Raw genomic sequence first — 57,671 nt, 5'->3', positions numbered from 1 at the left:
GTCGGCGACGCCGAGGCGCTTGAAGATCTCGCGCGCCACATCGGGTGCAGCGCCGGAAACCTTGCCATCGGCGGCGACCGCCGTATAGGGCGGCTCGTTGGCGATGGCGACGCGGGCAAAGCCTTGCGCCTTGAGTTGCTCGAGCTTGCTGTCGTCGGCCGAACCGGCGGTCGAGGCGGCCAGCACCGCCGTCAGCGCAAGACCGGCGACGCCGGCCAGAATGCCAAATTTCTTCATTGTTCCCAACTCCTTGTTCCTTGTCCTGCTTTTGTACGGGCGGCGTTGCCGCCTGAGGGACGGCTTCGCCGCCCTTGGCATTGCGGTCAGACGCGATGTCCGGCCGCGATGATCTTCTTCAGGAAGCCTTGCGTACGCTCCTGCTTGGGATTGCGGAAAATCTCGTCGGGCTTGCCTTCCTCAACAATCTTGCCTCGATCGAAGAACAGCACCCGGTCGGCGAAATCATGGGCAAAACCCATCTCGTGGGTGACGAGCAGCATGGTCATGTCGGTCTCGGCGGCGAGCTTGCGCATGACGTTCATCACCTCCTCGACCAGCTCCGGATCGAGCGCCGACGTCACCTCGTCGAACAGCATGATCTTCGGCGACAGCGCGAGTGCACGGGCGATCGCGACGCGTTGCTTCTGTCCGCCGGACAACTGCGCCGGCATGTTCTTGGCTTTGTCGGCCATGCCGACCATTTCGAGCAGTTCCATCGCCCGCTTTTCGGCGGCGGCGCGCGGCGTGCCCTTGGTCAGCATCGGCGCCAACGTGACATTGTCCATGACGCATTTGTGCGGAAACAGGTTGAACAGCTGAAAGACCATGCCGATTTTCTGGCGCATCCTCGTCAAATGCCGCTCATCGGCGGGCAGCAACTGGCCGTTGCGCTCCACGTGATAGAGCTGCTCGCCGTCGATCTGGATATGACCGCCGTCGATGCGCTCCAAGGTCATCAGGATGCGTAGGATCGTCGTCTTGCCCGAGCCCGACGGGCCGATCAGCGCCAGCTTCTCGCCAGGCATGACCTGCATCGACAGGCCGTCCAGCACCTTGAAAGTGCCGAAGCTTTTGGAAATGGCGTCGATGTTGATGATGGGCGTGGGCAATGCGGTTCCCCGTCCTGGAGAGGTCTAGGCTCTTAACGATGCGGAACGCGCCAAATCATGTCAATTGGGAAAATAATACCATGACAATTATTCTAATTCCGCACAATTTCCGAGCACTTGCGGCCTAGATGGCGAGCAACAGATGTTCCGGATCGCCAAGCAAAAGCTTGGTGACAACGCCGAGGCCGGCGCGCAGTTCCCCCTCAGTGGTCGAACCCAGCGAGATGCGCACCGCCGGATGCCAGGGCGCATCCGAAATGCGGAAGGATGTGCCGGGTGCAATCGCCACGCCCTGCAGCCGGGCCTGGGCGACAAAACTTTCCTCGGCGCGATCGGCGGGCAGTTGCAGCCAGACATGCAGCCCGTCGCGCCGGGCGCGATAGTCGACCCCGGCCAGCACCTCCGCCGCTATATCCAGCCGCCGCCGCAGCGCCGCGCGCTGCCAGTGGACAAGCTCGATCGCGGTGCCGTCGGTGACCCATTTGGTGGCGATCTCGGCGACCAGCGGCGTCGCCATCCAGTTCGAGACCAGATGCCGGTTGGCGACGGCGGCGACATAGCGGTCCGGCGCGGCGAGATAGCCAATACGCAGGCCGGGCACCACGATCTTGGTAAAGGAGGTGACATAGAGCGTACGCTCGGGCGCAAACGCAGCGACTGGCGGCGGCCGATCCTCGACCAGGGGACCGAGCACATCGTTCTCGATGATGGCGATGTCGTGCTTGCGTGCGACGGCGGCAATTTCTTCGCGCCGCCGCGCGTCCATCAGCGTCGCCGTCGGATTGATCACTGAGGGCTGCACGAAGACGGCGCGAATGTCGGAAAGCCGGCACGCCTCGTCAAGCGCCTCCGGAATAAGGCCATTGTCGTCGATCGGCAGGCCTTCGAGGTTGAAGCCGAGATAACGGGCGAGCGGCACCAGCGTGTGGTGACCGATCGCCTCGGTGGCGACCGTCGAGCCGGGCGGCGCCACGCTCATCAGCGCCACGGTCATGCCGGCGGTGGCGCCGTTGGTCAGGCTGATGTTCTGCGCGGAGCTGTCGAGCCCGCACAGTTTCAGCCATTCGACCGCCACCGCGCGGTGACGTGGAAACACCATGTTGGGCCGGAACGACAATGCTGAACTCGACGGCAGGTTCTCGGCCAGCCAGCCCAAGGCCTGCCTCAACCGCTCCAGATGCATCGGTTCGCAGACCGGTTTCAGGATCGACAGATCGATGACTTCGCCGAGCCGCTCCGGCAGATAGGGCGGTTCCGGCTCGCGGCGCTGCGTCTGGACGAAGCTGCCGCGGCCGATCTCGCCCGAAATCAGCCCGCGGCGGATCAATTCCTCATAGGCGCGGCTGACCGTCTGCACCGAAAGCTTGAGGTCGTCGGCCAGCCGTCGATGCGTCGGCAACCGTGCGCCATTGGCCAGGCGCCCGTCATGGATGGCGCGCGCGAACTGGTCGGCAAGCGTCTGATAGGCTGGCCGTCGGATGAGCTTGGGATCGGGATGCCACAATGTCATGACTTATTAGAGATCGAAATCAGTGCAATTGACAATCGAAATAATGCGCCGTCATGGTGCAGTCGACGAAAAGTGGATGCCGATGACTGCCCCGAAACTCGACCCGATCGACCTGAAAATCCTCGACGCCATCCAGCGCGACGGACGCATCACCAAGCTGGCACTGGCCGAGCAGGTCGGCTTGTCGCCGACGCCGTGCTGGATGCGGCTGCGCAAGCTGGAAAAGGCCGGCATCGTCTCGGGCTACCACGCCAGGATCGCCATGCGCGTCGTCGCACCCGTCGCAACCGTGCTGATGGAGGTGACGCTGGCCAACCACCGCCAGGCCGATTTCGACCGCTTCGAGCGCGTCATCCGCGACATTCCCGAGATCGTCGCCTGCTGGTCCGTCGGCGGCGGCGTCGACTATGTGCTGAAAGTGATGGCACGTGACATCGACGCGTACCAGCGCCTGGTGGATGGCTTGCTCGACCGCGAGATCGGCATCGATCGCTACTTCACCTACATCGTCATCAAGACAGTGAAGGACGAGATTGCGCTGCCTGTAGCCGACCTGTTGCCGGTCTCGCCATAGGGATCGGAGAGATCGTCTCGCCCAAGGACGTAATAGAGAGAAACTCTCTACATCAGGGCACCCAAACAGCCCCTCTGTCTGCACAGGACGGATAGTCTTCCCCTATCAGTCCGAACCGGGAGGCCTCGACCATGTCCGCGCATTTCGCCCGCTCGCATCGCCATGAAGCGCTCGATCGCCTGGCCGACCACCGGCTGCTGCGTGAACTCGCCTATGTCGATGGCCACTGGACGGCAAGCGAAGCCGCTGAAAGCTTCGAGGTCACCGATCCGGCCACCGGCACGACTGTCGCTTTCGTCGCCGCGCTCGATGGCAAGCAGACGACAAAGGCGATCGATGCCGCCGCGCGCGCCTTTCCGGCCTGGCGGTCGCTGTTGCCGCAGGAGCGTTCTAACATACTGCGAAAATGGTTCGAGCTGATCATTGCCGCCAAGCAAGACCTCGCTTTGCTGATGACGCTGGAACAGGGTAAGCCGCTGCAGGAATCGCTGGGCGAAATCAACTATGCCGCCTCCTTCGTCGAGTGGTATGCCGAAGAAGCAAAACGTCTGAACGCCGAGAGCGTCACCAGCCATCTGCCGAACGCCGAAATGATGGTGCGGCGTGAGCCGATCGGTGTCGTCGGCGTCGTCACACCGTGGAATTTTCCTGCGGCTATGCTGACTCGCAAGGCAGCGGCAGCACTAGCGGCTGGCTGCACCATCGTTGCGCATCCGTCCTCGGAAACGCCGCTGTCGGCGCTGGCGCTGGCCGAACTTGGCGAGCGCGCCGGCCTGCCCGCCGGCGTCTTCAACATCGTCACCGGCAAGGCTTCGACCATCGTCGGCCGGATGTGCGAAGATCCACGCGTTCGCGCCATGAGCTTCACCGGCTCGACCGAAATCGGCAGGCTGATCGCCGCCCAGAGCGCGCCGACGATGAAGCGGCTGGTGATGGAGCTTGGCGGCCATGCGCCGCTGATCGTCTTTGCCGACGCCGATATCGACAGAGCTGTGAACATCGCCATTGACGCCAAATTCGCCACATCGGGCCAGGACTGCCTCGCCGCCAACCGCATCTATGTCCAGCGGCCGATCTATGATCGCTTCTGCGCCGCCTTCGCCAGGCGCATTGAGACGTTGCGGACCGGCAATGGCCTTGCTCAGGGAATCGACATCGGCCCGCTGATGCATGAGCGCGCCGTCAAGAAAGTCGAGGAACAGGTCGCCGACGCGCTCACCCATGGCGCGCGCTGCCTCGCCGGCGGCGCGCGGCATCAAGCCGGGCCGTTGTTCTACCAGCCGACGCTGCTGGCCGATGTCAGCGATGAAGCGCTGATCATGCGCGAGGAAACGTTTGGACCGGTTGCCGCCGTGACGCCGTTCGACAGCGAGGACGAGGTAATCGCCCGCGCCAACGCCACCGAATATGGCCTCGTCGCTTATGTCGTGACCGAGAACGGCGCCCGCCAGCAGCGCATGGGCCGCGCGCTCGACTACGGCATGGTCGCCATCAACCGCGTCAAGATCACCGGCGCGCCGATCCCCTTCGGCGGCGTCAAGCAATCCGGCATCGGCCGCGAAGGCTCGCGCCAAGGGCTCGAAGCCTTCACCGATCTGAAGTATCTCTGCCTGGACATCTCGTAAATCGTCCGGCCATCCCTCAAGGAGTAAAAAATGCTCGACCAGTCCAACGAACTCGCCGCCTGGGATCGCGATCACTTGTTCCATCCCTCGACCCATATGGGCACGCATGCGCGCGGCGAGAGCCCGACGCGCATCATGGCCGGCGGTGAAGGCGTCACCGTGTGGGACGACAATGGCAAGAAGAGCCTCGACGCCTTCGCCGGCCTCTATTGCGTCAATGTCGGCTACGGCCGGCAGAAGATCGCCGACGCCATCGCCGCCCAGGCGAAGAACCTCGCCTACTACCACGCCTATGTCGGCCACGGCACCGAGGCCTCGATCACGCTCGCCAAGATGATCATCGACCGCGCGCCGAAGGGCATGTCGAGGGTGTATTTCGGCCTCTCGGGCTCGGATGCCAACGAGACCAACATCAAGCTGATCTGGTACTACAACAACGTGCTAGGGCGGCCTGAGAAGAAGAAGATCATCTCGCGCTGGCGCGGCTATCACGGCTCGGGCGTGATGACGGGATCGCTGACCGGGCTCGACCTGTTCCACAACGCCTTCGACCTGCCGCGCGCGCCGATCCTGCACACCGAGGCGCCGTATTATTTCCGCCGCGCCGACCGTTCGATGAGCGAGGAGCAATTTTCGCAGCATTGCGCCGACAAGCTCGAGGAGATGATCCTGGCGGAGGGGCCGGAGACCGTCGCCGCCTTCATCGGCGAGCCGATCCTCGGAACCGGCGGCATCGTGCCGCCGCCGGCTGGCTACTGGGAAAAGATCCAGGCAGTGCTGAAGAAGTACGACGTGCTGCTCGTCGCCGACGAGGTGGTCACGGGCTTCGGCCGGCTGGGCACCATGTTCGGCTCCGACCATTACGGCATCAAGCCGGACCTGATCACCATCGCCAAGGGCCTGACCTCGGCCTATGCGCCGCTGTCGGGCGTCATCGTCGCCGACAAGATGTGGCAAGTGCTGGTGCAAGGCTCCGACAAGCTCGGCTCGCTCGGCCATGGCTGGACCTATTCGGCGCATCCGATCTGCGTTGCCGCCGGCGTCGCCAATCTCGAACTGATCGACGAGATGGATCTTGTGACCAATGCCCGCGAAACCGGCGCCTATTTCCGCGCCGAGCTGGCCAAGGCGGTCGGCGGTCACAAACATGTCGGTGACGTGCGCGGCGACGGCATGCTGGCGGCGGTCGAGTTCGTTGCCGACAAGGACGACCGGGTGTTCTTCGATGCTTCGCTCAAGATCGGACCGCAGGTGGCGACGGCGCTTGCCGCAAGCGGCGTCATCGGCCGCGCCATGCCGCAGGGCGACATTCTCGGCTTCGCGCCGCCGCTCTGCCTGACCCGCGAAGAAGCCGACATCGTCGTTTCGAAGACCGCCGATGCGGTCAAGAGCGTGTTTGCCAATCTCTGAGATCGATCCATGAATGCCATGACCAAAACTGTCCCCGCCACCATGGCCGCCGTGCTGCTTACCGGGCACGGCGGACCGGAAAAACTCGTCTACCGCAGCGATGTCAAAGTGCCCTCGCCTGCTCCTGGTGAGGTGCTGGTGAAAGTCAGCGCCTGCGGGATGAACAATACCGATGTCTGGGTGCGCCAGGGCGCCTATGGCACGGAAGAGGACGCGGCTGCGGTGTCGACCTGGCGGCGCCAGGGCAACACGCTTGTTTTCCCGCGTATCCAGGGCACCGACACTGTCGGCACCATCGCCGCCGTTGGCGAAGGCGTTTCGTTTGACCGCATCGGCGAACGGGTGATGGTCGATTTCTCGATCTACAACCGAGACGACGATTCGCTCGCCGACATCGACTATATGGGCCACGGCCGCGACGGCGGTTATGCCGAATACCAGGCCGTGCCGGCCGAGAATGCTCATGTCGTCGATACGAACATGACCGACGTCGAACTCGCCACCTTCTGCTGCGCCTATCTCACCGGCGAACAGATGCTGGAACGCGCGGGCCTGAAAGCCGGCGAACGCGTGCTGGTCACCGGCGCCTCGGGCGGTGTCGGTTCCGGCATCGTGCAGCTGGCGCGAGCGCGCGGCGCCATTCCCTACGCCGTCGTCGGCAAGGGCAAGGAACAGGCGGTGCTCGACATCGGCGCCGAGGCCGTCATCACGCGTGGCGTTGCCGAACTGCCGCAAGCCGTGACCGAGGCGACTGGCGGCCAGCCGATCGACGTGGTCGCAGACCTCGTTGGCGGCGCCATCTTCAACGACCTGTTGCGTATTCTCAGGCCCGAAGGCCGCTATACCACCGCCGGCGCGATCGCCGGTCCGGTCGTGCAGCTCGATCTCAGGACCATGTACCTGAAGCAGTTGCAACTGCATGGCTCGAGCCAAGGCACGCGCGCGGACTTCCGCCGCATCGTCGGGTACATCGAAGCGAAGAAAATCCGGCCGCTGGTCGGCGGCATCTACAAGCTCTCCGATTTCCACCATGCGCAGGCGGATTTCATCGCCAAGGATTTCGTCGGCAAGCTGGTTGTGGTGCCGGATGCCATGTGGGGTTCGGCTGGCTGAACCGATGCCTCGATGCGGAAATGAGCACGACACGGGTGTTTGACGGGCTTTTGCAGCATTTCCGCATTGCGCCGTCCGAAACCACGACGAAAAATGGCCGGGCGCGAAGGCGGCCCGGCCAAAAGAAGGTCAAACCTTCAGAGGGGAACACCGTCCGGCGGAATGGGAGGAAACCGCCGAACGATTTTGCCACTCTGGCCTTATTTCTTGGCTACGGCCACGAATGGAATTCCAAAAAATGCGCAAATTGGCAAAAATTCGTGCTCGGCGCCATAAAGCCTTCACGAGCCCGCGGCTCCGGTCTCGAGCAGATCGGCATAGTGGCGGCGTGCCACGTCGGGATGTGAACGCAGCCGGCTTTTGAGCACATTGGTCCCGACATCGCGGAACAATGGGTTGTCGGGATCGCTTGCCGGTCCGCGTGCCTGCGCCGCCAGTTCCTCGGAAAGGCTGAGAAGCGGGATAGTGGCATCCAGCCGCGCGCTGAAAAAGAAGGGGACGGAAATCCGCTCGACGCCGGCAGGCGGCGTCACGGCGCGGTGCACGGTGGCGCGCAGATAGCCGTTCGATGCCAGTTCGAGCAGTTCACCGATGTTGACGACCAGCGTTCCGGGGAGCGGGTCGACGTTCACCCAGCTTCCGTCATATTCGACCTGCAGCCCCTTGTTGTCGTCCTGCAGCAGCAGGGTCAGGAAGCCGCCATCCTTGTGCGCGCCGACGCCCTGGTCGGTGCCGGTCGCCTGACGGCCGGGGTAGCGCACGATCTTCATGCGATGGTTGGGCGAATCCCGGTAGATTGCATCAAAAGCATCCTCGGGCTGATCGAGGGACAGGGCGAAGGCCTTCAGCAAGCGGATCGCCACCGCGGTCGCCTTGGTCTGCCATGCCAGCAGCGCCGGCTTGAGCTCAGGCAACGCCTGGGGCCACTGGTTCGGCCCTTGCAGCCGCGTCCAGGGTGCTACTCCCGGCCCTTGCGCTATCGGCTGGCGCTCGACGCCGATGTCGAGCTGCTCGCGCCAGTCGGCCGTGCCCCTGGTCAGTTCGCCGCCGGCGCGGGTGTAGCCGCGAAACTGCGGGGATTTGACCATTTCGATGGCCAGCTTGTCGGCTTCGGGCAATGCGAAGAAGCGGCGCGAGGCATCCAGCACGTCGTCGATCTCCGCGGCGGAAATTCCGTGGCCGCTGAGATAGAAGAAGCCGACGTCCCGGGCCGCCGTGCGCAGGTCCAGGAGAAAGGTGCGATGCTCGGACGCACCTTGTTCGAGACGGCTGAGATCAAGCACCGGCACAATTCTGGGCATGGTCAGGTTCCTTCCATTCTCTGCCTTGCCTGGGAGAAGTAGAAGCGACCACAGGCAGGAGATCCGGGCACGGATCGCGCTTCCAAAAGTGGCACGCGGTGGCTGCCGATCAAAGCAACGGGCACGCCAATCTGGTCCGAATGGAAGAACGCCAGCGCTGCATATCATGGCCTGTCGGCAAATAATGTTCCAAGCTGCTATTTTGCCCGCAATGCATCGCGTGGACCTCTTTCGAGCGCGACATCGTCCAATAGCAGCTAGCGGAACAGATATTTCGACACTTCCGGGTTGCCGCGACGCCACATCACGTTGTCCAGGAAGTAGTGGTGCACGTTGATGAATATCCACGCTATGAAGAGGAAAAGCGACGAGCCGAGCACCTGTTTGTCGTAGGGAACCAGGGCGGTCAGCGCCATCGGCACGAGCCAGAAGCCAAGCGCGCCAAGAATTGTGCCGGCGACGATGAATATCAGCACCCGCAGCCTGTACAGCGGCCCGAGAATGGACAGGACCTTTAACCCCGGATCCCTGGCGGCATCCGCGCGGTCGCGCTCGACATTGGTCTGGTAACGCCAGACCACCGCCAAATACTGCAGCGAATGGAGCGCCGGCACCACAAGCAGCCAGAGCGGATTTATCGTCACGAACAGGATCCAGGCATAGAGGGTGACGACATAGGCGACGACGCCGTTATAGGGCAGCGCGCCACCATGCTTGCGCCAGCGATTGGCAAACATCACGACGGTGGCCGCCGAGGAAGCAGCGGCGACCGCAACGGCGATGTTGATGAGCCATGGCGGGACGGCGAATGTGTAGTAATCCAGGCCCCAGAACTGCCGTTCGGTGATCACCGCGTTCGTCTGAAGCCAGGCGAACAGCCACACGGCATAGCCGTTGAACAGCAGCACCTTCTTGTCCTGATCGCTGAAGAATTTGCGCTTCAAGACGGCGTCCACCATCAGCATGCCGTAGCCTTGCTTGACGTAGTGCCAGCCGACGAAAAAGCCCATCGCATTGGTGGCATATCCCAGCAGGCGAGCGTTCCCGGTTACGGCGCCATAGGCGAAGAAGGCGCCCATGATCAGCGGCACGACAATGCCCGCGAAAATGTAGCGAAGCTGGAGGCTCCTGTCGTACCCGTCGCCACGCACCTTGCGCGCGTAGTTGCGATAGAAAATCTGGTAGGAATGGGCAAAGTGCGGCTGGTTGATGAGATGCGACAGCAGGAACGCCGTCAGCGCCACCAGACCTTCGTATTTGAGCGGCACAAAATACAGGACCGGCAGGATCAGGAACGCGCTCCCGCCAAGCATGAAAAAGTCGATGAACGGACCAAAGAGATATTTCTGCGGGGCGACTGAGACCGAGGCATCCGCCGAAAGGTGAAGTGCCATGCTGCCTTCTCCCTGTGATCGTTTATTTAGCCATCGACCTGATTGCCCGGCAAGGTCCCCGGGCTCCGAACTCAGGCTGACAAAAGACCTGACGACAGCCGGCGGTGTCGGCGGTGTCGTTCACGATAGGAATTTTTTCCTTGACTTCGTGACCTCAGCTATGGTACATATTTGCCTATGGTGCTGATTTGCGCCAGTGACCCGCCGTCCAGGCGACGCCAGCATTGAAGCATGTCCATCAGTCCCGTAATGCCAAGCCAGATGGATGGCGGCCAGTCTTCAGATGGGGATCATGCCGGCGCAGGAATTTGCGTAGCGGCAACTCGAACCGAATATACATCCGCCAGGCCAATAGAACTGATGTAGCCGTGCCGATCACGATGATAAGGTCTGGGGGAACCGGAAAAGCAGTCCACACCATCAGCAGCAGCGTTATCGGCAGAGTGTGGATCAGATAGAGCATATAGGAGGCGTCACCGAGAACCGTCCAGACGCTCGGCTTCGCGTCGAACTGCATCGTGCCGAAAACGATCATCGCCGCCGAGAGACCGTAGACCAGCACGCGCTGGAAGGCGTTATCGCCCGCGAGGAACTCCATGGTTCCCCCTTGCGGCGCTATCCCGATGAATCCGGCGGCTATCATCGCCGCGGCACCGACCGGCAGGCACCACACCGCCGGTTTCCACCTAGGCGCATAGGCGAGAATGACACCAAGGCCGAACTCGATGATCAGCGGGTTGCCGAGAAACTGCAGCACCGGACCCGCCGAGCGAAATATCATTGCGAGGCCGAAGATGCCAAGGAGCCCCGACAGCAAGCGCCGGTCGATGAGAACGATGGTCGCTGCGGCGTAGAACAGCATCTCGAAGCACAGCGTCCAGGCCGCTGGCAGCGCTGGCGCGGTCATTTGATCCGTAGCCGGCCAGAGCAGCAGCGTCGCCACTGCGTCCCGCCAGCCGAAGCCGGTTTTGTAAGCGACGATCGCATACGGGATACTGATCAGCAGGTAGAGCGGAACGATGCGCCGGAACCGCCTCCAAGCGAAAGATCGCCATGTCAGACCAGGTGCGGTCTTAGCAATAATCACCCCCGATATGACGAAGAAGATGTCTACGCCTGCGAAGCCGACCACCTGAAAATCATGAGGCAACAGGCCATTAGATCCAGTGGCCTTAACGGCAGTCTGGGCTGCATGGACATATACGACCATCAGCGCGGCAACGAAGCGAAGTATTTGCAAAGACCAGATCAACAGGTCGAGTCCTGATTATTCGCCGCCAGAGTTTGGTATGGCCCCACTAAGGAACCGCGGTAAAAGCATGGGGACGCGCTTAGCGTAATCGTCGTATTCTGGGAAGGTTTGTCGAAGGATGGCCTCTTCATTTCTTACACGCCTATACTGCAAAAGAAATTGAAACGCGCTCAGTGCGACCATCAGCAGCGACAGATGCGAAAGGACCATCCCGAGAACGAATACCGCCTCACAGATGTAAAGCGGATGCCGGACAATCGAGTACGGGCCAGTGGTAACCAGGCGACGAGCTGTCGCCATGAGAGAGAAGGAACGGCCCAGCCAATAAAGACAGAAAATCGAACTGGCTGTACCGATGAGGATCAGGCAGAGGGCCGTCATTTGCGCCGCCCCATTTTGCAATGCCGGCGTCAGGTTCAATGCGAGCAGGATCATAAATGTTCCAGCTACCGCGGTTACTCTCGGTTCAATTCCCTGCGCAGTTCCCTTCGGCGGAAGGCGGGTGATGGTCATCACAAGCAGCAGCAACAGAAACGCGGTTGACGCCAGTTGAGTGACGATTGCGAGCGAACCTGCTGAGTTATCCTGACGGAAATAGCGGAACAGAGGTATCGCGCTGGACGTCGCCATAACCGTCATGACAAAGACGATGGAAATACGGCCAAAAAAATCCTCGTTCAACATTTTCATCCTCCTCTAAGCAGTCATTGAACCATCACTTCCGTGCCCCGACAAGAAGATGGTTTCCAAAGAGTTAACGGCTATGCCGTCTTAACTTTTGATTAATCTTTCCGGCCTATCGTGGCCAAATGCCAAATCTTCGTGCTTCGTGTCCTGGCGCCGATCTCAATTGTGATTTCAGCCATTGCGATGAATGCACTCAGCCCTCACAGCGCAACGTTTTCGTTTTGGTTGGCGTTGCCTATGAATGCGGCTGGCTGGCCCGCATTTCGCTTTCGCGTAGCAGAACGGGCTGCCGCCGTTCAGTTAAGCTGATTCAGGATTCCAGAGCTACTCGCCAACACCACACTTTCGTAGATCAGCAGCAGTAGCGTACAGATCGCCGCGACCGAGATTGGCACGCCGAACGGCACAACGCCTTTGCGGTCGAGATGCTGAACGTAGACGCGGAAGGCGCCTGCGGGCAGCAGGAATGGATTTTTCATGGCCGCTGCAGTGAGGAGGGCCAAAACCAGCAGCAGCACGGAAAACACGACGAGGTCGTTGCCACCAGTCAGGAAAGGGACGACCGCCATCAACTTGACGTCGCCAGCGCCGATCTTGCGCAAGACCCAGAACGGGAACAAGGCAAGAAACAGCACAAGGCCGGCAGACGCGCTCAAGCCCATTTCCCACCACGATCCGGATCTGAGCAGCAGCAGCAACAGCGACCCCGCCCCCAGGCAGAGCAGCAGCAGCACATCGCGATTGGCAATCTTCTGGGTGGTGAAGTCGAGCCAGGCAATCCTTGCGAGCAGAGGGATGGCGAGGGCCTTCAGCAGCAGCGCTTCGACGAGCAGCATGCTAGCGCTCGATATTCTGCACGCTTGATGACAGCAGCTTCAGATTGTTGGCGACGGTCGGATCGTTGGGCGCCAGTTCATAAGCCTTGAGGAAATTGCTGCGTGCATTCTGCAGCTTGCCGCGCAGCAGGTAGGAATAGCCGACATTGTTGTAATATTCGGGCGTCGCGCCGACCAGCTTGGACGCACGGGCATAGGCCCGGTCGGAAAGGTCGAAGCGGTGGATCCGGTCGGTGCAGGCGGCCAGCCCCATCCAGGCGCCGCCGTCATTGGGCGCCAGTTGCGTCGCCTTGAAGAACAGCGCGCCGGCATTGCCGTAATTCTCGGCGCGGAACTGGTTCTTGGCTTCGGCAACAGCCTGGTCCGAGGCGTAATATTCGACGTCGCTGACCGTCTTCAGCCCGTCGAAAGCATCGCCAAAGGACGTTACGTCGCCCTTCGATGGCTCGTTGGTGCGAACGACACCGTCGGTTATGTCCGCCGTCTGGCAGCCGGCAAGCGCCATTATCATCAGACAGGTTGCCGCGAAAACCCTCTTCATATTGTATCCCCAAAGGGTCCCGAATCTATTTTAGGACCAAAGCATATAAGCGATCAGAAGAAAATGCCCCTCATCCGGATGATCACCGGTAGCATGATAACCATCATAACCACAGGGAAGATACACAGCCCCAACGGAATCATCATCTTTACCGGCAGTGCATTAGCGCGCTCCTCCGCGTGAAGAATTCTCTGACTGCGCATCTCTTCGCTGTAGACCCGCAAAGCGTCGGTCAGACTGGTACCAAGTTCTTCTGACTGCCGAAACAGCACGGCCAGAGCCCGCGCCTCGTCAAGACCGATTCGGTCGGCGAGGTCCCGCAGCGCCTCGCGAAGCGGCTTGCCGGCACGCAACTGCAGATTCATGATCGAAAGCTGGATGCCTAGCCATTTATGCGTGCCAGCCAGCTCGCTGCTGACGCGCTCCACTGCCGCCTCCAGGCTCATGCCCGCGTCGGCACAGGTGATCATCATATCCATGAAATCGGGAAAGGCGCGGCGATAGATCTCCTTCTGCGCATTCTCGAACCGATCGAGCAAGATGGCGGGAACCACGATGCATGCGAGCCCAAAAAGAGAGGAACCGGCAAAACCTATGAAACCGGGCAATTGAGGTGGGAGAACTCGTGACAAGAGCGCATAAGCAGCCAGAAAGCCGGCACAGACGGCGCCAAGCCGCGACAAGGTGTAAATGAGCGGAGCGCTGGCCTGATAGAAGCCGGCTCGAAACAGCTTCGCCTCAAGTGCATTTGGTTCGTCCCGTTCCTTCTCCATCGAGCGGAAATAGGCGTCGACCGGCCGCTGCGCGGAAATCTTTGCAAGCAGTTCCTGTCCAGCGAGCGAACGGCGATCGGCGATCCCTTCCGCCATCAGGCTTTGCGCGACCAACGTCCGCGTCTGCAATGCCGGCAAGAAGACAAGCGCGCCGAACAGAAACAACGCAACCGCCGCCACAAAGACGGCAGCTGAGATCAAAAAGCTCAGATCCTGGATGTTCGAAAACAAGTTTTTGCTTCGCTCCCGTCAGAAATCGAAATTGACCATACGGTACATGATAAAGTCGCCCAATAGCGCCCACAGCCCGAAAATCGTGAACACTGGCAAGATCATCGGACTGCCCCAGACGGCGCCGTAGTAGGACGGGGCAATCACCTGAAGGATCAGGAACATAACCACCGGAAACAGTGAGATGATCCACGCGGACACGCGGCCCTCGCCCGAAAGCGCCCGGATCTTCATTCTGAGTTTCTGCCTATCGCGCAGCACCACGGATAGATTGGCCAGGATCCCCGTAAGATTGCCGCCCGTCTTGGATTGGATCGACAGCGACACCGACAGCAGATGAAGGCCTTCGAAACCCACGCGTTGCGACAGCTTCCGCACGGCCTGCTCGATGCTCAGCCCAAATGTGATTTCATCGGAAACAATGCCGAACTCGGTGCCGAGCGGATCAGGCATCTCCCGCGCTACGAGCCCAACCGCCACCGAAGCCGGATGTCCGGCTCGCAGCGAACGGACGATCATGTCGAGTGCATCCGGGAGCTGTCTTGCAAATTTCAGAATTCGTTTGTTGCGGGCGCGGCGGAGAACGAAAAGCGGCAGGCCGAATCCGACTACCAGAAAAACGATGAGCGACACCAAGGTAGAGAAGTGCAACAAGATCGACATCAGCAACGCAAGTGCCAGTCCAGCGCTGAGAAACGTCGCAGCGAAAAATATCGGGTTTCCAGTAATACCGGACTGAGTATAGAGCCTGTTCAGCCAGATCATTCCAAAGAGAAAATCACCCGACTCCGTCAGCCCACGTTCGCGCAGCAATCCTTGCAGGGTCTGTTCAGCTGGCGCTTCGTCAGCCAGCCGCCTCAGCCGATGGTTGATCACGCCAATCCGCGACCGGCGACTGGCAAATGAAAGGTATAGTGCCTCTCCGGCGAGAATGACCGAGGCCGCCGCGAGCATGTAGATGAAGTACAGCAGAGCTTGACCCGTCGGCATCAGAGGGCAACCTGCGGATTGAAGGCATCCTTGGCGAAATGATGCCCGAGCGTCGCCGCCTCCGGAGCGAAGCGCGGACGGACACCGGTTGCGCGAAAATCTCCGACGACTTTGCCGTCAGCTGTGACTTCTCGGCGGACGAAATGATAGATTTCCTGAAGCTGGACGACATTGCCTTCCATGCCGGTCAGTTCCGATATGGACGTGACACGCCGGCCGCCGTCCGAAAGACGCTGTGTCTGGACGATGATGTCGATGGCGGATGCGATCTGCGCCCGGATTGAATCATGTGTCATCGGCATGCCCGCCATGCCGACCATCTGTTCCAGCCGCGAGATCGCGTCGCGCGGCGTGTTGGCGTGGATGGTGGTCATCGAGCCTTCATGGCCCGTGTTCATCGCCTGCAGCATGTCGAAGGCTTCCTCGCCGCGCACTTCACCGACGATGATGCGGTCCGGCCGCATGCGCAAGGCGTTTTTCAGCAATTCGCGCTGGCGTACCTCACCTTTTCCCTCGACATTGGGCGGACGCGTTTCCAGCCGCCCGACATGTGGCTGCTGCAATTGCAGTTCTGCCGCGTCCTCGATGGTGATCAGGCGTTCCTTGGACGGAATGTAGCTCGACAGAGCATTGAGCAAGGTCGTCTTGCCGCTGCCGGTGCCGCCCGAAACCAGGATCGATTTGCGCGCCTGCACGGCTATGCGCAATAGATCGATCATCGGCTGCCTGATCGAGTTAAGTGCCATCAGGCGCTCGAGCGAATAGGGATTTTTCGAGAATTTGCGGATCGACACCAGCGGGCCGTCGACCGAGACCGGTCGCACCGCGATATTGACGCGCGACCCGTCGTCTAGGCGGGCATCGACCATAGGCGACGATTCATCGACACGCCTGCCGATAGCCGAAACGATCTTGTTGATGACGCGTAATAGATGCGCCTCGTCGCGGAAACGGATCGCCGTCTCCTCGACCAAGCCACGCCGCTCGATAAAGACGCGCTTGTGCGTATTGATCATTATGTCGGTGATTGAATCATCCTTGAGCAGTGGTTCTATCGGTCCGAGACCCAACATCTCGTCGGCGGTATCGCTGGTCAGCTGGTCGAGCTCGCGGGCATTCAGCGGCACGTTTCGATTGCGCACGAACTCGCGGACTATCGGACGGATCTCATTCAGGATCTCATCCTTGGATGCGCTTTCCAAAGCGGTCAGGTTGAAGCGATCGATCAGGTGGCGATGAAGCTCGACTTTGAGCGTCAGAAATTCGTCGCCATGCGATTCAACATCCGCAGCCGGCGTCGGAGCAGCAGGTAGCACCGCCAGCGGCTCGACCTTTGCCATTGCCTGCTGTTCGCTTGGCCCCTTGATGAACCGCCCCAGCATAATTGCTTATACTCCCCTCGGACACGCATTAGCGGAAACTAAACGTTAACCACCCAGGGCACAAGCGCCTGGGTACTCTCCGTACAGCCAATACTTTCTACATAGTTAACATCAGGAGCCTGAAATAGCGTGTTTATTTAATATGGCTGCCCATTCGCGGTCTGGACGTCGGCCCCACTTTCCGCGCCTGTCTGTTTTTTCGACGCCAAATCGCTCCAGAAGCACTGCTAACCCCCTAGATATAAAGGAATATGCATTATAGCTAATGCTTACCTAATTTGGCCATACCCACGGCGAAATTGTGAACGAATGGTTAAGGGCGATCGAAAAATGAAAAGAATCAATCTCTTGGTAAGATCTGGCTTTGCAATCATCTTGCCGAATCACGTATATGAAGGTTAAGGAACTCCTAATGTCATTTGACTCTGCATTTTCTCGGGACCTAGGATCGACGTGACGGGGGATGCTTGGGTATGGAGTACATCCTTGGCTCTGTCTCGTCGGGTTCAAACCTCCAAAGGGAGAAATTGACATGAAGAAGCTCATGACGATGACCCGGCAGTTCCGCGACGACGAAAACGGCGCTGCCATGGTCGAATACTCAATCCTGATCGGCATCATTGCCGCAGCATCGATCGTGGCGGTTATCGCTATCGGCGGATGGGTCGGCAGCCAGTTCACCGGCCTTTGCACGAAGTTGAACGGCAAGGGGCTCGACGCTGCTGGCACCGGCACTGGCGCTTGCGTCCCAGGTTGATCAGGAGAGATTGCCATGAAGCGGCTTATCGACGTAGCCAGGCAGTTCCACGACGATGAGAACGGCGCTGCCATGGTGGAATACTCGATCTTGATCGGCATCGTCGCAGCAGCGTCGATCGTTGCGGTTATTGCCATTGGCGGATGGGTCGGCAGTCAGTTCACCGGCCTTTGCGCGAACCTGAACACCAAGGGTGTATCCAGCACTGGCGGTGCCGGTGGCACTTGCTAAGAACTTCTGGGCCGGAATCGCTCGATTTCGGCCCAGGTTATCGGTCCATGAAGGGGCTGACATTCGCCCGGCGGGCGACGGTGGGGTGGGAAGATGCGTGTCAATACACTTATCATGATCGTTCTCGCCGGCGTGTTCGGCGTGCTGGCGGTAGTGCTCGCCAATATCTGGCTGGCAAGCCAGCGCAATGCCATGGCGCGGACGGACGATGTCCCGCACGATACGGTCGTCGTGGCGGCTGTACCTTTGAAGTTCGGTGACACGCTGACCGACGACAAATTGCGTGAAGTCGCATGGCCTGCGGGCGCGGTTCCGGCCGGAGCGTTCAAGACGACAGAAGAACTGCTGACGAAAGACCTCCCGGCCGGCGGCGGCAGCAAGCAGGCGCTGCAGACGATCGGCGTCAACGAACCGGTTCTGGCCAGCAAGATCACGGGCCCCGGCCAACGCGCCACGCTTTCGGCGGTGCTTGGCGAAGGCATGAAGGCGGTATCAATCCGTGTCAACGATGTGCTCGGCGTCTCCGGCTTCGTCTTCCCAGGCGACCGGGTGGATGTCCTGCTGACGCGCACGGTGCGCGGCGATGATGGAGCAGACAGAAGTTTTGTCGACGTGCTGCTGCAGAGCATGAAGGTGCTCGCCGTCGACCAGGTTGCCGACGAAAGCAAGGACAGCCCGATTGTCGTCAAATCGGTGACGGTCGAGGCCAGCACCAGAGATGCGCAGAAGCTGACACTGGCGGCCGGCGCCGGCCAATTATCGCTGGCGCTGCGCCAGGCCGCCGCAAGCAAGGGCGAGACGACCGAACGTGTGACGCTTTCCGACCTGACCGGCGAAACGCCGGCCGATGTCGCCAAGAGGCAGGCCGAACTCGCCAAACAGGCTGCAGCCGACGCTGCGGCCGCAGCCGATCGCCAGCGCGCGGAGGACGACCGCAAGCGTGCCGACGACAAGATCGCCGGATTGGCGCAGGCAGTCGATCGGGTGGGAAGCAAGCTGGACGATTTGAGCAAGGTCAAGCCGGCTCCGGCCGTAGTGTCGGCACCCGAAGTGCATGAGGTCGTCAAGGAAGTGGTGAAATATGTGACCCCCGAGCCGCCGGCCCACGCCACGATCGGTGTATTCCGAGGCGTGAAGCTAGAGACATATGACGTGCCGCGACAACCGTGATAGAGTGCGGCCAATAAACGGGGCTGCCAGCGGCAGCGATTGGGGAGACGGGGATGCAGGGGACTTGGTTGAGGATGGCGGCGGCCGCGTTGCCCGGTCTGGCAGCGCTGTTACTGTCGAGCCTGACGGCCTATGCGGCCGACCGGTTTATCGACGTGTCGACCCCAAGCGTGCATCGGATTTTCCTGCCGATGTCGCAATCGGTAACGGTCCAGGTGAGTGCCAATCTGGGCGACATCGTCGTTGGTGACGAAAAGATCGCCGATGCCCAGCCGATGACTGACCGCACGCTCTATGTCATCGGCAAGGGCGCCGGCACAACCACCGTCAATTTGTTCTCCACGGACAAGCGTTCGCTTGGCGCTCTCCAGATCGAGGTCGGCGTCGATGTCAGCGACATGGCGGCGGCGATCCGCCAGGTGGCGCCAAAGGCGCGCATCGAAGTGGGCTCGGTCAATGGCAGGGTCAGGCTCGGCGGGCATGTCAAGGACGGCGCGACGCTGGAGGCCATCATGGCGGTGGCGCAGCAGTATGGTCCTGACGCCATCATCAACTCTGTTACTGTCGATGACAGCCAGCAGGTCAATCTGGAAGTGCGCGTGCTGGAAGCCAAGCGCAATGCCGGCCGCGACCTCGGCGTTTCGCTCAGGAGCAGGGGCAGCAATGCAACCAAGTTTGGAACGGGCATCGCAGCCACCACCCCAACCGGGACAGACCCAGGGGCCCTGGTGAGTGGTTTGCTATCGAACAGCAACCCGTTCGCGACGCTGATCACCCAGGTGATCGACAGCAACATCAAGGTCGACCTGATCATCGAGGCGCTCGAGGCCAAGGGCGTCGTTCGAACGCTGGCTGAGCCGAACCTCACCACGCTTTCCGGCGAGCCGGCCAGCTTCAATGCCGGTGGCCAGGTCCCGATCCGCAGCGTCACCGCCGACGGCCTGATCCAGATCGAGTACAAGCAGTTCGGCGTCAACCTTCTGTTCACGCCGGTCGTGCTCGCCGACGACAAGATCCATATGAAGCTGGCGCCGGAGGTCAGCGACCTGACCGGCTTCACCACTGCCGGCGACCCGATCTTCACCAACCGCAAATTGGATACAGTCGTCGAACTGCGCGACGGTCAGAGCTTCGCGGTCGGCGGGCTTCTGTCCAGCAAGACCACCAAGCTGCAGAATCAGGTGCCGTGGCTCGGCCAGGTGCCGATTATCGGAACGCTGTTCCGAAATTCGAGCAACCAGAAGGAAGAGACCGAGCTGGTCGTTATCGTGACGCCGCACATCGTGCGGCCAGTGAAGCCCGGCGAGCAATTGGCGACGCCTTTCGACAAGACACGACCCGCCAACGATCCGGAGTTCTTCGTGCTCGGCCAGCTCGAGGTTAACAAGGACATGATCCGAAAATACGAAACTGGCGACGGCGTCACCGGCCCCTATGGTCACATGCTCGACTTCAAATCGAAGGACAAGATGCTCTATGTCAAGAAATAGCGCCTTGATCCTCATCCTGTGTGCCGGTGCGCTGTCGGGCTGCGCCGCGGACTATCTGAACCACTATGATTCAGTGACCCTGGCCGCCGGCGACACGCAGAAATTCAATTCGATGCTGCAGACGGTCGACCCGCTCAACCCGGCCTCCCGGAACACACACATCGAAGGCGACGGCACGCGCGCAGCACTTGTTGCGCACAACTACAAATTTCCACCGCCACCGCCACCGCCACCGGCGATCACGGTCAATGTCGGTGGATCGGGCGTGACACAGTGAACTGAACGGAAGGATGCGGAGGGCGCCGGGCAAGCGAGGGGCTCTGGCGCAAGAAAGCAGAGAGTAAGGTCATGTTGGGGACCATTCGTGCCTTCTGGAGCGATCAACGCGGCGTAGCGATGATCTTAGTCGCGATAATGCTGCCTGTGCTTATCGGCTTCGCCCTGCTTGCCTTCGATATGAGCCGGGCCAACGGGCTCCACAACGATTTGCAGAAGGGTATCGACGCGATGGCGCTTGCTGCCGCAGCGGAACTCGACGGCAATTCGGATGCGATCACCCGGGCCAACCGGGCCGTCACCAAACTCCTGGCCAACAAGACGCTGTTTTCGACATCAGGGGATCACCCAATCGTCTTGGCCGACGTGACGGTCACCTATCTGACCGGGTTACCTGCGAGCGATGACATCACGCTGACTGCCGCAGGGGTCGACTCAAATGCCGTGAACTGGGCCAGCACCGATCCCAAGGCTGTCAAGTTTGCCGAAGTGACTGTGAACGCATCGGGCGCGACGGACGGCGCGGGCGCGTTCTCGACGATTTTTCCAGCCAGCCTCGTCGGCAGCACGGACAGGATGGACGTGCGGCCACAAGCCGTGGCGGGATTCACCAACGCGTTGTGCGCGTTCACGCCGATGTTCATCTGCAACCCGTATACGAGTCTGGGCGCATTGCAGACTGCGCTGTCAGGAACGCAGAAGCCGATGATCTGGCTTAAGGAGCAGCAGGGCGGCAACACTGCGCAATACGGTCCAGGCAACTATGGTTTCCTGGCAACTCCGGAGGGCGACAAGTCGACGCAAGCACTGACGGAAATGTTCGCCGTGACCAGTCCTGCGGCCTGCTTTAGCCAGAATGGCGTAACGACCCGCCCGGGCAACATTCCTCCGGTTAATGACGGAATCAACACCCGTTTCGACCTCTATCCGAATGGCAATAACGGCAAGCTGGATCCTGCGGATGCTCCGCCAGCACCGAATGTCCGGAAAGGAATGGTTGTAAAGAATGCCGGTAACAGCTGCAGCTACGATACGCCTAGCAACGGACAGACCAATAATTACAAAGCACTGCCCAGGGACAATTGCTTTTACTCGGGTAGCTGCACGCAGGCAGGTGTGCTTGGCAACGGCGTCTGGGATTTTACAGGCTACTGGACGGTCAACCATGGCAATGCCAGCACGTCCGGGGTCTTGACGGCATGCGGCGCGAGCCCGAGCCGGTACTGCGTCTACAAATTTGAGATCGACAACCCGACTTTGAAGAGCGGACAGGAGAAAACACCGCCGGAGTGCAACACAACCACGCAAACCGCCGACCGCAGGCTTCTCTACGTCGCGATCATCGACTGCGTGGCCAACACTGTCCAAGGCGGCAGCCAGGCGTTGCCGGTGCAGGCCTTTGCAAGTGTTTTCGTGACCGAGCCGGCAGGCGGGTCGCCCGATGCCGACATTTATGGCGAGATGCAAGATATCAGCACTGTCGCCGGCCAGAACACGCTGAAGAAGCTGCAGCGCAACGAAGCGCAATTGTACCGGTAGCCCCCATGTCCATCAGACAGTTCCTCCTACGGTTCCACCACGACGACCAAGGCGCTGCCTTGGTCGAGATAGCGATCGTCACGCCACTCGTGTTGCTGCTGGCAGCGGGTGTCTTCGAATTCTCGAACATCTTCAACACGCGTCTGCTTCTCGAAGCTGGCGTCGAGGATGCCTCTCGCTATATGGCGCGCTGCAGCAGTGACTGGGATACTTGCTCAGCGTTGGCAACAAACCTCGCAGTGAACGGGGCCGTCCAGGGCGGTAGCGAGAGGGTTGCCGGGTGGACCACGGGTCAAGTCACCATCACGCCAGTATTATCGACCCCGGCGATCGATACCGCGACCGGTACCCAGCTTTATCTCAGCAGCACCGGTAACGTCGTTGTCGTGCAGGTCAAGACCTCATATCCGTATCCTACTCTGGGCCTCTGGTCTTACCTCGGCTTTGGTGACGTTAAGCTCACTGTGTTCCATCAGGAGCGTGTCTTGGGATGGTGATCTCGCACGGCACGTTCTGGAGAAACCAATCCGGCGCGACAATGGTCGAGGCGGCCATTGCGATGCCCATGCTGCTGACTTTGCTGCTTGGTTTCGTCGACTTCGGCTACGCCTTCTACCAATGGAATGCTGGTAACAAGGCGGTGCAGGCCGGCGCCAGGCTTGCGCAGATTTCCGCTCCGATCGCCAGCGGACTTCTGCTCGAGGCAAAAACCCCCAGCGACTCACTGGATGTGGGAAAGGCGGTTCCAGCCAACACTTACAGCTATATCTGCACGGCCCCTGCCGGAGTTGTGTCTTGCAAATGTGGAACAGGCGCCACATGCCAAAACCTCAATGTGAACCAGGCCGCTTTCGACTTCATTTTTAGCGGCAGCAGCAACCGGCCGGGAATGCTGACATTCCTGCCAACCCTTCTGAAATCCGAGGTCCAGATTCAGTATCAGGCTTCGGGCCTCGGTTACTGGACGCGCCCCAATGGGCCAGTACCAACGATCACCGTCAGCATTGAAAACCATCGCTTCCAGTTCTTCTTTCTGGCCGGTTTTCTCGGATTCGGAAACATCACCATGCCCTCCATGCTGAGCACGGTCACGGGCGAAGACTTGAAGAGCACCTATCCATGAATGCCATCAACACCAAGGTTACGCCGACCAAGCGCAAGCAGGTTGCGCTGTTCTCTTCGGATGCGGATTTCAGGCGCGATGTGGCGACGCGGCTCGATGCGCTGGCGATCTATGATGTCAAGGTTTCCGAGACGGGCGATTTTCTCAAGGGGCCGCCGGCGGATACGCGCCCGGGCATCGTCATCCTCGATCTCGGCAATGGCGAGTTGCTCGGCAGGCCCGGCATCGTCGAGGCGCGCGCGCTGTGGGCTACCGTGCCGCTGATCGCGGTTTCCAACGAGCTGACGTCGGAGCAGACGCGCGTGCTGGTGCGCATGAACGCCTCGGACTGGCTGCACAAGCCGCTCGACGGCAAGGAGCTGCTCAACGCGGTGACCTTCCACGATACCGGCAACCAGGGAGCCAAAAGCCGGATCATCACCTTCATCGGCGCCAGCGGCGGCGCGGGCGCTACGACGATGGCGCTGTCGGCGGCCGAATTCCTGGCCTCTAAATCGGCCGAGCGCGCGGCATCCACCTGCCTGGTCGATCTCGATTTCCAGAGTGCCAATTGCGGCGCCTACCTCAACCTGTTCAACCAGTTCGACCTTGCCGGCATCATCGGCCAGCCGGAGCGGCTCGATGTCGAGCTGATGGATGTCATCAAGCTTTCGCGCCCGTCCGGCCTCACCCTCTATGCGTTCGAGCGGCCGCAACTGCCGTTCGAGCCGCATGGCAGCGATTTCGTCTTCCGGCTGCTGGACCTCGTCGCCTACCGCTTCGACGACATCGTCATCGACCTGCCCAATCTCGAAACGCCCTGGCACGATTCCGTGCTGTCGACGAGCGACGAGATCTTCATCGTCTTCGAGCTCAATGTCGCCTCGCTACGGCAAGGCAAGCGGCTCTACAAGAAGATCCGCGAGCTGCGCGGCAACGCGGTCAACATCACGCTGGTCGCCAACAAGCACAAGCGCAAATGGTTCGGGAACCATTTTTCGCGCAGCGAACTCGAAAAGATATTCAAGGCGCCGCACATCAAGTCGGTGGCGCTGGACAACGCGCTGCTGACCGACGCGCTGAACAGGGCCATCCCGCCATCGGAAGTGGATGGGCGGGCGCGCTTCAACAAGGACCTGAAGCGGATGTTCAAAGAGCGGCTCGATGACGCTGCCCGATAGACACCGGCTTGCGAGATACCGGATTGCTGGGCGGCTGGCCGGCGCCTGCGTGCTCGGCGTGGCGCTGGCGCTGTCCGTCCAGGACTTCGCCGAGGCGCGATCGGTCGAGCGGCCGCCGCTGCCGGCGATGGGGCCCAGCCTGCGCAAGGCCGTTGCCTTCGCAACCGCCGAGCAGCCGGGAACGATCATCATCCGCAAGGACGAGAAGGCGCTTTACCTGGTGACCCGCCAGGGCCAGGCGCTGCGCTACCAGATCAGCGTCGGGCGCGACGGGTTCGGCTGGACGGGCGTCGTCAAGGTGGGGGCGAAGACCGAATGGCCGGAATGGCGCCCGCCACAGGACATGCGGGCCCGCCAGCCGGAGCTGCCGAAAATGGTGCCGGCCGGTCCCTACAATCCGCTCGGCGCTCGGGCGCTCTATCTGTCCCGGGACGGGCGCGACACGCTCTACCGCATCCACGGCACCAACGATCCGTCCGGCGTCGGCTTCGATGGGACATCGGGCTGTTTTCGTCTTACAAACACGGATGTGATCGATCTTTTCAAGCGCGTCGCGGTCGGCGCAAAGGTGGTGGTTCAATGACGACGATCAGCGAACCGGACATGCCGGCGATCGACGTCGGAAACCATGAACGGCGCGAACAGGACGCCATCGAGAGACCCAGCAAAACCAAGGCGATCGGCATTCTCATCGCCAGCGGCGCCTTGCTGATCACCGCGGTCAACATGGCGGCCGCGATCTATCTCTATCGGGGCATCAGCGACCTGCGTTTCGTCGAGGCGCGGCTGGCGCAGCTTGGAGCGTTCGAGCAGCGGATCGCGGCACGGCTCGACACGGTCAACAACGGTTTCCAGAGCCGGTTCGAGAAACTGGACAGCCAGTTGCAAGGCAGCTTCAACGAGATCAATGGCAACATTGCCCGTTTGGCCAAGAATATACCGGTCGCCGGCGGCGAGGCCGTGTCGAGTGCGGCGGAACCGTCCGAGATCACCACCAGCACGCTGGCGGAAGCGCCCGAAGCTCTCGAAGGCGACAGCGCGAGCGATCCCAACGTCATCGAAGCGCCGCCTGCGCCCAGGAAGAGGACCGCACCGGCGGCGCCCCCTCCCCCAAGCTCCAACTACCAGCGCGTGGAGCAGCCCGACGGCAAGGTCTATTACCGCAGGATCAACTAGATTTAGAGATCGCGCTGCAGGGCCAGGCTGCGGATGGACCGGGCTTCGGCCCGCGCCCGCGCTTCGCCAAGGAAGGCGATGTGGCAGTATGCGCAGGCCGTGACGCCCAGAAGCAGCACCAGGCTGTTCTTCAAGGTGAAATCAACCGCCAGCGAGAATGGAAGGCCGCTGGGCGACGTGAACGCGGCGATCGTGCTCGCCGTTTCCGAGTGGCTGCCGGTCGCGATCATCAGCCCGGCGAAAATCAGGGCGACGTGGTTGGCGAGGAAGAAGAAAGCCGACCTTCTCGTGTTGCACGCCATCCAGCAGACGATCGATGCTGCGGCAAGGATGGCTGCGTCGAGAGCCATCGAGCCCCCCAGATTGAAATCGACCTGCTGCCAAAGCATCGTCGCCAACGGACGCAGTTCAAGCCATATCCACCATGCGGTGGGGCTCGCCGGATAGGCTCCCAGCAAGAAGGTCGCCATGCGCTCCCCTGCCAGGATCGCAAGAATGAGAAACGGGAAGGCAAAAAGCAGAAGCGGCTTGCGTTTCATGTTCCCTCGCCAATCTGCCAGCCAGAATAGACTGCATAGATTGCGCAAGGCTTAACGCTTCCATCAAAAATGTCCTGATGGCTGTGAAGGTTGGCCGCGATTGCGTGGCCGTCATGGAACAACCCGGCCCGTCCGCCGTTCGAAGAGCCTCGGGGTCTTTTGAACTGGGCGGCAAGCCTCAGACATTGCTCATCGTGGACGGGATATCCAGGGACGTCAGCACACTGGACGCATGCGCGAACCGCCTCTGCGGCTAGTGCCCGCGCGCAAGCAGCCAAACAGCCACTAGCCGGGTGAGTGGCCCGGTGATCGCGCTAGCCCAGGTAGTCCTGGCGCGCGCTCGGCGGTCTTTGCGTTCTTGACCGATCATGTTTTGGACTTCAGAGCAACCAAGTGGCGTCAATACCCAGCTGTTGAGCTGAGACGATCTTCTCCACATTGGGCTGTTGTCGTCCGCGTAACCAAGCGACATATTGAGATAATCCGCCTTCCGGATCAGCCGCCGGGTCTTTATCTCCGCAATCTGTTCATAGTATATCAATGTTTCCCAATAGTGTCGGTACTCTAACTTTTCCCGTTGCGCAGGTGTGCAAGCATTTGCCAGGTCGATGTCATAGGCGTGGTCGAGCTTCCTGATGGTTCGCCGGTACGCCGCAATTTCTAACAAGTCATTGATTTCTAATTGTATCGTCATATGACCTCCCCGCGCCGAAATAAAACGCTACGACGTCATATGACGTTCGGTCCATTCCACTACTTGGTTAAGCTCACAAGTCAAAAGAACTAGACGGCGAGTAGCATAGCATCGGACGATCTGGTTCTGAGAAGCTTCGCCTAACTCTGCCTTGGGCGGCATGTTGGGCGCGAAGCCGTGCCGCACCGATCTGCCTGCTTTGGGAATGGCGCTGTGTTGAGCCCCGTTAACGCCGATGCGGATTCTTACGCTCGATTTAGACGCCTTGCATCGTTGACGTTTTAAGCTTTGGCCATTTCCGTTTTACCTTTATTGGCCAAAGACGGTATTGCTTGGCACCACCAATAGGATTAATTGCGTCGCTGCAAAGAGGCCCTGTAAAATTGACCGGTGCGGGTGCGTAACCTAAGCCCGCCGCAATGGCCGGTGCGGTCCTCACGTCCCCGGAGGGCTGCCCCCCGCACCGGCCATTTCCGTTACGCTCTGGTAGTCGGCGACGGTTGGGGATCGATCTAAAGACTGATGCGCGACGAGGCCAGCTGCGGCGTGGAAACACCGAGGCACTCCCCCGCGAGGGAGAGCCGGCCGCAGTTGAGATCAGAATGATGTCAGCTCGAAATGTAAGACCGATCAAATCCGGCCGTTTTGATCAGTCCCGCATGGTCATGCAACTCGACCACACCATTGCGGAATGAAGCCAGTCCGCTTTCTCGCAAATCCTTCAACACGCGACTTACATGTACAGCCGAAAGCCCCAACGCATCGGCCAGCTCGGCCTGGGTCAGCGGGCATTCAAAGCGGTCCGGATAACTCGTTGCCGATCGATGTGCTCGGCAGCCCAGTTCGAGAAGAAGATGGGCCGTGCGTTCCACAGGTCCCCGTCTACTGACTCCTGCCAGATGTTCCGCAACCCTTGAGTGCCGCCTTGCCTCAGCCAGCAGGATAGCCTCGCAAAAGGACTGCGGATAGCGCGAAAAACAAGTATGGACAGGGCCGGTCAACTCGATCGCGGTCACATCGGAGAGAGCCGTTACCGTCTCGCCCCCTTCTCCGCAGAACTCGACCAGGGAAATTTCGCGAGGAAGCGCAAAATCGACGATGAGACGCGAGCCATTCCGCAACGTTTTGCCGAATGCAGCCCACCCCGCAGTCACAACCAGGATGAAGGATTTAGCCCGATGCTCGCGCGCGATCACTGTGTTCGCCGGATAGAAGCGACGCACAGCTCCCGGCAATACGGAGATCCCCCTTTCCCAACTCGCGTCGGCGAGCGTAGGTCCCCGTCCCAAATCAAGAGCCTGCTTTGATAAGCTCATTTTGTCTTGATCACCCCAGCCGTCGATTGCCCCTTCAATCAACCTGAAGCTACTAACCATCAACTACACAAAAAGTTCCGCTTATATTTTCATCCGAATGGCGTTCCGGTCTACCTCCCCAGGGCACAACCTTACCACCTTGGGTGTAAGTTCACCATCCAGCAGTCTCTCAATCTACCCACCGGATAGGCCTCGGCAAATTGCTCCTAGGCTGCCAGCAGCCAACACCCGCGGTCGAACTTGTCCTTTGGGCTGCGCCCGGCGGACCATCACCGCTGCGACACCTCACTGGTTGAAACCGCCGCCAAGCGGCGGCTGTTCAACTTGAGAACAGCCCGGTTAGACGCTTTTCCGAAAGCAAGTCGGGTCCTGCTGGTCGAGTTGAAGCCGGAACCGCGGGCTCAATGGGCGGATCGGGCCGTTGTAGCTCTTGCCATGGCGGGCCAGGGATCACCTGCGTCTCACTTTCGGGACGATCCATAGGGCTGGTTGCCGGTTTTCGGCGCAGGTGAAGCCGCGAGATCGAGGGACGCTTGGCGTTGTAAGTCTGCCGTCTTTCTTCGGCAACTTCGAGGTCATCGAGTGCCGAAATGACCAATGCAAGGCGATCCTCGATTTGGCTAAGACGCTTCCGGGTGGAAAGCAGTGCAACTGAAACCAGCAAAGCGTAGGCAAGTACGACAATGACCGCTCCTACAGAGCTTTCGATGCCGAACACAATCAAGGTGCCGGCCCCAATAGAAACGGCAAGGGCCCCATAGCCAAGCAACCTGCCTTTCTCCAGAAGAAGCATCAACGGCCAGGTAGCGGACAGAATCAGAATGGCTGCCGGTCTGTTGGCAATCCAATCTAAGAGGCCCGGAACAATTTCGCTGTAAGTTTCCATATCAACCTCAGACTAGACGAGCTCAGACTAGACGAGGCCGGCCGCTTTCTTGTCGTCAGGGATGCAGACGCTCCCGCGCGCCCTGTACGCCGCAGCGCGGGAGAGAGATGTATGGTCCGGCGACTTCCTAAGGTCTGGAAGGCCTGCCGGGTAGACCAGATCGACCTTTAGCCGATTTACTACTCAATAATGGTAATGGCGGGGATGTCCGCGAAGCTGTTATGTTTCCGGCTGACGGGCGATGCCGTCGGTCGGTAGGCGGAAGAGAGCGATCTGGACATGTCGTAAGGGGGCACGAACCCCTACATCTCATGCGGTGTGAGCGCTTAACAGGCAACTGCCCGAATTATTTTGAAGTGAAGCACATCCAGCCAATGCTGGAGGGGCGGAATTTGTGCTGCTGTTTGCGCTGGTGTTTGCAAGGATTCGGAAATGGCAAGTCCAACTGACAATCCTATCATGACCCGAGAGTTACTTCCGCTTGACGTGAGAGAGATCCTTGATTTCTTTCTTCGCCGGTGGAAGCTTGTATGCTGCATTGCAGCGCTGACCTTCGGCATATTTGTGGTCGCCGCCTACGTCCTTCCTCCATCCTACACGGGGTCTGCACAAGTCTTACTCGATGCCCCGATCGACTATATGACTCCGCAAGATTATTCGAATTCTGATTTTGCCGACAATTCAACATTTATTGAAAGTCAGATCGCAGTTCTGAGATCCACCTCGCTGCTTCAAAAGGTCGTCGACAGTGAAAAGCTCACAGAAGACCCAAGGATCGGGTTGGGGGCACTGGAATGGCTGAAGGGTTCACTGGGAGTCTCACGCGTCGGAATGGCGGACGTTATTGAGATTTCAGTGACCGCTTACGATCCGGAAAAAGCGGCATCCCTGGCCAACGCAATTTCCCAGACCTACCTCGCTGATCGAGTAAGGTCGCGTTACGAAGGAGCCAGAAAAGCATCCACATGGCTCACTGAGCGGGCCGCATCTTTGCGCGAGGAACTGAGCCGCTCGGAACAAACTGTCCAGAAGTTTCGGATCGATCACAATTTATTGGCGACTCCAGCAGGCAGTCTGACTGATCAGCAGCTGTCCGAGTTGAATATCGCCTTGATTAACGCAAGCGCCGAATTGTCCGAGAAGCGGGCCCAATTTTCTCAAGTCGACAAATTGCTGGCTAGCGGAGGCGACATCCAGTCGATACCGGATGTATTGCAGTCTGTGGTGATCAGCGCGCTTCGGGCTCAGCTCTCTGGAGTGACACGGCGGGAAGCCGACCTTAAGTTGAAATATGGCGAACGGCATCCGGATGTCATGACCGCCCAAGCCGAGCGCCGCGACATCGAGGGGCAGATTGCCGCTGAAGTCCAGCGTCTCATCGGCAACCTAAAGAATGAAGTCGACGCCGCAGAAGCCCGGGAGGCTTCACTAAAGCGAGCCCTGGATTCGGTATCCAACCGATCCGAGGTCGAAGGTCAGGTTGGCGTCCAGCTGCGCGATCTGGAGAGGATTGCGGCCGCAAACAAGGAGCTCTTTGAGACATTCCTTTCACGCGCCAAGCTCACCGAGGAGAAGTCCACCCTCCTCAACAGCGGCGTACGCGTGATAACCGACGCAGGTGTTCCGGGTTCGCCAAGCTTCCCGAACAGGCCTCTTTTTGCGGCCTTGGGACTCGTCCTAGGCCTCTTCGTCGGAGGCGCAGGCGCCGTACTTCGTGAGCTTTTCGCCTCGGGCTTCATGGCAAAGAAGCAGATAGAGGACGAGCTGGCGGTTCCGGTTCTCGCGTCCATGCCAAGGATGTCGGGCTGGTCGAGGGACGCCCAGTCGCTTGCCCAGCCTGTGGCCTATCTCGAACGCAGACCCCTCTCCAGATATAGCGAAGCCGTGCGTCGACTCCGCCTGGGCATCGACGGGACACCCGAACAGGCACGTTTGCCGCGCGTCATGCTGGTGACATCTGCGATGCCCGGCGAAGGAAAGACAACCCTGGTGTTGAGCCTGGCCTGCTCCGCCGCTGCCGATGGCGAACGGGTCTTGGTCATCGATGCGGACTTGCGGCTTTCGGCTGCCACGGCCTTCTTCGGGATGGCCGACAGGATCGGGCTGGTTGACCTTCTGACTTTGCCAGTGAAGGCCGCAAACGCAATTCATCTGGACGAACGTTCGGGGATTTCCCTGCTCCCTGCCGGCGCAAGGACCCGGAACCCGCCTGCCCTTCTTGCTTCGGTGCGAATGCGCTCGGTCCTCGATGAGCTTCGCGGAAAATTCGACACGGTGATCATTGACGCACCGCCTGTTGGACCTGCTGCCGATGCCTCGATCCTGGCGAGGTATGTCGACAAAGTTCTCTTTGTGGTGAGATGGCGTGAGACCTCGCGCGAGGCCGTCGCCGAAGGAATTCGGCATCTTGGCGGCCGCTCCAAGATTGCCGGCATCGCCCTGACGATGGTGGATGAGCCAAAGCTACCGAGATATGGTCGTTACACTTCACTCGAAAGTAGTGTTTTGGACAGTTACTATCTAAACTAGAGAGAGCAGATATTCCGCCATGCAGCACGCTGACTTATATCATCGGTTCCCGGAGCCGGTACAGAAAGCCCCCGACGGGGAACCTGCGCGCTGGTGCGTGGTCCAGACGCACCTGCATTCCGAGAGCTTGGCGGAGCGGCACCTGCTAGCGCAAAACTTCCGAACCTATCTGCCCAAGCGCAGGCGGACTGTCCGGCACGCTCGCATAGTCAGAACCGTTTCCAGTGCGTATTTCGACTGCTATCTGTTCGTCTCGCTTGTTCAGCAGCAGAGTTGGTACCCGATCAACTCAACCGTCGGCGTGCGGAAAATTGTCATGAGCAAAGGAATGCCGATACCGGCTCCTTACGGCGTAGTTGAGTCTTTGATATCAGCAACCGACGATGACGGAATTTTGCATCCGGACATTCTATTGAGGCCCGGTCAAAGAATTAGGATATTAGATGGGCCGTTCTCAGACCAGCTTGGCATTCTTGATCATGTCGGTAGCGCCGGGGCTGTCAGAATTCTTCTTGATATCATGAACCGATCAATTCCGATTACCATCGACCGGGATAGAATCTCGATAGTTTCTTGAAGTCTATGCGTTAGCTGTCAATTAATACAACTGTTCGCTCGCAAGATGCTGGAACCACCCGGCAATGAGGAAATGAGTTGGCACCCAATTCACCCTCTCTGCGGCAGCTTGCAAGGTGACATCCGAGCCTGCGGGTCGACAGTGAGAACCTTGGTGCTGCGTCCCAACGAAGCAATCGGCGTGGATATAGCTCCGCCAGGTCGAGGCCTTTTGAGGCGACGATGAGCGAATAACCCTCGACGCGATCAACTAGGGGATTCCCCTTGCAACCTTCACGCAGATCCAACCCCGGAAGCCAACGTCCCGCGGCCCCTGGAGAGCCTTGGGATGGCCTGCGGCCACAACAGTATCGTCATCGTCGCTGGACTCCAGAGCCGAAGGCAAGCATGGCGGCCGAAGCGTTGACGGGGGGGTTGAATGTTCCGGCGCCAGCCAAGTTGGTTGGGGCGGGCCTGTCGCGGACCAAAGCAGATGCAGGTCTCTCTCAAACTGACCGAAATGCCCCCCTTGAAGGGTTACCGGCCCTGCCGATCGCCAGCGAAATGTTTCGAGCATTCAACGAAAGTGGCCTGAGGTACGGGATAGTCCAGGATCTCGCATCCCTGCAAGACGGGCTTGCGGGCCGGGACGATCTGGACGTCCTCCTGGACAAACACGACTACGCGGCCTTCTGCTCGATCGTGAGCAAGCTGCACGGCTGTCGAGGCGTCAGCCTGTCTTGCTACGACAATGTCTGCGCCGGCCGCGAGGACTGGTTCCTGCCTGACTTTTCGCATGGTCGCTATCTCCATCTCGACATGCATATCGGGCTCCGCGTCGGCTGGGAGTTCCGTAAGCGATATCCGGCATTCGACTATGCGACGATTACACGATGGGAGACGATTTGTGTGGACGGCGTATCGATTCCGGTCGTCTCTCCCGAAGACGAGATTCGAATAGCAATTGCCCGCTTCGCCTTTCGGGCCTGGGCATTGCCTTGGAGACAATGGATCACCGTCGGTGATGCTTGGAGGGACCAATTTGCACGCCTGCCATTTCCGTCAAGCGAGCAAAGCGTGGATGTCGTGGAATACATGTTTGCCGGCGGGAAAGCGGTGAGCTGCAGGTTTGTGCAAAACGCCGACGGCTTGGTCGTCCACCGCGGAGATCTTGCCAGGTTGCGGCGCGCAATCCGAGAAGTATGCGGTTTCACGGGTCGTTACGAAATCGCCGATGCCGGCATCCATCTGGCCCGCAAGACCACGTATCTCGCCTTGAGATCTCTTCAGCAGTTGATGCCCGGCAGATTTCCACCAAAGAGACGGCCAGCGGCTGGTGGCTTTGTAGTCGCGCTCATAGGTCCCGATGGCATGGGGAAGAGCACTCAGGCTGAGCGGCTGACACAGATATTTCGATGGAAGTTCGGGTGTGCGCAAGCCTATGTCGGAACCGGAGACGGCAATGGATGGTGGCTTCGCAAAGCGTTGCAGACGCTGGTTTTCCCCCATAGACGCCGCCTTAAGTCCTTGGTTCAGCACAATAACGACAATTCCCTCAGTCGAAATTGGTCGAAGGGAGGATTTGTCGCTGCCGCGCTGGCATTGTGGGCGGTTTTGATTGCGTTCGAGCGATACGCTGTCGTGAAACGTGCACATCGATGGGCGACGCGAGGCCTGATCGTCATTTGTGACAGGTGGCCGCAGGCGATCTGCAGAGGGTATCTGGACGGGCCAACGATTCCACCGCACCTGTTCTCCATCCCAGGCTTGTCGGTACTCGCCCGGCTCGAGCAAAGACTCTATCAGAGGATGGCAGAATGCCGGCCACACCTTACCTTGCACCTCGTCTCAGATTTTGCGGTCTCCGAGCAGCGAAAGCCCGGTGAAATCAGGAAAGAAGCGTTCGATGCCCGGCTATCGCTGATGGCGGAGCTGCGATCCAAGGACAAGAACATCCCAATCATTGACGCGAGCGCAGGCATAGAGGCGGTCGGTCAGGAACTGTTCAGGCATATCTGGCTGTCTCTGTAGAGACAGAGCTCTCTGTAGAGACAGAGCTGGCGGCTCAACCGCCGACATCCACCACCATAGCCAACGCAAACGGGCAGCCCTGCCACATCCCGACCATGCTCGGGAAGGCCGCCGAAAGAATTGTCGAACGCCACCGCTCGATGCGCTCGATCTTCCGGGATGTACCAACCCCGGATGCCCAGAGGTGCAAGCAAATGAAGATCGTCCATGTGCTCACCCGATTGCTTCGGGGAGGTTCCGAAGAGAACACATTGGCCTGCTGTCTCGCTCAGGCGCGCCACGGCCATGAAGTGCTTTTGGTTCACGGCGAGGAGTACGACCCGATTTTGCGGGCGTCCGTTGCCGAAGCCGTTCGGGTCATGACTCTGGAAAAACTCATCAACTCGATTTCACCGTCCCGCGACATTTCGGCATTTGGGCAACTCACGCGCCTTATGCGCGATTGGCGGCCTGACATCGTGCACACACATCAAAGCAAAGCTGGCATCGTCGGCCGCCTTGCCGCGAGGGAAGCCAATATCCCTTGCATCATACATGGCGTGCACATTTTACCGTTTGTGCATGTGGGCAAAGCGCAGAGCCTGATGTACCTGGCTGCCGAACGCCTGGCCGCGAAGGTCACACAGGCTTTCATCGATGTCAGCCAGGCTATGCGCGACATTTGCATCGCCAATCATTTGGGTAGCGCCGCTCAGCACCACGTCGTCCACTCCGGCTTCGATCTGACACGCTTCGCGAACGCGCAGTGGCCGCAACAATCGCATCTCCTGCTGGGGACGGCTTTCGGAGAGCCCAAGCCGCCGGTGGTGCTGATGCTGGCTGCACTGGAACCGCGAAAACGCCACGTAGAGTTCATTGAAGCATTTGGGCAGACCGTCGAGCGAATTCCGAACGTGCGACTGCTGCTGGCCGGTGAAGGGCCGGCGCGATCCACTGTTGAATCGGCGATTCAACGATCCCCTTTCGCAAACAACGTTCGCATGATCGGCTACCATAGCGAGCCTGAGCGACTGATCAGTCTGGCGGACGTGTGTGTGCTGACGTCGATGCGAGAAGGACTGCCTCGCGTCATGATGCAGTATCTGGCGGGCGGTCGAGCAAGTGTGGTTTCGCATCTGCCGGGAGTGGAAGAGGTCGTGAAGCATGGCGTAAACGGAATCGTGACGCCGGCGGAAGATGTGGGTGCCGCAGCTGCAGCGGTCGCCGATCTCCTTGAGAACGAGCAGTATCGCGCTCGACTGGCTGAGAGTGCGAAACTCACCGACCTTTCGTCCTGGGGGCTGGATGCCATGTGCGATAGCGTCGAGTTGATTTATCAATCCGCTCTTGAGTCAGCCCTTCCAGCCGCACGACCGAACGAGGCGCAAATTCGCGCTGGCCTCACCAAGCAAACCGTAGGACTGCACGGATTTTGATCCTTTTGCTCCTTCGACGGAGCGTGGATTCCCAAGGCTTACTGCTCGAACCCAACGAACACCCTGCTGTCACGCTCCGGCCGACGAAAGTCGATTGGTCCTGACGGCAGACAAGACAACGGAGTACGACGATGCGTTTGCGTGCTGACCAGCAATTTCCTTCCAAGCCTCTGCGAGTGAAGGATTGGGGCCGACGGCATTTTCCCGGATTTGAATTTCCCGGATTTGAACTTGCGGCCGGCCGCATGCTCGCAATGATTGGTGGCCTCGCCATTGCCTTTGTTCTGCTCACTGCTGGCGCATCCCGTGCGGACGGATATGCGTTCGACACCGGTGACATCCTGCGGGTGTCCGTGATTGGCGAGCAATCCTATCCGCTGGATGTGGTGGTCGATGATCGGGGTTCGATATCACTTCCCATGCTGGGCGATATTCAGGCGCGCGGCCTCACCACTGTTGCTCTTTCGCAGGCCATTCAGCGTGCATTACAACAGCAGAAGCTCATTCTCGAGCCTTTCGTGAAGGTGGAGATCAGTCAGTACCGACCGTTCTTTATTTCCGGAACGGTGGCTCATCCCGGATCATATCCATTTCAACCTGGAATAACGGTTCGCCATGCGCTGGCCATAGCCGGTGGCTTCCGGGCTACCGCCGTCGGAAACATGGAGCCGGCCTTGCAAATAGCTGATCTGCGCAGCGCGCGCGCAGGTCTTGCGATCGAAGAATATCGTCTGAAGGTACGGCTCGCCCGCCTCCAGGCGGAAAGCCGGCAGGACAAATCCTTCGTCGCTCCGCCGGATCCGCCAGTCGAGTTTGGCGGACACTTGATAGTCGACATCGTAGCGTCCGAACAGGCGCAGTTGGACGCCCGCCTTGCCGCATATCGGGACGACATTTCATTCCTTGAGGTCTCGTTCGATCGGGCCAGGAAGGAAGCGGATATGGTCGCTGCAGCCCGAACGGAGCGGGAAAAGACCGCGAATATTCAACTCGAGGAACTGCAATCCGCCCGGTCACTGCGGGAAAAAGGTCTGGTAACCAATTCGAATGTCATGACGGCGGAACGAGCACATACCAGCTATCGCGCCGAACTTGCGCAGACCGAGTTGCAGCAGGAGCAGGCGCAGCAGGCGATGCTGACCTCGGAGAGTGAGCTGAGGAAAAAGAAGCAGAGTTATGAAATGGATCTGATCTCGCAAGCGCAGGACACGCAGGTCGAGCTGGGAAAGATTCAAAGTCAAATAAGGTACGTTGCCGACAAGCTTCTCTTTATCTTTACCTATGGCGAACAGAGGACGTTCGACGACTTGCAAGGCTCTGTGAAGATTTCGATTTTCAGGCGCGACCAGAAAGTCGCCCACGACATCGTCGCCGATGAAAATACGGAAGTCCTAGCTGGCGACGTCATCGAGGTTTCGATTGTAGCCAACAAAGGGTTCTACGCACCGGACACTTCCGGAACAATGGGGGGCCCAAAAGCTGAGGGCCCGGCCCTCCAGCCAAGCATTGTCGGCCAATAGCACGAACATGCCCACTTCCTCGAGCAAGGCTTTGCTTCAGGGCCGCGATCGTCGCTTCGCGACGCGCCTGGGTTCGTTGTGCCTTGAACGGACCGACATAGTCCGGCCTTGGCACCTCAGGGTTTGACATGATCCTTGGGGCAGCACTGACAGTCGTGGCAAACCGCTTCCGCCGGACGAATTCCCATGCCAAAATGGAGCAGAGGCGGCTCAATCTCCTGCGTGCAACGGCGCGCCGCAAGACGACGGTGCGCAATGCTCCGCGCCACCGCTCCATCATCCGATCGCGCATTCCAGGAGCAATCCTGCTCCTCCTCGCTCTTGCGCTTGCGGGAGCTGCATTCCTGCCGCGCCTCGTTGATCTCGGCAGGAACTGGCTGCCGCGACCGTGGACGGATCTCGTGCGGGACTGGGGCCATCTTTCCGATGTCTTGCTGCCCGGTCCAGACGCTCTTCTGGTTGGGCTGGCGATCGCGGCCCTGGGCTTGCTGCTCATGGCAGTCGCCCGCAAGGCAAGGCGAAGGGGCGGTTTGCCAAGCGCGCTCGCGAACGCCGGCGCCCAGCCCTCGCCAGGGAATATCCAGCCGGCGCCCGGTTCGGAACTGGCCTATGCGTTGCGTTCCTGCAAGGCAGCATTCGCGGGCGTCGCGGTTTTTAGCGGCGTGAGCAACATCCTCATGCTGACCGGCGCGATGTTCATGTTGCAGGTCTACGATCGCGTACTGCCAAGCCGCAGCGTTCCGACTCTCGTAGCCATGGCGATATTGGCCGGCGTGCTGTTTGTCGTGCAGGCGGTCGTCGATCTCGTGCGCGGCCGCATTATGACCCGGATCGGTGTTGAACTGGACGAAGCGGTCGGAGGACGTGTATTTACAGCCGTGTCCAGGCTGCCCTTGTACATCGGCCACCAGGGCGATGGTCTGCAGCCGCAGCGCGATCTCGACAACGTCCGCATATTTCTATCGAGCCCGGGGCCTAGCACGCTTTTCGACTTTCCGTGGATGCCCTTTTACCTGGCAATCATATGGAGCCTTCATCCGACGCTCGGGATTACGGCGATTTGCGGTGCAATCGTGTTGGTGGCTCTGACGGCAGCGACCGAGGTCTTTACGCGCAAACCAATGGGCGCCGCGGTTTCGACAGGTGTGATGCGCAACGGCTTTGCCGAGGCCAGTCGCCGCAACGCGGAGGTCCTCGCGGCGATGGGAATGGGCAACCGTCTGCACGACCATTGGCGGGAGGCGAGCCGCGAATACCTCATGCAACAGCAGCATGTCAGCGATATCGTAGGCGGCTTCGGCAGCTTCGCGCGCGCCTTGCGGCTGATGCTCCAGTCGGCAATGCTTGGTATAGGGGCCTGGCTGGTGATCCAGGGCGAGGCTACGTCCGGGATCATCATCGCCGGCTCCATCCTTGCGGGCCGAGCGCTTGCGCCTGTCGATCTTGCCATCGCCCATTGGCGTACCTTCGTGGCCGCACGCCAGAGCTGGAGCAGGCTGAGCCAGGTGCTCGCCCGATTGCCGCAAGACGCCCAGCCGATGGCACTTCCGGTTCCCGGTTCGAACTTGACGGTGGAACGCATGACGATCGGTGCACCGGGCGCGCAACGGATCATCGTGCGAGGTGTGGAATTCAGCCTGGACGCCGGCTCGGTGCTTGGCATCATCGGACCAAGCGGTTCCGGCAAATCCAGCCTGGCTCGTGGGCTGGTCGGCGCATGGCGACCGCTGGCGGGGCGTGTCAAGCTTGATGGCGCCGCGCTCGATCAGTGGTCGTCGGAGCGCCTTGGCCGCCATATAGGTTACCTTCCGCAGGACGTCGAACTGTTCGCGGGAACGGTTGCCGCCAACATCGCCCGCTTCGATCCTGGATCGGACCCGAAGGCCATCGTCGCCGCCGCCCGCGCGGCGGGTGTCCATCAACTGATCATCAGCTTTCCCAATGGCTACGAGACGCAGATCGGAGAGGGCGGAACCGCGTTGTCAGCAGGGCAGCGCCAGCGCGTTGCTTTGGCACGCGCACTCTACCGAAATCCGTTCCTGGTCGTCCTCGACGAGCCCAACTCCAATCTCGACATGGAAGGCGAACGGGCGCTTGCCGAGGCGATCCTCGCAATCAAGGCACGCCGAGGCATCGTGGTGATCGTCGCGCACCGGCCGAACATTCTCACCACCGTGGATTTCGTGCTGATGATGAAAGAAGGGCAGATGCACATGTTTGGAACGAAGCAGTCAGTCCTGTCCAAGCTGTTTCCGATGCAGGTCAATACCGAGGGCCTGCGGCCGGTTTCAACCTCTCCTCAACTGCCGAATTGACGACTTGCGGCACAGGGGAAACGGGCAATGACGGCTCCTGTCTTGAATCGATCGCTTTCCAACCGGCGATCCATTCGCCGCAATCTGCTCGGTGGAATGACTGTCGTCGCACTGCTCCTCGGCGGAATGGGAGTCTGGGCCGGGACAGTAGACATTTCGGGAGCAATTATTTCGCATGGCTGGGTGGTCGTCGAGAACAGCGAAAAGAAAGTGCAACACCCGACGGGCGGCGTGGTCGGCAAGATCTTCGTGAGCGATGGCGACCGTGTCCGAGCCGGGGATGTCTTGGTCCAGCTTAGCGACACCATCCCGCGTGCCACCCTGGCTTACGTGACAAAGAATCTGGATGAGCTCTATGCGCGAAAGTCCCGGCTCGAGGCCGAGCGTGACGGCAGCGGGCGGATGACACTTGCTCCGATACTTGCCGCGCGAATGAGCGACCCGGAGATTGCCAACACGGTGGCCAGCGAACAGCGGCTCTTCCAGCTTCGTCGAACCGAGGTTTTCGGCAACAAGGCGCGCTTGCGCGAACGCATCGAGCAACTCGGAAAGCAGATCGAAGGCGATTTGGCTCAGGAATCGGCAAAGAGCAAGGAGATCGAGCTGATCAACGACGAACTCGTCGACATCCGCAGCCTTGTCGAAAAGAAGCTCACACTCAAGTCGAAGCTTACGGAATATGAACGCGAGGCAACACGCATCGAGGGTGAAAGGTCACAGCTTGTGTCAAACATGGCGCAGGCAAAGGGTGCCATCGCCGAAGTCGAGCTCCAGATCCTGCAGCTGGACAAGGAGTTCTCCAGCGAGACTGGCAGCGAACTGCGCGATGTCGACGCCAAGATCGCCGAATTCGAGGAACGAAAAGTAAGCGCCGAGGACCAGCTGTCACGCATCGACATTCGCGCTCCCTCCAGCGGAGTGGTCCATCAATCCTCAGTTCATACAGTCGGCGGCGTGATCAATGCGGGGGAGCCGATTATGTTGATCGTTCCCGACACCGACACTCTCACAGTCGAGGTGAAGGCCGCGCCGCAAGACATCGATCAGATCTCGGTCGGCCAACGCGCACTTCTTCGCTTCACCGCCTTCAACGTTCGCACTACGCCCGAAACGGAGGGCACGGTGTCCATGATTGCGGCCGACGTAACGCGCGATCAGCATACCAATGAAGTCTACTACGCAGTCCGCATCACGCCCGATCCGAAGGATTCGAAGAAGCTTGCACCCGTCTCGATCATTCCCGGCATGCCGGTGGAAGCATTCATACGGACTGGTGACCGCAAGGTGCTGTCGTACCTGATGAAGCCTTTGACGGACCAGATGATGCGTGCATTCAGAGACCAATAGCCGAGCGGCGGAGCTTGGTCGTGAGGATCGGCGCTATCTTGGCTAACCTTTAGCGACGGAGACTTGTCATGGCAGCAACAGAGCTGAAACGTCCCATTTTTCTGATCGGCAACTATCGGTCGGGGACCACAATTGCACAAAAATTGATCGGGCTGCATCCTGACATCGTTACCTGGTACGAGCCAAAAACATTGTGGCTATATGCCGATCCGGCGCGGCGTCATGACGAATTCGTCGAAACCGATGCTACCGAAAGGGTCGCTCGTTACATTCGCGGCAGGTTCCTCGAATATCAGTCGCGGCACGGCGGCCGACAGATCATGGAAAATACGCCCGCCAATGTCTTGCGCGTGCCGTTTGTCCACGAGATTTTTCCGGAGGCCATATTTCTCTATATTACGAGAAATCCATTTTCATACATAAGCTCAATGGAGCTTAAGTGGCAGCGAGCAAAGTCTTTAAGAGGTATAATACGCCTGCTGAAAATCACTCCTGTCACACAAATTCATTATTATGCAAGAGATATTATAAAACAGGTGATCACAAAAAGGGTGCTCGGAAGGAAATATACATCGATCTATGGTCCGCGTTACAACGGAATAGATCGGGATTTGAAGGATAATGAAAAGTTGACGGTGATCGCGCGTCAGTGGGCGCGCGGCAATCGAAAGGCTCGAGAAGATCTCGCCAAGCTTGGCAACGGCCGCGTTCTGTCGTTTCGTTACGAGGATTTGATACAGGATCCCGAACTGGTCTTGCGCCGCATCTATGAACATTGCGGGCTGAGCTGCACCGACGATATCGTCCGCATGGCCAAGGAGATGATCGACCCCGGCCGACAGCAGAAGTGGCTCCGCCTCGAAAGGAAGGACCTGACGGCGATCATACCGGAGGTCCGGGATGAGATGGAATTCTACCGCTACGAAATTCCCTCGCTTCTTCAATAGGTAAGGCGCACTGCGCGCTGGCGGGCGGCACCGCAGCCGAAGCCCCTTCGTGACCATGCGGTCGTTTCATTCAGGCGCGGGCGCGTCGCCGGGCGTCACCCAATGTAATCGTGTCCCTCGGCGGATCCGGGATGGACGCAATGGCCGCCTGTTTGGATCGGCCGAAGAGTGGAGACAGGCGTGAGCAACGACAGGCGAGGGCTGGCAAAACAGAGTGTCGTGGGCATGTTGTGGACGGCCTTGTCCATGGGCGCCCTCGCCGTCGCCGAGCTTGCCTCACTTCTCATCCTGGCCCGGCTGCTCTCGCCCAATGAGTTCGGCCTTTACTCCGCAGCGCTGATCGTCATCAAGTTTTCGGCGATCTTCCAGGGACTTGGCATTACCCCCGCGATCGTCCAACGACCTGTGCTGGAAGAGCGACATCTCCGGGCCGGCTTCACCTTGTCATGCCTCCTCGGCCTCGTTGTGTCCGCGTTGGTCTGGGCAATGGCACCGGCAATTGCCGGCTTGCTTCGGCTTGCCGATCTGGCTCCAGTCGTTCGTGCCATCTGCTTCGTGTTCCTTTTCCAAGGCGCTTCCATGGTGGCATTGGCCGCGGCCCAGCGCGCGCTGCGGTTCCGCTGGCTGGCGCTCGTCGATGCCTGCGCCTTCGCCACGGGCTACGTCGTAGCCGGTCCGGTACTGGCTTGGCTCGGCTTCGGTATCTGGGCCCTTGTCGGCGCACTCCTGATCCAGCAATTCATCCGCATGGTCGTGCTGCTCGCTGGACAGCCGCATCCGATGCGGCCCTTGCTGGAACGAAGCGCCATCTTCGAACTGCTTTATTTCGGGAGCGGTTTCACCATTGCCCGGGTATGCAACTACCTCGCCACCCAGGCAGACAGGCTCGTCGTGGGGCGCTGGCTCGGTGCAGATGCGCTTGGCCTGTACGGCCTGTCGTCGCAGCTGATGACGACGCCCGCCGTCATAGTCGGTCAGGTTCTCGATCGGGTGCTTTTCCCAACCATGGCGCTGGTCCAGGAGCAGCCCGCGCGGCTTGCTCGCGCCTATCGCAGCGCGGTCGCGGGTTGCGCCCTGATCGTCCTACCGGCCAGTATGGTCGTGGCGATCGTCGCGCCGGAATTGGTTAAGGTCACTCTCGGGCGGGGATGGGAAGGGGTTGTCGCCCCACTCCAGATCCTGGCGTTCAGCATGTTGTTCCGCACGAGCTACAAGCTGAGCGATTCCGTCTCGCGCGCAACGGGGACGGTCTACGCACGTGCGTGGCGCCAGGCCGTTTTCACCATCGGCGTCTTGGTTGGGTCCTTGATGGGGCAATTCTGGGGAATAGAAGGCGTGGCATTCGGCGTCGGCGCGGCATTCGGGATCAACTTCTTCCTCATGGCACAGTTGAGCCTCCGCGTGACCGGGATGACCTGGGGCGACTTCTTGATGGCGCACCTGCCTGGGTTGGCGCTCGCGGGCGTTGTCGGAGCGGGCATCTGGGCACTCGTGGAATGGCTGCGCGAGTTCCATTTATCTGCTCTTCCCCTGCTCATCGATACGGCATTGCTGGCATCTGCCGGGGGCTTGCTCCTGTGCTGGATCCTGCCGTCGCTGTTCCTTGGGCGGGACGGGCTATCACTGCTGCGTCTGCTTGCCGCCGTGGTGCCCGCCTGGCCCAGGATGAGGAAGGCAACTGACTGATCAAAGTAGACTTCAGCGCTCGACCGCCCGGCCATGCATCGCGGGCGACGGCTTTCGTGTCAACGTTACCCATCGCCATGCTCGATCTGGGGTCGGAACCGCCCCTGGTCGGACACGTCGAGATTGCGATTTTAGTCGAGAGATATGGAGAGGAAATTCGACATGGCAAAACTGGCTGGGCTTCCCTGGACTGACACGAAACTCTTGCTGACGGACTCCGGCATTGACTCCGGCATCAAAGGCGACTGGCTGAACATCGACAATTTGACGCTGCCAATCGGAAGCGTGAGCGGCAACGAGAAGACTGGCGATATCTCCGATCTGAGCGACGAACCTGCTGCGGAAACCGGCAAGGGGAGTCACAGTCACGGACTGGATCGCGCCGCGAACAGCCTCGATCTCATTTCCGCGGATGGGATCACTCCGACATCGGGGAGCGATGGCGGATTGAACCTCAGCGGACTGGCCGAGGCGGCAGCCGGAGTTGGCATTCATCTGGACAGCAGCTTTCTCGATTTGTGGCAGGACGCGACAACGGGCCATGCCGACAGCCAAGTCACCTATGCCGCCACAACCCCTGAGGCAGTTGCTGACCTCGGCACGGTCTCGACGGGCGCCGCGGCCACCTCCAGCAGTCTCCTCGCCACCGCCTCAAATGCAATCGACCCGATCTTCGAGACAAGGGTGGCGACCGCCGGCGACGATGTCGAGGAGAAGGGTTCGGGTTCGATCTCGACCAACATAAACGACCTGGAGCTGGGCTATGACAGCAGCACCCGACAGACGGTAGGCATCCGCTTCACCGCGATCGACATCCCGCAAGGCGCCATCATCACCGGCGCCTATATCCAGTTCCAGGCCAATGAGGTGAAGACCGGCGTGACCTCGCTGCTGATCAAGGGCGAAGATACCGACGACGCGAGCGCCTTCACCAGCGTCAGCTTCGACGTGTCCTCACGCGCGACGACGGACGCGTCCGCAGCCTGGACACCGGACCCGTGGAACACGGTAGGCGAGCAAGGGCTGACCGAGCGCTCGCCGGACCTGTCGGCGATCGTGCAGGAGATCATCAATCGCTCGGGCTGGGCTGCGCTCAACGACATGGCATTTTTGGTCACCGGCACCGGCACGCGCACAGCCGATTCCTACGAATACTCGCCGACCAGCGCTCCGCTGCTGCACATAGAATATCTGCTGCCAGGATCCGGAAGTCCGGTGGCCTTCAACAGCCCGGCTGACGCCAACGCCGCCGCCAACCAGATCGCCGAGCTTGCCGCGACTGGCGCACCCACCGGGATCACCGCCTCGGCCACGGATCCCGATGCCGGCTCGACCATCACCTACAGCATCAATGACTCGCGCTTCGCCATCAATGCCAGCAGCGGCGTCATCACGCGCTCTGCCAACGGCACGCTCGACTTCGAGACCCAGCCGTCGATCAATCTGACAGTGACGGCAAAGTCTTCCGACGGCACCACCGCCAACCAGGCCTTCACCCTCGCCGTCCTCAACAGCGCTGAGCCGGTCGCCTTCAACACCCCGCCGGATACCGACACCGCCGCCAACCAGATTGCCCAGAACGCCGCCGCCGGCACGGCGGTCGGGATCACCGCCTCGGCCACGGATCCCGATGCCGGCTCGGCAATTACTTACAGCATCAGCGACTCGCGCTTCGCCATCAACGCCAGCACTGGCGTCATCACGCGCTCGGGTACGGGCACGCTCAATGCGACGTCGGAGCCTTCGGTCAACTTTAATGTGATCGCAACCTCGTCCGATGGCAGCACCGATACCCACGCCTTTAACGTCAACGTCACGGCCAACCAGCTGCCGACGTCGGTGACCCTGGCACACACCATCCTCACTTCGCTGTGGTCGCCACCGAGCCCCGATCCCACGGATCTCGTCTATATTTCTCATCTCGACACGCTGCTGGTTGCCGATAGCGAAGTTGACGAAATGTCCATTTTTACCGGCAAGAATCTCTATCAAATGAATCTGAACGGCACCCTGGCGGGCACGCTCACGACGATCAATTTTTCCGATGAGCCGTCGGGGATCGCCTACAATCCCACCAACCACCATCTCTTCTTCACGGACGACACTGGTACAAAGAGCGTATACGAACTCAACCCCGGACGGGACGGACTTTACAACACGTCGGACGACCTTGTGACATCATTCAAGACGGCCGCATTCGGCAGCACGGACCCGGAGGGGATTGCGTATGATACAAAACGTGGAGTCCTATATGTCGCCGACGGCACAACCCAGACGATTTACACCATCGCTGCGGGTCCGAATGGCAAATTCGATGGTGTCCCAAGCACGGGCGGCGACGACGTGGTCACGAGTTTTTCTGCGCGTGCGCTGGGGACCCCTGGCGACGAAAGTATTGCGTACGATTCAGTCCACGATCTCCTTTATATCATTGCGTCGGCAAAGTCGGTGGCAATGGTAACGCCTACCGGGCAGTTATTGGGCACGCTCGATATCTCCGCGGCCCATGCGCACAAACCGTCTGGGATGGCGCTGGCGCCAAGCAGCGACGATCCAAGCCATAGTATGAGTCTATACATCACCGATCGCGGCATCGACAATGACTCCCATCCGACCGAGAACGATGGCAAGATCTATGAATTCCATATTAATGATTGGCTGCTCGCCTGATCCTGCACGGCGTGTTTCAGACCACCGGAACTCGTCATGCCCGACTGAAACCGGCGGGCACAGAACGAGGTTGGTGCCGGGGCTTTCTTTTCGTTTGAAGACCCCGATACATTTTTTTGCCGCACTGATTGTTCAGACCCGTGAGCCGGTAGCCGCCGGCAAAGAAAAAGCCCGGACCACTTGCGGCACACAAAAGTGCCGCAAGTGGTTCGGGCTTTCAAATGACAGGCTTACGTTCTCACAACGCTGTTTTCAGCGACCATGATGCTCGAAGAGCTTACGCCTGCCCGGGAGGACCGGAGTGGATGTGGTTCTTGTCTCCCCAACCATTGCCCGGGCGTGATCCGCCCGATTTGGCAATCGCCTTGGAGTTCAAACTCGTGCCGAGCAAAAGCGTCACAGCCGGCGGCGTAACTGCCGCAAAACGCCCCGCCTTCTTGAGAAAGTCGCGGCGTGCCTGAGCTTCCGAGACCAGGTTCTCCTGAGTCCGTTCTGAGCTTTTTGTGCTTTCAGTTGACATGTCAAACCTCTCCACAACCGTCTCAAATTTACAGATCGAGCTTATGCTTTGTGACCCGGGGGCACTAGTTCTCCAAAAGGCTTAGATTTTGGTGCGAGGGTTGAAAAGCGTACGAGCAATGCGACGTAAGAAGTCCGACGGCCCACGTCGCACCAAGCCGTAGCCGCGTGAAAATCGCCATGTCCCCCACATCAAATTGCCGGCCAGGCGCAGCGGCGCTCCGACGACGGGGTGGGTCGCCGTGAAGATGCGTCTCCAGTGCTGGATACGGACCATCCGGCGTTGTGCACATTTTGCCGGGATTCTGGTTCCAAAGAAATGATGCATGGCCAGGAGCTGGGTGTCGAGCGCATTACGGGCGGTTCCATCCGACATGGATTGCTGCAGTGACGTCCAATCCACGTCATCGCTTTCCGCCAATCGTGCCAGATCATGAAGGTGCCTGAGATCTATCCTTCCGCGCCAGTAATCTCCCTCCTTGAGAAGGTCGTGCACCATCCAGTGCATGGCGCGGGACTGAGCGGTAGGAATTTTCACCCGAAGGCCGCCTCGCTGAACAAGCTTGGGGGGGTGACAGCCGTTCGCTCGGCTCGAGCGGAGCTCCAGCATTCCGGCGTCCTGCTGGCGGGCCATGCCTCGAGCGCCCGCCACATCGACGTAGCCAAGCTCTTCAAGACAGGCTCTGGCGACCATCTCCTGGCGCGGATTCACAGCTAGATCAAGGTCACTCGTCATCCTGCTGGGAATCCGGCCGGCCGGTGAAAGGAACAAGGGAATGGCACCCTTGAGCAGGAGCGGAACGATATCGCTGCCGTTGAGGGCCGCAACGGCTTCACGCAATTGGGAACGCAAGCGCAGGTTCCGTTCCCGATTGCAGTCGTGAACGAACCGAAGATACTCACGCACGTCCTGCGGGAGCTGTTGGATTTGTCCGGCGCGCGCGAGGGAGGAAAACAAATCGGGTGTGAGCAGAGTGTGATTTGCCAAAGCAATCACGGCCTGCCAGTCGGCCCTGTCAGTCGGACTGCCGCGAAGTCCGGCGATCAACGCCTCAAGCGCGTTGCCCCTGCTCATCATCGGCATGCCTGCGATATAAGTTGTACCGCATCATCAAGCTTCGAATAGTTCAGGCAATAGGTTTCCGCCGATCCGATGAGTTGGGTCAGAACTTCGAATGCGGTGCCACTCAGCTTTCCGCCGGGTGCAAGCGCGCCGTTGAGAAGGCCGCGCAGTGCGTTGGCAGGATCGACCGGCTCCAGGCAAGCCTTCGAACCGTGGCCTCGACGCAGCAGGATCACACTGCCGATGGGCAGGGGAGAAAGAGCCAAGGGCGTCGACGCCTTGGGCACGGCAAACCGCACACGCCTACGGTCGGGCCGGCGGCAGACTGGAGCGTCGTCGAGATCGGGGCAGTATTCGGCCAGAAGCGGCCATGCCCCCGCCTTGACCGCGCAGGCAAACGGCAGGCCAACGCCATGCCCCCTGGAGTCCAGCAGAGTAACATCATCAGCGGCAAAGCCGAATCCTGCATGGACCAATGCCAAAGTCAGTGTTGTCTTGCCCGCGCCCGGATTGCCGCAAAGAAGGACCATACGTCCATTGCTGAAAAGGCCCGCCGCATGGAGAGCGAGTTCATAGACGCCGCGATCGAGAACCTCGTTCAGCAATTGTCCTTTCAGTGTGACGGCTAGTTCGTCGGCAGGGCAGGACAGAATCCAATTGCCATCCCGGAACAGATGGATCCGTCCCCCGTGCTCAACTACCTCGAGTAGAACTTCGGCAGCCTCACTTCGAACCTCAAGATGCCGAAATACGGTGATTGCGGGGAATGCATAGGCTGCTGGATAGACGATCCGTATGTTGAGGCCCGCAACGGCGACCACCTGGCTCACGAGTTCCTGAGCTGCTGACGGAGACACGGGCACGCGGGGCCGTATCAGGCTAAGCCGCTGCCAGTCCGCGAGCGCCACCTCGACATGCCTCTTTGCCTCAAGCCTTTCAACGCCCCTGCGCACCATCTCGACCGAGATGGCTTGCGGTGCCATGCCTTCTTCCAGACAGCGCCAGATGTCGGCAGCAGTGTCGTTGATGGCGAAAATGGCCTGGTTTGTCGGGCTGAACAGGACGTTTCTTTCCCTGACGCGTACCAACCGTCCTTGGATTACAAACGTCGCAGGACTGTGATCGGCGAGGCGCGGTGTCGAAGTTCTGTCAATTGCCTCGTGCTGATTCATCGCGGTGACGGTCCAAGCTGTTATGGCAAAGCGGGTGTGTTCGATGGGCGAGCAACATGCATTAGCGTCACCGAGGGCTGCGAGTTCTCACAGCACTTCGTCGGAAAACCTGGCCACGTTCTGATGCGCTGCGATCCACTGAAGGTGCGCCCTGCTCCAGTACCTCCGGGCGTCGGCGCCGGTCAGCATTCTGAAACCAGACGGCGGCAACGGCAACGCGGAGGGTATTGGCGCGTCGGGCAGCCACAGCAACACATTGTCGCGACTTTCAATCGTCAGCCGCCATGTTCTTTCCAAGCGACGGAATCCACGCATGTTAGCCGCAGCCAACGCAAAAACCGATTCCGTAATCCGCAACCTGGGTGACTGGTCGACAGCTTTGATCGGCGCCTGATGTGTGATTTCGCCCTTGGAGAGAAAGGCGTGCATACGAATGAGGGATCTGTCGATCCGCACGGTTTGGCCGGTTCCGTCCCGTTCGTTTGATGCAGGATCCAGGCTGATCCCTGAGAAACATCCGTCGAACAGGCACTCTTCAACGATGCCGCTGAGGAGATAGTCGTTCTCCACCGCATCATCCCTGATTTCGCTGAGCCAGCAGCCTTTTAGCCGAAAGCCGTCGGCGTGCTCTGCGAAACGAATGCCATCCCAGCAGCGACGCGCACGGATACCCTCTATTGTCGCGTCCGTGGTTCCGTCCCTGACAAGCAGAGCGGCGCTGTTGCAATAGGTGTCGCGCCAATCAGACGTTAGCGGCACCTGACCATCGAAGCGCCCTCCGATAAGGCGAACGCCGGGGCAGTTGCGGATGACGAGGGGATAGCGATTGACGGGCAACGGCCCCTCGTCGCATCCCGTCATCGCGCTGGGATCGCTATTTCTGCTGTTGGCAACCGTGAAGGAAGCATTTCGAGCGTCGATTATTGCTCCCGGCTCGAGGTTCCTAATCGATTGCTGTTCGAATCCATAGGCACCTGCCAGGACGAATTCCTTGCCTTTCGGCGTCTGTCCCCCTTGCGCTGAGCCCGAGCCCGGCAACAGGGCGATCAGGGGATACAGGCCGGCGACGCCCATGAATGATCGGCGGTTCATTGTGGTGCCCATTGACCTGCCGGATCGCCCAGCCGACGCCGTTCGAGACAGGCCAAAAGCACCGCCTCCAGAACCCTTTCGGCGACATCTTCGGGCGATGCCAACCTTTCCACATCGACCGCCGCCAGCACGCCGACGTGATCTTCCGTTTCCATTCCCCTCTCAAGATCGGCCGCAATCTGGCGGCAAGCACAGTCCGCAGCCGACCAGAGATGACCGCCGCAATCAGGAGATGCCCTTTGCATCCGCGAGGACCGATCGCCCCTTTTCAGAAGTCGATTTCGTGCTAGGCCGATCTCGCCGCGCAGATGGACAAAAACCATGTCATGCACGCCAATGGCGAACAAGATGTCAAGCCACCTCTCCGAAGTTGCCCGATGCTTAGCTTTAAGCGATATTGAGAGGAACCCCTGCAGCAGCCCCTGATCCATAATAGTGATAGTATTCTTTCCCTGTCTCTCGGTTTGGATATAGGCAACCAAAACGGAAAGGTTCCAAATAACCCTGATTGCATCGACAAACGACGATTGGCCACTCTCGATGACAAAACGTGCAATTCGGGCGAGCAACGAGCGAAACTGACGGTCCTTGAATCTCGGGGCAACAATACCGATCCTGTGGATCTGGCGGTCGATGAACGTTCTTGTCCCCCACGCTATTCTCACATCGCCTGCCAGCTGGCCGCACCGTCGCAAGTCGTTCGCCAACAGGGTGGAAGCGGTTGTCTTTCCGATCCCAGGGAGACCAAAGAATTCGACGAATCGAATGTCTGTTTGAGGCGCGCGTGCTTCAAGGCCTGGCGGCAAGCCTAGCGCCAGCTCGCTAGCTGTGTGCGGAATCATTGGGTTCGGTTGGCGAGGTTGGTTCTAGGAAGACAAAGGGACATGGCGGAAGCTCAATGTTGAAAGAGCTGAGTCCCAATTCTCGCGTACAGCTTTGGGCTCTCACTAAGCCCGCTCTGCATTGATCGTTGCCTGCCACGGTAGAAGATGAGCAAAGCCAAGGGCAGCCAGAAGAAGGGCGCTGTTGATGGGCCGAAAGAATCGCTCATCTGGTTTGCGGCGATGTAGTTGAAAACGGAAACCGATGTTCCGAGCACCATCACATTAATTTCCGTCGAGTGGTCCCCCCTGTCCTTATCAAACAATGTACTGAGGACAGCGCTGACAACATATGTCACGACCACGAGTACCATCACTGACATCAACCCGACGCCGGGCACCCCCAGTGTTCTAAAGGCGTCGATGAACAGGTTGTGGCTATGGGGAGCAATATCGCCCACCCACTGGCCTGCGCCGACCCCCATAAACGGATGCGATAGGCCGAGGTCTATCGATATAGACCACAGCCGCTGCCGCGAGATGACCGAATGTGCCTCGCCTCCGGACAATTGGAGGGCGAGCAGATTGTAAGCCCGTGGATTGAGGTACTGCAATGCCACCAGGCTCGCTTCCAGCAATATCGGAGCCGTAACCATACCCGCGATTACTGCTATCGGGCTCTGCTTTCTTCTAACCAGATAGAAGCTGTATATTCCGAAGAACGCTCCGAGGCCTGCAACGCCGAGAACGAAATTTGTCTTTGAACCCGATTTCACCAAACCCAGGAGCACCGCAACGAGGCAGCCCAAGAGGAGAACACGGTGGCTGCGGGATGAGACCAGCTTCGCGGCGACAAGCGGCAGAGCAGCCGACAAGGCGATCCCGAGTTGGTTAGAGTGCTTGAAATAGCCTTCAGCGCGATCGGCAAATCTGGCATCGCCCAGCCCGATTGCGACTAGACAGGATGTTGCAACACTCATGATGATCATCGCCATCACTATCCTATCGATTGCCACGAGACCCTTTGGTCTGGTGGAAATCGCTGCGACTGCTGGAATAATCGCGAAACCGAATACCTGCGCAAAAACCGCGCGCATCGTCCTGATCGGACTGTCGGCGTAAAGCATCGACAGTAGGGACAGAACCATGATGAAACCAGATATGGCCAGCACCGCAGTCGCCAGTGCCGCTTCGGTCCGATGGAGGCGTCTTGCTGTTTCGGCATAGGCACCGACGCTTACCAGGGCGCAGAACAGAGCAAGCAGGAAGGAAAGTGAGCCATCCGTTCCGGCAATCCGCGTGGCGCCAGGGAACCAGATGGACACGATCAGCAAAAGAACGGATACCTGCAGCATAGATGGGATGTCACACCGAACGCGTGATCTAGGAATTTCGTGCCGACGCAACTCTGCCCTGATGCGCAACGTACAGCGCCTTGTTGGCAAGCTGCCGCACGGCAGGTGAATCTCCGCATACCTATTTTCACGAGCAGCCTAGGCTCAGCGGAGGGACATGGAAATGTGCGAAAAGGGGTCATTGGGACAGGGTGCACTACGCCTTTTGTGCAAAGCGGCTGAGGTGCAGCGATTTCCCACAACTTGATCGACAGTCGGCCAGTCAGTGCAGCCGGATTGGGTGTTGGTACGGATTCGCAGATGTGGGAGACTCAGGTACGGCACTTTGAGTCTTCTGAGTCTTCCACACCGTAGGAGATCGCCGTGCTTTGGGGCCTTGTCGCAGTCGGCTTGATCGGCATTTTGCTGGGATTTCGTTTTCGAGCGGCTGCGCTCATCATCATGACCGCGGTGACCGTCGTGATCGGCGTCGTTGCAGGCGGAATCGGCAGTTTGTTTGACTGGGGCCGCCTGGTTTCAATCCTGCTTCTCGTAATCGTTCTGCAGTGCGCCTATTTGATCGGCCTCGTCCTTGGCGTCATCTGGCGCCGTGACATGTCACGCGAGCAATGACGATCCGCGGCTGCATTTTTCGCGCCCCGGCGCCGGAGCCGTTCGCCGTTGTTTTGCCGCCAGGACACGCCGGCGTCTTTGCGGCAACGACATGCATGAGGGCAAGGATTTGCGGTGCGCTTTACTTAAGACGCATGGTCGAATTTCATCACCGCGAAGACAGTCCGGATGAGAATAACGACATCGGCCCACAGCGACCATTCCCGCACATAGCGGCTGTCGATGGAGACACGACTGGGATAATCCATCGCGTCTCTGCCGTTTACCTGCCACAGGCCGGTTAGCCCCGGTCGGGTTTTTAGATAATCGATCGCACAGGAGCCGTAGCGTTGCAGTTCGTCGGGAACGACCGGACGAGGGCCGACACAACTCATCTCGCCACGCAGCACGTTAATGAGCTGAGGCAGCTCATCCAGGCTCGATTTCCTGAGGATATGCCCCAGGAATGTGATGCGCGGGTCGTTTTTGATTTTCCAATTCTGCTCCCACTCCTTGGCGGCTTCGGGATTGCTCGCGAGATAGTCGGCCAGGACCCGCTCCGAGTTCGCCACCATGGTCCTAAATTTATAGCAGGCGAAGCGCTTGCCATTGAATCCGACCCTGGTGTGGGAGAACACCGCCGGTCCCCCATCAGTCAACAATATCAAAAGGGCAACCGCCAGCATGACCGGGGCGGCAAGGACAAGTGCGATCGATGCGACAGCCATGTCCATGATCCTTTTGGGCCGGCCTCCAAGCGGACGGAGGTTTTGGCCGATCCGGGTGCTGGGCCTGCGGCGCTTTATGTCAAATGCGCTGATTGTCACGGGTCTCACCAAGAAACGCGGTTGGTGTTGCTGCCCAACTTCACAGCGGCTTCGGATTCTTGGCAAGAGAAGCAAAGGAGGTAGCGGCGTACCCGGTGCTCGTTACTCCTAAGCCTGACCCGCGCGTCGATGGCGTGGTGTCTATAAGCCTTCTGATCAAACGGCGTATCACCTAGCATCCGTTTGCTGCGGTAGCAGTCCGGGCAGGTCGGCTGTATTGCCAAAGCCTGCATTGGACCTGGCTCAGCCACCAGGAGATCAGGGTGCCAACCGAATCCAGGCCGTCACGCTCGTGGAGATACAGGAACCACGTTTGATAAATGCGCAAGGCGCAAAGGCGTCCGTCAAAGCAATGCAGGAAATACACGTGCATCACACCGAGACAAGATCCCCTTGGGCGGTTTGTCAGCTTAACGGACATTCCAGGCTTACAGTTCAGGCTTATTTGACAGTGGAGCGCGCAACGTGGTGTCCAGCTTGACGCCTTTACCGCGTGATTTTACCGCGGCGCCGTTTGCTCGTGATATTCGCGAGATCGAGCATGCCGAAGTACTTGCCATTGTGCGCAAGCAAATTGCCTTGCTTGATCTTGATCTCTCCGGCCTCACCGTGGTCGTTGGCGCTACGACAGGATACCAAGCGGTGACTGCCACAGCGGCAGCGCTCGCCAATGCCAGCCGTGTCGTTGCGCTCGCCCGCATAACCTCCAGACATCCGAGCCTGGCCGCCATCGCAGATGCGACCTTGGCATTTGCCAAACACGCTAAAGTCTCCGAACGCATTGAAGTGACGAACCGCATCGGCAGCCGCAAATGGCAGGACGTCGACCTCGTCACCAGTTGTCCCCAGGTCGGACCGATTTCGAGATCTCTCATTGAACTCTTGCCCTCACATGCGGTGATTTCGCTGATGGCTGAACCATGGGAGCTTCGGCCGGGCTTTGTGGACTTCGACGCCTGTGAAGAGGCCGGCATCAAAGTCGCGGCTCCCAATCTCAGCCACCCAGCCATAGACCTGCTGCCGGAATTCGCGCGGTTATGCTGCATCTTGCTCAGCGATGCTGGTGTCGATCAACGAGCCGCGAGGCTCGCCATCGTCTGCGACACGCCCTGTGCACCATCCCTTGAGCAGGCGCTACGCGCGGGCGGGGCGAGAGTAAGTGTTTTTTCGCATCCCATGCTCCTGACCGACGGCACATGGGATGTGATCGTGGTCGCGATGAGGCCGTCCGACAAACCTTCAATGGACATTAACAGCCTAGGCCGTATTGCCCGGAACTCTCGCCAAGCGCTGCTGGTGCAGTTCAGCGGCGGCATCGATCGCTCTGCCGCGAGCTATTTCGGCCTCAGGGTCTGGCCACCGAAGCGGCTGACCCGTGGTCAGCTAGGCCTTCCACTTGACGTACTCGGGTCGGCTCCAATCGTCCGCAGACTGACGGGAGGGCTGAAGGCCGCCGAAGCGGCATATCGTGGCGTAGAGCTTGGACGGGACAGCATTGGATTTCTCGTGACGGCGGGGTCCGCAACGGTTGGTGCCTAAGCACACGCCCAGCGTGGCGTTCGCGACACGGCGCGGACGGCAGCATCGATCATCGGAACTTACCAGAACGGCGAACCCGTGGTCCCGCCCTTAACGCGCCCGGCGGTTTATATTGCCAAGCCGGCCAGGCAAAGACCGATCGGGCTTCAAAGCAACATCTGTCTAAGCTTGTACGCTACCTCGGTGCGGTTTGTAGCCTTGAGTTTTTTCATGATATTTCGAATGTGCACCTTGACGGTGCTCTCGCAGAGGTTGAGCTCGTAAGCAATTATCTTGTTCGCCTTGCCTGTCCTGAGCGCCTCCACAACCGCAGCCTCGCGTGTGGTGAACATGCCGGTGAGCGGACGGGCCCCGTTTGTGGTCGAGTGGATGATCTCTCGAAGAGCCAGCACGCAGCTGGCGGGGACAAAGATCCCTCCGGCACGAGCGAGACCGATAGCCTCGGCCGCGACCTTCACCTTCACGCTGGTAGGGATGTAGCCTCGGGCGCCGCATTCGAGAGCAGCGAGAACCTCCCCCGGCTCGTCGGAATCCACCACGACGATTACGGGTACGGTGCCAAACTCGGAAATGAAGTGCGAAAGTTCCGCCCGAACGCTCTGGTCCGTGACCTTTCTGGCGCCGAGAATTACGAGGATCGCGGACGGTTGCGCTTCCCCGGCAATGTGCTGGATTTCGTCGAGCGATCCGACCGCGCTAACCCGCCAAGTGGGATTGTGTTCGATCAGGCCGCGCGCAAGGCATTCACGTTCGAGTGCTCGCTTGTCGACAATCATGACCAAGCCTTCGCTTGGGCCTCCTTCATCGAGATCGGACCCGCTAAGACCATTCGCGTCCGGCAGATGTCCATTGTGTATCGGTCTTGTTGCGTCGTTCCAAAAATCGGAAATTTGGGGGTGTCCCATCGCCTTATTACTCCTCTCCGTCGCTCCCTTTTGTTTTGCCCCCTCTCGCAAAATTCGGCAGAAGCGTGAACTGTACGCTCGTTCATCATGTGTCAGGTTGCGTAGTTGTTAACTGACGATTGGATTCAAGGAGTAGGGCATACGCCGCCCCAACGCACGGACGTATGGCTTCCTCGCTCCATGGAGGTAACCCAACCTGGAAGGCATACTACGATGCTGTGGAAAAGGCGCATTAATCCTGGTTAACAATTTGGTAATTATATCTTAGATAGCTAATATAACCTGAAAATTTCGCAACCTATAATTGTATTTCGTCGCGCAACACCAATAAGGAGAACTCAAGGTCGCCCAAACTGAGACCGCAGGTTGACCAGTTCTGCCTCGACCACCAACGTGCTCACCGGCTTATCGGCTATCGGTGACCCCCGAATTGTGGCTCTCGTACTCCGTTCGTATGCTTTGCGCGTGTTCGGCGTGAGCGCATATAGTCCCCAGCCCCCGGCGCCGTTTCTCACAAACTGCCCGTCGGTTAGGCCCGGTGTCCTAGCCCCATCCCAACAACGGGTGCCGGGCCGCTCCATCAGAACGCCTCGTTGACTAAAGGCCCGCCACCCCATTTGCGAGGCGACGAGCCCTCGCCCCAGCCCACACATCTATCAAAGCAATTGCGGTGCCAGACGTACTGACCCGTAACGGGTCACATTTGGCCCAGCGGCGGACGAGCTTCGGAGCTCGCGGCAACGATAGTGGGATTTCATGGACGCGCGCCCAAGCGTATAACGGTCCAGCAGTCTTCTCACCTGACCTTGCGGAAGGACAGATCGCGAGAAGACAGCCGGTGATAGGGTTGGAGACGGCCATGTCCATCAGACGCCAGATCGGATCGCCCGGCAAAGTGCAGGCCCGCCTTTCGAATTGCATCGCGGCCGACTGCCGTGGATGAGGATCGCCGGACGGCAATTCTTAACCTGTCCTTTTCCAGTGCGAGGAGCGTCCGCGATTATCTGGCGGCGCAGGAGAAGAAGTCGCTGCTGCGCTTTCTGACCTGCGGTTCGGTCGATGACGGCAAGTCGACGCTGATCGGGCGCCTGCTTTCCGACACCAAGCAGATTTTCGAGGACCAGCTCGCCGCGCTCGAACGCGATTCGCGCAAGCACGGCACGACCGGCGACGACATCGATTTCGCGCTTCTGGTCGACGGTCTCGAGGCCGAGCGCGAGCAAGGCATCACCATCGACGTCGCCTACCGCTTCTTCGCCACGCCGAAGCGCAAGTTCATCGTCGCCGACACGCCCGGTCACGAGCAATACACGCGCAACATGGCGACCGGCGCCTCGACCGCCGACCTGGCGATCGTGCTGATCGATGCGCGGCAAGGGGTGCTGCGCCAGACCAGGCGGCATTCGATCATCGCCTCGCTGCTCGGCATCCGCCACATCGTGCTGGCCGTCAACAAGATCGATCTGGTCGGGTTCGACCCGGCGGTCTTCGAACGCATCACCGAGGCCTACCGGCAATTCTCGCGCGATCTCGGCTTCCAGACCATCGTGCCGATCCCGATGTCGGCTCGTTATGGCGACAATGTCAGCCGCCGCTCGGACAACATGGAGTGGCATTCCGGGCCGACGCTGATCGAGCATCTCGAAACCGTGTCGGTCGATGCAGCGGTGGTCGACCTGCCGTTCCG

52 protein-coding genes (1 of these 52 running past the window's edge) are annotated in these 57,671 nt (G+C 59.6%); 28 read left to right on the top strand and 24 right to left on the bottom strand.

Translation table 11 applies throughout. The features are described 5' to 3' along the window. From ehuB to ehuR, 3 genes are all read right to left on the bottom strand, one after another. Positions 1–237 carry the 5' portion of an ectoine/hydroxyectoine ABC transporter substrate-binding protein EhuB gene (gene ehuB, locus NKJ89_RS25410; RefSeq protein WP_352606582.1) on the bottom strand. The gene continues 615 nt to the left of window position 1, outside the view, so 237 of the gene's 852 nt are visible here — the first part of the coding sequence; its start codon is at positions 235–237; its stop codon lies beyond the left edge, outside the window. Between the two features lie 86 nt (positions 238–323). Next, positions 324–1,109, bottom strand: coding sequence for an ectoine/hydroxyectoine ABC transporter ATP-binding protein EhuA (ehuA, locus tag NKJ89_RS25405; RefSeq protein WP_352606580.1), 786 nt, complete (start codon positions 1,107–1,109; stop codon positions 324–326). A 124-nt stretch (positions 1,110–1,233) separates the two neighbouring features. Beyond that, positions 1,234–2,619: a MocR-like ectoine utilization transcription factor EhuR gene (gene ehuR / locus NKJ89_RS25400; protein ID WP_352606578.1), complete on the bottom strand. Its 1,386-nt coding sequence runs from the start codon at positions 2,617–2,619 to the stop codon at positions 1,234–1,236. An 82-nt stretch (positions 2,620–2,701) separates the two neighbouring features. Between ehuR and NKJ89_RS25395 the strand changes: the two genes are divergently transcribed. The 4 genes from NKJ89_RS25395 (at position 2,702) to NKJ89_RS25380 (ending at position 7,341) form a co-directional block, all read left to right on the top strand. Beyond that, entirely contained in the window at positions 2,702–3,193 is a 492-nt protein-coding gene (locus tag NKJ89_RS25395) for an Lrp/AsnC family transcriptional regulator (protein WP_352606623.1), read from the top strand. A gap of 131 nt (positions 3,194–3,324) precedes the next feature. Then, entirely contained in the window at positions 3,325–4,818 is a 1,494-nt protein-coding gene (locus NKJ89_RS25390; protein WP_352606576.1) for an NAD-dependent succinate-semialdehyde dehydrogenase, read from the top strand. A gap of 30 nt (positions 4,819–4,848) precedes the next feature. Further along, on the top strand, positions 4,849–6,228 hold the full coding sequence (locus NKJ89_RS25385; protein ID WP_352606575.1) for an aspartate aminotransferase family protein: 1,380 nt from the start codon (positions 4,849–4,851) through the stop codon (positions 6,226–6,228). Between the two features lie 9 nt (positions 6,229–6,237). After that, positions 6,238–7,341: an alcohol dehydrogenase family protein gene (locus tag NKJ89_RS25380; protein ID WP_352606573.1), complete on the top strand. Its 1,104-nt coding sequence runs from the start codon at positions 6,238–6,240 to the stop codon at positions 7,339–7,341. Positions 7,342–7,622: 281 nt separating this feature from the next. Here NKJ89_RS25380 and NKJ89_RS25375 read toward each other — a convergent pair whose 3' ends face one another. The 9 genes from NKJ89_RS25375 to NKJ89_RS25335 all read right to left on the bottom strand — a co-directional run bounded on the left by NKJ89_RS25375 (position 7,623) and on the right by NKJ89_RS25335 (position 16,728). Beyond that, positions 7,623–8,642 (bottom strand): isopenicillin N synthase family dioxygenase, encoded by a 1,020-nt coding sequence (locus NKJ89_RS25375; RefSeq protein WP_352606571.1) that lies wholly within the window; start codon positions 8,640–8,642, stop codon positions 7,623–7,625. A gap of 257 nt (positions 8,643–8,899) precedes the next feature. After that, the gene (locus tag NKJ89_RS25370) at positions 8,900–10,036 is read right to left on the bottom strand and encodes a hypothetical protein (protein WP_352606569.1); all 1,137 of its coding nucleotides are present in this window, start codon (positions 10,034–10,036) and stop codon (positions 8,900–8,902) included. A 238-nt stretch (positions 10,037–10,274) separates the two neighbouring features. Further along, positions 10,275–11,288 carry an acyltransferase family protein gene (locus tag NKJ89_RS25365; RefSeq protein ID WP_352606567.1) on the bottom strand — a complete coding sequence of 338 codons (1,014 nt, stop codon included), beginning with the start codon at positions 11,286–11,288 and terminating at the stop codon, positions 10,275–10,277. A 15-nt stretch (positions 11,289–11,303) separates the two neighbouring features. Next, entirely contained in the window at positions 11,304–11,972 is a 669-nt protein-coding gene (locus NKJ89_RS25360) for a methyltransferase family protein (protein ID WP_352606565.1), read from the bottom strand. Positions 11,973–12,271: 299 nt separating this feature from the next. Continuing rightward, a complete protein-coding gene (locus NKJ89_RS25355) occupies positions 12,272–12,811 on the bottom strand; it encodes a prepilin peptidase (RefSeq protein ID WP_352606563.1) in 540 nt (179 codons plus the stop codon). Position 12,812: 1 nt separating this feature from the next. Beyond that, on the bottom strand, positions 12,813–13,352 hold the full coding sequence (locus tag NKJ89_RS25350) for a tetratricopeptide repeat protein (RefSeq protein WP_352606561.1): 540 nt from the start codon (positions 13,350–13,352) through the stop codon (positions 12,813–12,815). 53 nt (positions 13,353–13,405) lie between these two features. Beyond that, entirely contained in the window at positions 13,406–14,356 is a 951-nt protein-coding gene (locus NKJ89_RS25345) for a type II secretion system F family protein (RefSeq protein ID WP_352606559.1), read from the bottom strand. Between the two features lie 18 nt (positions 14,357–14,374). Continuing rightward, positions 14,375–15,346: a type II secretion system F family protein gene (locus NKJ89_RS25340; protein WP_352606557.1), complete on the bottom strand. Its 972-nt coding sequence runs from the start codon at positions 15,344–15,346 to the stop codon at positions 14,375–14,377. Beyond that, on the bottom strand, positions 15,346–16,728 hold the full coding sequence (locus NKJ89_RS25335) for a TadA family conjugal transfer-associated ATPase (RefSeq protein ID WP_352606555.1): 1,383 nt from the start codon (positions 16,726–16,728) through the stop codon (positions 15,346–15,348). Before NKJ89_RS25335 ends, NKJ89_RS25340 begins: the two co-directional genes overlap by 1 nt. 532 nt (positions 16,729–17,260) lie before the next feature. On the opposite strand from NKJ89_RS25335, the gene NKJ89_RS25330 reads away from it, so the two are divergent. The 11 genes from NKJ89_RS25330 to NKJ89_RS25280 all read left to right on the top strand — a co-directional run bounded on the left by NKJ89_RS25330 (position 17,261) and on the right by NKJ89_RS25280 (position 25,650). Continuing rightward, complete coding sequence (locus NKJ89_RS25330; protein WP_064991300.1) at positions 17,261–17,485, top strand: Flp family type IVb pilin; 225 nt, start codon at positions 17,261–17,263, stop codon at positions 17,483–17,485. A 15-nt stretch (positions 17,486–17,500) separates the two neighbouring features. Continuing rightward, positions 17,501–17,716 (top strand): Flp family type IVb pilin, encoded by a 216-nt coding sequence (locus NKJ89_RS25325; RefSeq protein ID WP_352606553.1) that lies wholly within the window; start codon positions 17,501–17,503, stop codon positions 17,714–17,716. A gap of 93 nt (positions 17,717–17,809) precedes the next feature. Beyond that, positions 17,810–18,886, top strand: coding sequence for a Flp pilus assembly protein CpaB (gene cpaB, locus NKJ89_RS25320; protein WP_352606551.1), 1,077 nt, complete (start codon positions 17,810–17,812; stop codon positions 18,884–18,886). Between the two features lie 53 nt (positions 18,887–18,939). After that, positions 18,940–20,376: a type II and III secretion system protein family protein gene (locus NKJ89_RS25315; RefSeq protein ID WP_352606549.1), complete on the top strand. Its 1,437-nt coding sequence runs from the start codon at positions 18,940–18,942 to the stop codon at positions 20,374–20,376. Beyond that, on the top strand, positions 20,363–20,653 hold the full coding sequence (locus NKJ89_RS25310) for a hypothetical protein (RefSeq protein WP_352606547.1): 291 nt from the start codon (positions 20,363–20,365) through the stop codon (positions 20,651–20,653). Before NKJ89_RS25315 ends, NKJ89_RS25310 begins: the two co-directional genes overlap by 14 nt. A 71-nt stretch (positions 20,654–20,724) precedes the next feature. After that, positions 20,725–22,191, top strand: coding sequence for a TadE/TadG family type IV pilus assembly protein (locus tag NKJ89_RS25305; protein ID WP_352606545.1), 1,467 nt, complete (start codon positions 20,725–20,727; stop codon positions 22,189–22,191). 5 nt (positions 22,192–22,196) lie between these two features. Further along, a complete protein-coding gene (locus NKJ89_RS25300; RefSeq protein WP_352606543.1) occupies positions 22,197–22,688 on the top strand; it encodes a TadE/TadG family type IV pilus assembly protein in 492 nt (163 codons plus the stop codon). After that, positions 22,682–23,314, top strand: coding sequence for a TadE/TadG family type IV pilus assembly protein (locus tag NKJ89_RS25295; RefSeq protein ID WP_352606541.1), 633 nt, complete (start codon positions 22,682–22,684; stop codon positions 23,312–23,314). Before NKJ89_RS25300 ends, NKJ89_RS25295 begins: the two co-directional genes overlap by 7 nt. Beyond that, complete coding sequence (locus NKJ89_RS25290) at positions 23,311–24,474, top strand: CpaE/TadZ family protein (protein WP_352606539.1); 1,164 nt, start codon at positions 23,311–23,313, stop codon at positions 24,472–24,474. Before NKJ89_RS25295 ends, NKJ89_RS25290 begins: the two co-directional genes overlap by 4 nt. Beyond that, complete coding sequence (locus NKJ89_RS25285) at positions 24,458–25,057, top strand: L,D-transpeptidase (protein ID WP_352606537.1); 600 nt, start codon at positions 24,458–24,460, stop codon at positions 25,055–25,057. The genes NKJ89_RS25290 and NKJ89_RS25285 overlap by 17 nt, the downstream gene beginning before the upstream one ends. After that, positions 25,054–25,650 (top strand): hypothetical protein, encoded by a 597-nt coding sequence (locus NKJ89_RS25280; RefSeq protein ID WP_352606535.1) that lies wholly within the window; start codon positions 25,054–25,056, stop codon positions 25,648–25,650. The genes NKJ89_RS25285 and NKJ89_RS25280 overlap by 4 nt, the downstream gene beginning before the upstream one ends. A 2-nt stretch (positions 25,651–25,652) precedes the next feature. Here NKJ89_RS25280 and NKJ89_RS25275 read toward each other — a convergent pair whose 3' ends face one another. The 4 genes from NKJ89_RS25275 to NKJ89_RS25260 form a co-directional block, all read right to left on the bottom strand. Continuing rightward, entirely contained in the window at positions 25,653–26,189 is a 537-nt protein-coding gene (locus NKJ89_RS25275; protein WP_352606533.1) for a hypothetical protein, read from the bottom strand. A 253-nt stretch (positions 26,190–26,442) separates the two neighbouring features. Then, positions 26,443–26,883, bottom strand: coding sequence for a hypothetical protein (locus tag NKJ89_RS25270; protein WP_352606531.1), 441 nt, complete (start codon positions 26,881–26,883; stop codon positions 26,443–26,445). A 608-nt stretch (positions 26,884–27,491) separates the two neighbouring features. Further along, on the bottom strand, positions 27,492–28,259 hold the full coding sequence (locus NKJ89_RS25265; protein WP_023756876.1) for a Crp/Fnr family transcriptional regulator: 768 nt from the start codon (positions 28,257–28,259) through the stop codon (positions 27,492–27,494). Between the two features lie 259 nt (positions 28,260–28,518). Continuing rightward, positions 28,519–29,085 (bottom strand): hypothetical protein, encoded by a 567-nt coding sequence (locus NKJ89_RS25260; RefSeq protein ID WP_023756877.1) that lies wholly within the window; start codon positions 29,083–29,085, stop codon positions 28,519–28,521. A 432-nt stretch (positions 29,086–29,517) separates the two neighbouring features. Between NKJ89_RS25260 and NKJ89_RS25255 the strand changes: the two genes are divergently transcribed. The 10 genes from NKJ89_RS25255 (at position 29,518) to NKJ89_RS25210 (ending at position 46,100) form a co-directional block, all read left to right on the top strand. After that, on the top strand, positions 29,518–31,614 hold the full coding sequence (locus NKJ89_RS25255) for a GumC family protein (protein WP_352606529.1): 2,097 nt from the start codon (positions 29,518–29,520) through the stop codon (positions 31,612–31,614). 19 nt (positions 31,615–31,633) lie between these two features. After that, a complete protein-coding gene (gene nusG, locus NKJ89_RS25250; protein ID WP_352606527.1) occupies positions 31,634–32,191 on the top strand; it encodes a transcription termination/antitermination protein NusG in 558 nt (185 codons plus the stop codon). Positions 32,192–32,577: 386 nt separating this feature from the next. Beyond that, on the top strand, positions 32,578–34,200 hold the full coding sequence (locus NKJ89_RS25245) for a hypothetical protein (RefSeq protein ID WP_352606525.1): 1,623 nt from the start codon (positions 32,578–32,580) through the stop codon (positions 34,198–34,200). A 194-nt stretch (positions 34,201–34,394) separates the two neighbouring features. Beyond that, entirely contained in the window at positions 34,395–35,615 is a 1,221-nt protein-coding gene (locus NKJ89_RS25240; RefSeq protein WP_352606523.1) for a glycosyltransferase, read from the top strand. A 131-nt stretch (positions 35,616–35,746) separates the two neighbouring features. Further along, positions 35,747–37,135, top strand: a complete 1,389-nt coding sequence (locus tag NKJ89_RS25235) for a polysaccharide biosynthesis/export family protein (RefSeq protein ID WP_352606521.1) — start codon at positions 35,747–35,749, stop codon at positions 37,133–37,135. Positions 37,136–37,263: 128 nt separating this feature from the next. Continuing rightward, the gene (locus NKJ89_RS25230; RefSeq protein ID WP_352606519.1) at positions 37,264–39,450 is read left to right on the top strand and encodes a type I secretion system permease/ATPase; all 2,187 of its coding nucleotides are present in this window, start codon (positions 37,264–37,266) and stop codon (positions 39,448–39,450) included. A 27-nt stretch (positions 39,451–39,477) separates the two neighbouring features. Beyond that, entirely contained in the window at positions 39,478–40,797 is a 1,320-nt protein-coding gene (locus NKJ89_RS25225; RefSeq protein WP_352606517.1) for an HlyD family type I secretion periplasmic adaptor subunit, read from the top strand. A gap of 68 nt (positions 40,798–40,865) precedes the next feature. Next, positions 40,866–41,744 carry a sulfotransferase family protein gene (locus NKJ89_RS25220; protein WP_352606515.1) on the top strand — a complete coding sequence of 293 codons (879 nt, stop codon included), beginning with the start codon at positions 40,866–40,868 and terminating at the stop codon, positions 41,742–41,744. A gap of 180 nt (positions 41,745–41,924) precedes the next feature. Then, positions 41,925–43,430 carry a lipopolysaccharide biosynthesis protein gene (locus NKJ89_RS25215; protein ID WP_352606513.1) on the top strand — a complete coding sequence of 502 codons (1,506 nt, stop codon included), beginning with the start codon at positions 41,925–41,927 and terminating at the stop codon, positions 43,428–43,430. Between the two features lie 162 nt (positions 43,431–43,592). Next, on the top strand, positions 43,593–46,100 hold the full coding sequence (locus tag NKJ89_RS25210; protein ID WP_352606511.1) for an RTX toxin: 2,508 nt from the start codon (positions 43,593–43,595) through the stop codon (positions 46,098–46,100). Positions 46,101–46,377: 277 nt separating this feature from the next. Here the strand turns inward: NKJ89_RS25210 and NKJ89_RS25205 are convergent, their stop codons facing one another. The 6 genes from NKJ89_RS25205 to NKJ89_RS25180 all read right to left on the bottom strand — a co-directional run bounded on the left by NKJ89_RS25205 (position 46,378) and on the right by NKJ89_RS25180 (position 52,122). Next, positions 46,378–46,620 carry a hypothetical protein gene (locus NKJ89_RS25205; protein WP_502904152.1) on the bottom strand — a complete coding sequence of 81 codons (243 nt, stop codon included), beginning with the start codon at positions 46,618–46,620 and terminating at the stop codon, positions 46,378–46,380. Positions 46,621–46,701: 81 nt separating this feature from the next. Then, entirely contained in the window at positions 46,702–47,694 is a 993-nt protein-coding gene (locus tag NKJ89_RS25200) for a nucleotidyltransferase family protein (protein ID WP_352606509.1), read from the bottom strand. Beyond that, a complete protein-coding gene (locus NKJ89_RS25195) occupies positions 47,694–48,854 on the bottom strand; it encodes a PqqD family peptide modification chaperone (protein ID WP_352606507.1) in 1,161 nt (386 codons plus the stop codon). The genes NKJ89_RS25200 and NKJ89_RS25195 overlap by 1 nt, the downstream gene beginning before the upstream one ends. Before the next feature lie 87 nt (positions 48,855–48,941). Next, positions 48,942–49,958, bottom strand: coding sequence for a hypothetical protein (locus NKJ89_RS25190; protein WP_352606505.1), 1,017 nt, complete (start codon positions 49,956–49,958; stop codon positions 48,942–48,944). Further along, on the bottom strand, positions 49,943–50,752 hold the full coding sequence (locus tag NKJ89_RS25185; RefSeq protein WP_352606503.1) for a hypothetical protein: 810 nt from the start codon (positions 50,750–50,752) through the stop codon (positions 49,943–49,945). The genes NKJ89_RS25190 and NKJ89_RS25185 overlap by 16 nt, the downstream gene beginning before the upstream one ends. A gap of 89 nt (positions 50,753–50,841) precedes the next feature. Continuing rightward, positions 50,842–52,122, bottom strand: coding sequence for an O-antigen ligase family protein (locus tag NKJ89_RS25180; RefSeq protein WP_352606501.1), 1,281 nt, complete (start codon positions 52,120–52,122; stop codon positions 50,842–50,844). A gap of 390 nt (positions 52,123–52,512) precedes the next feature. Between NKJ89_RS25180 and NKJ89_RS25175 the strand changes: the two genes are divergently transcribed. Continuing rightward, positions 52,513–52,734, top strand: coding sequence for a hypothetical protein (locus NKJ89_RS25175; protein ID WP_352606499.1), 222 nt, complete (start codon positions 52,513–52,515; stop codon positions 52,732–52,734). A gap of 125 nt (positions 52,735–52,859) precedes the next feature. Here the strand turns inward: NKJ89_RS25175 and NKJ89_RS25170 are convergent, their stop codons facing one another. Next, entirely contained in the window at positions 52,860–53,447 is a 588-nt protein-coding gene (locus NKJ89_RS25170; protein ID WP_352606497.1) for a sugar transferase, read from the bottom strand. Between the two features lie 561 nt (positions 53,448–54,008). Here NKJ89_RS25170 and NKJ89_RS25165 point away from each other — a divergent pair. Next, complete coding sequence (locus tag NKJ89_RS25165; RefSeq protein WP_352606495.1) at positions 54,009–55,079, top strand: hypothetical protein; 1,071 nt, start codon at positions 54,009–54,011, stop codon at positions 55,077–55,079. Between the two features lie 146 nt (positions 55,080–55,225). Here NKJ89_RS25165 and NKJ89_RS25160 read toward each other — a convergent pair whose 3' ends face one another. Beyond that, the gene (locus tag NKJ89_RS25160; RefSeq protein ID WP_245266376.1) at positions 55,226–55,855 is read right to left on the bottom strand and encodes a response regulator transcription factor; all 630 of its coding nucleotides are present in this window, start codon (positions 55,853–55,855) and stop codon (positions 55,226–55,228) included. A 1,088-nt stretch (positions 55,856–56,943) separates the two neighbouring features. Here NKJ89_RS25160 and NKJ89_RS25155 point away from each other — a divergent pair. After that, positions 56,944–57,671 (top strand): sulfate adenylyltransferase subunit 1 (locus tag NKJ89_RS25155; protein WP_352606621.1); only part of this gene is annotated, 728 nt, incomplete at its 3' end.

Origin of the sequence: Mesorhizobium sp. M0047, assembly GCF_040323315.1 — a bacterium.
Taxonomy (GTDB): Bacteria; Pseudomonadota; Alphaproteobacteria; order Rhizobiales; family Rhizobiaceae; genus Mesorhizobium.
The sequence above is the reverse complement of the archived record's forward strand: the minus strand, read 5'-3'. Positions and strand labels throughout refer to the sequence as shown.

Excerpts from the sequence above, each read along its gene's own strand:
- ehuR (WP_352606578.1), bottom strand. The coding sequence starts at position 2,619 with ATGACATTGTGGCATCCCGATCCCAAGCTCATCCGACGGCCAGCCTAT.
- NKJ89_RS25395 (WP_352606623.1), top strand. The coding sequence starts at position 2,702 with ATGACTGCCCCGAAACTCGACCCGATCGACCTGAAAATCCTCGACGCC.
- NKJ89_RS25390 (WP_352606576.1), top strand. The coding sequence starts at position 3,325 with ATGTCCGCGCATTTCGCCCGCTCGCATCGCCATGAAGCGCTCGATCGC.
- NKJ89_RS25385 (WP_352606575.1), top strand. The coding sequence starts at position 4,849 with ATGCTCGACCAGTCCAACGAACTCGCCGCCTGGGATCGCGATCACTTG.
- NKJ89_RS25380 (WP_352606573.1), top strand. The coding sequence starts at position 6,238 with ATGAATGCCATGACCAAAACTGTCCCCGCCACCATGGCCGCCGTGCTG.
- NKJ89_RS25375 (WP_352606571.1), bottom strand. The coding sequence starts at position 8,642 with ATGCCCAGAATTGTGCCGGTGCTTGATCTCAGCCGTCTCGAACAAGGT.
- NKJ89_RS25370 (WP_352606569.1), bottom strand. The coding sequence starts at position 10,036 with ATGGCACTTCACCTTTCGGCGGATGCCTCGGTCTCAGTCGCCCCGCAG.
- NKJ89_RS25360 (WP_352606565.1), bottom strand. The coding sequence starts at position 11,972 with ATGTTGAACGAGGATTTTTTTGGCCGTATTTCCATCGTCTTTGTCATG.
- NKJ89_RS25355 (WP_352606563.1), bottom strand. The coding sequence starts at position 12,811 with ATGCTGCTCGTCGAAGCGCTGCTGCTGAAGGCCCTCGCCATCCCTCTG.
- NKJ89_RS25350 (WP_352606561.1), bottom strand. The coding sequence starts at position 13,352 with ATGAAGAGGGTTTTCGCGGCAACCTGTCTGATGATAATGGCGCTTGCC.
- NKJ89_RS25340 (WP_352606557.1), bottom strand. The coding sequence starts at position 15,346 with ATGCCGACGGGTCAAGCTCTGCTGTACTTCATCTACATGCTCGCGGCG.
- NKJ89_RS25335 (WP_352606555.1), bottom strand. The coding sequence starts at position 16,728 with ATGCTGGGGCGGTTCATCAAGGGGCCAAGCGAACAGCAGGCAATGGCA.
- NKJ89_RS25330 (WP_064991300.1), top strand. The coding sequence starts at position 17,261 with ATGAAGAAGCTCATGACGATGACCCGGCAGTTCCGCGACGACGAAAAC.
- NKJ89_RS25325 (WP_352606553.1), top strand. The coding sequence starts at position 17,501 with ATGAAGCGGCTTATCGACGTAGCCAGGCAGTTCCACGACGATGAGAAC.
- cpaB (WP_352606551.1), top strand. The coding sequence starts at position 17,810 with ATGCGTGTCAATACACTTATCATGATCGTTCTCGCCGGCGTGTTCGGC.
- NKJ89_RS25315 (WP_352606549.1), top strand. The coding sequence starts at position 18,940 with ATGCAGGGGACTTGGTTGAGGATGGCGGCGGCCGCGTTGCCCGGTCTG.
- NKJ89_RS25310 (WP_352606547.1), top strand. The coding sequence starts at position 20,363 with ATGTCAAGAAATAGCGCCTTGATCCTCATCCTGTGTGCCGGTGCGCTG.
- NKJ89_RS25305 (WP_352606545.1), top strand. The coding sequence starts at position 20,725 with ATGTTGGGGACCATTCGTGCCTTCTGGAGCGATCAACGCGGCGTAGCG.
- NKJ89_RS25300 (WP_352606543.1), top strand. The coding sequence starts at position 22,197 with ATGTCCATCAGACAGTTCCTCCTACGGTTCCACCACGACGACCAAGGC.
- NKJ89_RS25295 (WP_352606541.1), top strand. The coding sequence starts at position 22,682 with ATGGTGATCTCGCACGGCACGTTCTGGAGAAACCAATCCGGCGCGACA.
- NKJ89_RS25290 (WP_352606539.1), top strand. The coding sequence starts at position 23,311 with ATGAATGCCATCAACACCAAGGTTACGCCGACCAAGCGCAAGCAGGTT.
- NKJ89_RS25285 (WP_352606537.1), top strand. The coding sequence starts at position 24,458 with ATGACGCTGCCCGATAGACACCGGCTTGCGAGATACCGGATTGCTGGG.
- NKJ89_RS25280 (WP_352606535.1), top strand. The coding sequence starts at position 25,054 with ATGACGACGATCAGCGAACCGGACATGCCGGCGATCGACGTCGGAAAC.
- NKJ89_RS25275 (WP_352606533.1), bottom strand. The coding sequence starts at position 26,189 with ATGAAACGCAAGCCGCTTCTGCTTTTTGCCTTCCCGTTTCTCATTCTT.
- NKJ89_RS25270 (WP_352606531.1), bottom strand. The coding sequence starts at position 26,883 with ATGACGATACAATTAGAAATCAATGACTTGTTAGAAATTGCGGCGTAC.
- NKJ89_RS25265 (WP_023756876.1), bottom strand. The coding sequence starts at position 28,259 with ATGGTTAGTAGCTTCAGGTTGATTGAAGGGGCAATCGACGGCTGGGGT.
- NKJ89_RS25260 (WP_023756877.1), bottom strand. The coding sequence starts at position 29,085 with ATGGAAACTTACAGCGAAATTGTTCCGGGCCTCTTAGATTGGATTGCC.
- NKJ89_RS25255 (WP_352606529.1), top strand. The coding sequence starts at position 29,518 with ATGGCAAGTCCAACTGACAATCCTATCATGACCCGAGAGTTACTTCCG.
- nusG (WP_352606527.1), top strand. The coding sequence starts at position 31,634 with ATGCAGCACGCTGACTTATATCATCGGTTCCCGGAGCCGGTACAGAAA.
- NKJ89_RS25245 (WP_352606525.1), top strand. The coding sequence starts at position 32,578 with ATGGCGGCCGAAGCGTTGACGGGGGGGTTGAATGTTCCGGCGCCAGCC.
- NKJ89_RS25240 (WP_352606523.1), top strand. The coding sequence starts at position 34,395 with ATGAAGATCGTCCATGTGCTCACCCGATTGCTTCGGGGAGGTTCCGAA.
- NKJ89_RS25235 (WP_352606521.1), top strand. The coding sequence starts at position 35,747 with ATGCGTTTGCGTGCTGACCAGCAATTTCCTTCCAAGCCTCTGCGAGTG.
- NKJ89_RS25230 (WP_352606519.1), top strand. The coding sequence starts at position 37,264 with ATGATCCTTGGGGCAGCACTGACAGTCGTGGCAAACCGCTTCCGCCGG.
- NKJ89_RS25225 (WP_352606517.1), top strand. The coding sequence starts at position 39,478 with ATGACGGCTCCTGTCTTGAATCGATCGCTTTCCAACCGGCGATCCATT.
- NKJ89_RS25220 (WP_352606515.1), top strand. The coding sequence starts at position 40,866 with ATGGCAGCAACAGAGCTGAAACGTCCCATTTTTCTGATCGGCAACTAT.
- NKJ89_RS25210 (WP_352606511.1), top strand. The coding sequence starts at position 43,593 with ATGGCAAAACTGGCTGGGCTTCCCTGGACTGACACGAAACTCTTGCTG.
- NKJ89_RS25205 (WP_502904152.1), bottom strand. The coding sequence starts at position 46,620 with ATGTCAACTGAAAGCACAAAAAGCTCAGAACGGACTCAGGAGAACCTG.
- NKJ89_RS25200 (WP_352606509.1), bottom strand. The coding sequence starts at position 47,694 with ATGAGCAGGGGCAACGCGCTTGAGGCGTTGATCGCCGGACTTCGCGGC.
- NKJ89_RS25195 (WP_352606507.1), bottom strand. The coding sequence starts at position 48,854 with ATGAATCAGCACGAGGCAATTGACAGAACTTCGACACCGCGCCTCGCC.
- NKJ89_RS25190 (WP_352606505.1), bottom strand. The coding sequence starts at position 49,958 with ATGGGCACCACAATGAACCGCCGATCATTCATGGGCGTCGCCGGCCTG.
- NKJ89_RS25180 (WP_352606501.1), bottom strand. The coding sequence starts at position 52,122 with ATGCTGCAGGTATCCGTTCTTTTGCTGATCGTGTCCATCTGGTTCCCT.
- NKJ89_RS25170 (WP_352606497.1), bottom strand. The coding sequence starts at position 53,447 with ATGGACATGGCTGTCGCATCGATCGCACTTGTCCTTGCCGCCCCGGTC.
- NKJ89_RS25160 (WP_245266376.1), bottom strand. The coding sequence starts at position 55,855 with ATGATTGTCGACAAGCGAGCACTCGAACGTGAATGCCTTGCGCGCGGC.